The sequence below is a fragment of the Vibrio sp. 10N.286.52.F8 genome (assembly GCF_041468745.1).
Taxonomy (GTDB): domain Bacteria; phylum Pseudomonadota; class Gammaproteobacteria; order Enterobacterales; family Vibrionaceae; genus Vibrio; species Vibrio crassostreae_C.
In genome coordinates this window covers 115,344-172,622 of the sequence record NZ_JBFRJF010000036.1, presented here as the reverse complement: position 1 = coordinate 172,622, position 57,279 = coordinate 115,344, and the positions used below count along the sequence as shown (strand labels likewise).

Annotated in this window: 57 protein-coding genes and 2 pseudogenes (2 of these 59 running past the window's edge); 30 read left to right on the top strand and 29 right to left on the bottom strand. The window is 44.7% G+C overall.

Annotation, left to right across the window (positions count from 1 at the left end; translation table 11 throughout):
- Together AB4133_RS17770 and AB4133_RS17765 are read right to left on the bottom strand one after the other, a co-directional pair.
- Window positions 1-1,036: the 5' portion of an MATE family efflux transporter gene (locus AB4133_RS17770; protein WP_372225178.1), read on the bottom strand. Its footprint begins 302 nt before the window's first position; 1,036 of the gene's 1,338 nt are visible here — the first part of the coding sequence; its start codon is at window positions 1,034-1,036; the stop codon falls past the left edge of the window.
- Between the two features lie 245 nt (window positions 1,037-1,281).
- A complete protein-coding gene (locus tag AB4133_RS17765; protein ID WP_017083000.1) occupies window positions 1,282-2,151 on the bottom strand; it encodes a GyrI-like domain-containing protein in 870 nt (289 codons plus the stop codon).
- A gap of 115 nt (window positions 2,152-2,266) precedes the next feature.
- Here AB4133_RS17765 and AB4133_RS17760 point away from each other — a divergent pair, with 115 nt between their 5' ends.
- From AB4133_RS17760 to AB4133_RS17745, 4 genes are all read left to right on the top strand, one after another.
- Window positions 2,267-3,415 carry a PLP-dependent aminotransferase family protein gene (locus AB4133_RS17760; protein WP_372225175.1) on the top strand — a complete coding sequence of 383 codons (1,149 nt, stop codon included), beginning with the start codon at window positions 2,267-2,269 and terminating at the stop codon, window positions 3,413-3,415.
- A gap of 314 nt (window positions 3,416-3,729) precedes the next feature.
- Entirely contained in the window at window positions 3,730-4,719 is a 990-nt protein-coding gene (locus AB4133_RS17755) for a rhodanese-related sulfurtransferase (RefSeq protein ID WP_017065056.1), read from the top strand.
- A gap of 201 nt (window positions 4,720-4,920) precedes the next feature.
- A complete protein-coding gene (locus AB4133_RS17750; RefSeq protein ID WP_009846137.1) occupies window positions 4,921-5,178 on the top strand; it encodes a YdcH family protein in 258 nt (85 codons plus the stop codon).
- A 96-nt stretch (window positions 5,179-5,274) separates the two neighbouring features.
- On the top strand, window positions 5,275-5,799 hold the full coding sequence (locus tag AB4133_RS17745) for a GNAT family N-acetyltransferase (RefSeq protein ID WP_372225173.1): 525 nt from the start codon (window positions 5,275-5,277) through the stop codon (window positions 5,797-5,799).
- Here AB4133_RS17745 and manA read toward each other — a convergent pair.
- From manA to AB4133_RS17715, 6 genes are all read right to left on the bottom strand, one after another.
- A complete protein-coding gene (gene manA / locus AB4133_RS17740) occupies window positions 5,796-7,001 on the bottom strand; it encodes a mannose-6-phosphate isomerase, class I (RefSeq protein WP_372225171.1) in 1,206 nt (401 codons plus the stop codon). The genes AB4133_RS17745 and manA overlap by 4 nt on opposite strands.
- Window positions 7,002-7,292: 291 nt before the next feature.
- Window positions 7,293-8,633, bottom strand: coding sequence for an MFS transporter (locus AB4133_RS17735; RefSeq protein ID WP_372115560.1), 1,341 nt, complete (start codon window positions 8,631-8,633; stop codon window positions 7,293-7,295).
- An 8-nt stretch (window positions 8,634-8,641) separates the two neighbouring features.
- Complete coding sequence (gene uhpB / locus AB4133_RS17730) at window positions 8,642-10,138, bottom strand: signal transduction histidine-protein kinase/phosphatase UhpB (protein WP_372138208.1); 1,497 nt, start codon at window positions 10,136-10,138, stop codon at window positions 8,642-8,644.
- Window positions 10,138-10,746 carry a transcriptional regulator UhpA gene (gene uhpA, locus AB4133_RS17725; protein ID WP_017061545.1) on the bottom strand — a complete coding sequence of 203 codons (609 nt, stop codon included), beginning with the start codon at window positions 10,744-10,746 and terminating at the stop codon, window positions 10,138-10,140. The genes uhpB and uhpA overlap by 1 nt, the downstream gene beginning before the upstream one ends.
- A gap of 147 nt (window positions 10,747-10,893) precedes the next feature.
- On the bottom strand, window positions 10,894-12,288 hold the full coding sequence (gene uhpT, locus AB4133_RS17720) for a hexose-6-phosphate:phosphate antiporter (protein ID WP_017061544.1): 1,395 nt from the start codon (window positions 12,286-12,288) through the stop codon (window positions 10,894-10,896).
- Between the two features lie 406 nt (window positions 12,289-12,694).
- Window positions 12,695-13,033, bottom strand: a complete 339-nt coding sequence (locus tag AB4133_RS17715; RefSeq protein ID WP_017061543.1) for a DUF1840 domain-containing protein — start codon at window positions 13,031-13,033, stop codon at window positions 12,695-12,697.
- 315 nt (window positions 13,034-13,348) lie between these two features.
- On the opposite strand from AB4133_RS17715, the gene AB4133_RS17710 reads away from it, so the two are divergent.
- Complete coding sequence (locus AB4133_RS17710) at window positions 13,349-14,539, top strand: GGDEF domain-containing protein (protein ID WP_102321386.1); 1,191 nt, start codon at window positions 13,349-13,351, stop codon at window positions 14,537-14,539.
- 25 nt (window positions 14,540-14,564) lie between these two features.
- Here AB4133_RS17710 and AB4133_RS17705 read toward each other — a convergent pair whose 3' ends face one another.
- Window positions 14,565-14,849: a hypothetical protein gene (locus AB4133_RS17705; protein ID WP_017061541.1), complete on the bottom strand. Its 285-nt coding sequence runs from the start codon at window positions 14,847-14,849 to the stop codon at window positions 14,565-14,567.
- Between the two features lie 157 nt (window positions 14,850-15,006).
- On the opposite strand from AB4133_RS17705, the gene AB4133_RS17700 reads away from it, so the two are divergent.
- Window positions 15,007-15,879: a pirin family protein gene (locus AB4133_RS17700; RefSeq protein ID WP_102321387.1), complete on the top strand. Its 873-nt coding sequence runs from the start codon at window positions 15,007-15,009 to the stop codon at window positions 15,877-15,879.
- A gap of 197 nt (window positions 15,880-16,076) precedes the next feature.
- Here the strand turns inward: AB4133_RS17700 and AB4133_RS17695 are convergent, their stop codons facing one another.
- Entirely contained in the window at window positions 16,077-16,358 is a 282-nt protein-coding gene (locus AB4133_RS17695) for a pyrimidine/purine nucleoside phosphorylase (protein ID WP_017069675.1), read from the bottom strand.
- A gap of 307 nt (window positions 16,359-16,665) precedes the next feature.
- Here AB4133_RS17695 and AB4133_RS17690 point away from each other — a divergent pair, with 307 nt between their 5' ends.
- Together AB4133_RS17690 and AB4133_RS17685 are read left to right on the top strand one after the other, a co-directional pair.
- Window positions 16,666-17,130: a DUF2850 domain-containing protein gene (locus AB4133_RS17690; protein WP_017065063.1), complete on the top strand. Its 465-nt coding sequence runs from the start codon at window positions 16,666-16,668 to the stop codon at window positions 17,128-17,130.
- Window positions 17,131-17,527: 397 nt separating this feature from the next.
- Window positions 17,528-20,068, top strand: a complete 2,541-nt coding sequence (locus tag AB4133_RS17685; protein ID WP_372225168.1) for a glycosyl hydrolase family 18 protein — start codon at window positions 17,528-17,530, stop codon at window positions 20,066-20,068.
- Between the two features lie 320 nt (window positions 20,069-20,388).
- On the opposite strand, the gene AB4133_RS17680 is transcribed toward AB4133_RS17685, so the two are convergent.
- Both AB4133_RS17680 and AB4133_RS17675 read right to left on the bottom strand, forming a co-directional pair.
- Window positions 20,389-21,237, bottom strand: coding sequence for an alpha/beta hydrolase (locus AB4133_RS17680; protein WP_372225166.1), 849 nt, complete (start codon window positions 21,235-21,237; stop codon window positions 20,389-20,391).
- Between the two features lie 192 nt (window positions 21,238-21,429).
- Window positions 21,430-22,023 (bottom strand): TetR/AcrR family transcriptional regulator, encoded by a 594-nt coding sequence (locus AB4133_RS17675; RefSeq protein ID WP_029235279.1) that lies wholly within the window; start codon window positions 22,021-22,023, stop codon window positions 21,430-21,432.
- A gap of 161 nt (window positions 22,024-22,184) precedes the next feature.
- On the opposite strand from AB4133_RS17675, the gene AB4133_RS17670 reads away from it, so the two are divergent.
- Window positions 22,185-23,141, top strand: coding sequence for an AEC family transporter (locus AB4133_RS17670; RefSeq protein WP_017072390.1), 957 nt, complete (start codon window positions 22,185-22,187; stop codon window positions 23,139-23,141).
- 123 nt (window positions 23,142-23,264) lie between these two features.
- Window positions 23,265-24,305 carry an acyltransferase gene (locus AB4133_RS17665; protein ID WP_372057722.1) on the top strand — a complete coding sequence of 347 codons (1,041 nt, stop codon included), beginning with the start codon at window positions 23,265-23,267 and terminating at the stop codon, window positions 24,303-24,305.
- A gap of 125 nt (window positions 24,306-24,430) precedes the next feature.
- Here the strand turns inward: AB4133_RS17665 and AB4133_RS17660 are convergent, their stop codons facing one another.
- Window positions 24,431-25,309 carry a 6-carboxytetrahydropterin synthase gene (locus AB4133_RS17660; RefSeq protein WP_104216219.1) on the bottom strand — a complete coding sequence of 293 codons (879 nt, stop codon included), beginning with the start codon at window positions 25,307-25,309 and terminating at the stop codon, window positions 24,431-24,433.
- Between the two features lie 232 nt (window positions 25,310-25,541).
- Window positions 25,542-25,996, bottom strand: a pseudogene (locus AB4133_RS17655) (helix-turn-helix domain-containing protein).
- A gap of 110 nt (window positions 25,997-26,106) precedes the next feature.
- Here AB4133_RS17655 and AB4133_RS17650 point away from each other — a divergent pair.
- Window positions 26,107-26,590: pseudogene (locus AB4133_RS17650) on the top strand (YHS domain-containing (seleno)protein).
- On the opposite strand, the gene AB4133_RS17645 reads toward AB4133_RS17650, so the two are convergent.
- Window positions 26,587-26,709: a hypothetical protein gene (locus tag AB4133_RS17645; RefSeq protein WP_017061529.1), complete on the bottom strand. Its 123-nt coding sequence runs from the start codon at window positions 26,707-26,709 to the stop codon at window positions 26,587-26,589. The pseudogene AB4133_RS17650 and the gene AB4133_RS17645 sit on opposite strands and share 4 nt — an antisense overlap.
- Before the next feature lie 49 nt (window positions 26,710-26,758).
- Here AB4133_RS17645 and AB4133_RS17640 point away from each other — a divergent pair, with 49 nt between their 5' ends.
- The gene (locus AB4133_RS17640) at window positions 26,759-27,394 is read left to right on the top strand and encodes an START domain-containing protein (RefSeq protein WP_017061528.1); all 636 of its coding nucleotides are present in this window, start codon (window positions 26,759-26,761) and stop codon (window positions 27,392-27,394) included.
- Between the two features lie 41 nt (window positions 27,395-27,435).
- Here AB4133_RS17640 and AB4133_RS17635 read toward each other — a convergent pair whose 3' ends face one another.
- The 4 genes from AB4133_RS17635 to AB4133_RS17620 all read right to left on the bottom strand — a co-directional run bounded on the left by AB4133_RS17635 (window position 27,436) and on the right by AB4133_RS17620 (window position 30,186).
- Window positions 27,436-27,960 (bottom strand): hypothetical protein, encoded by a 525-nt coding sequence (locus AB4133_RS17635; RefSeq protein ID WP_017067247.1) that lies wholly within the window; start codon window positions 27,958-27,960, stop codon window positions 27,436-27,438.
- 8 nt (window positions 27,961-27,968) lie between these two features.
- Window positions 27,969-28,355, bottom strand: coding sequence for an MAPEG family protein (locus AB4133_RS17630; protein WP_017061526.1), 387 nt, complete (start codon window positions 28,353-28,355; stop codon window positions 27,969-27,971).
- A gap of 626 nt (window positions 28,356-28,981) precedes the next feature.
- The gene (locus AB4133_RS17625) at window positions 28,982-29,449 is read right to left on the bottom strand and encodes a YjiG family protein (RefSeq protein WP_004737023.1); all 468 of its coding nucleotides are present in this window, start codon (window positions 29,447-29,449) and stop codon (window positions 28,982-28,984) included.
- Window positions 29,449-30,186: a nucleoside recognition domain-containing protein gene (locus tag AB4133_RS17620; RefSeq protein ID WP_017061525.1), complete on the bottom strand. Its 738-nt coding sequence runs from the start codon at window positions 30,184-30,186 to the stop codon at window positions 29,449-29,451. Before AB4133_RS17620 ends, AB4133_RS17625 begins: the two co-directional genes overlap by 1 nt.
- 525 nt (window positions 30,187-30,711) lie before the next feature.
- On the opposite strand from AB4133_RS17620, the gene AB4133_RS17615 reads away from it, so the two are divergent.
- Window positions 30,712-30,888, top strand: a complete 177-nt coding sequence (locus AB4133_RS17615) for a hypothetical protein (protein ID WP_017061524.1) — start codon at window positions 30,712-30,714, stop codon at window positions 30,886-30,888.
- 261 nt (window positions 30,889-31,149) lie between these two features.
- Window positions 31,150-32,589: a sodium:proton antiporter NhaD gene (gene nhaD, locus AB4133_RS17610; RefSeq protein ID WP_017061523.1), complete on the top strand. Its 1,440-nt coding sequence runs from the start codon at window positions 31,150-31,152 to the stop codon at window positions 32,587-32,589.
- A 14-nt stretch (window positions 32,590-32,603) separates the two neighbouring features.
- Here the strand turns inward: nhaD and AB4133_RS17605 are convergent, their stop codons facing one another.
- The 3 genes from AB4133_RS17605 to AB4133_RS17595 form a co-directional block, all read right to left on the bottom strand.
- Entirely contained in the window at window positions 32,604-32,990 is a 387-nt protein-coding gene (locus AB4133_RS17605; RefSeq protein WP_017061522.1) for a hypothetical protein, read from the bottom strand.
- A gap of 171 nt (window positions 32,991-33,161) precedes the next feature.
- Window positions 33,162-33,644, bottom strand: a complete 483-nt coding sequence (locus tag AB4133_RS17600; RefSeq protein ID WP_017061521.1) for a methylated-DNA--[protein]-cysteine S-methyltransferase — start codon at window positions 33,642-33,644, stop codon at window positions 33,162-33,164.
- Between the two features lie 25 nt (window positions 33,645-33,669).
- Window positions 33,670-35,046, bottom strand: a complete 1,377-nt coding sequence (locus AB4133_RS17595) for an AlkA N-terminal domain-containing protein (protein WP_372225161.1) — start codon at window positions 35,044-35,046, stop codon at window positions 33,670-33,672.
- A 236-nt stretch (window positions 35,047-35,282) separates the two neighbouring features.
- On the opposite strand from AB4133_RS17595, the gene AB4133_RS17590 reads away from it, so the two are divergent.
- Window positions 35,283-35,486: a hypothetical protein gene (locus AB4133_RS17590; RefSeq protein ID WP_017061519.1), complete on the top strand. Its 204-nt coding sequence runs from the start codon at window positions 35,283-35,285 to the stop codon at window positions 35,484-35,486.
- A 183-nt stretch (window positions 35,487-35,669) separates the two neighbouring features.
- On the opposite strand, the gene AB4133_RS17585 is transcribed toward AB4133_RS17590, so the two are convergent.
- On the bottom strand, window positions 35,670-36,560 hold the full coding sequence (locus AB4133_RS17585; RefSeq protein ID WP_017061518.1) for a LysR family transcriptional regulator: 891 nt from the start codon (window positions 36,558-36,560) through the stop codon (window positions 35,670-35,672).
- Window positions 36,561-36,714: 154 nt separating this feature from the next.
- Between AB4133_RS17585 and AB4133_RS17580 the strand changes: the two genes are divergently transcribed.
- Both AB4133_RS17580 and nagB read left to right on the top strand, forming a co-directional pair.
- Complete coding sequence (locus tag AB4133_RS17580; RefSeq protein WP_017061517.1) at window positions 36,715-37,068, top strand: DUF413 domain-containing protein; 354 nt, start codon at window positions 36,715-36,717, stop codon at window positions 37,066-37,068.
- Between the two features lie 606 nt (window positions 37,069-37,674).
- Window positions 37,675-38,475, top strand: a complete 801-nt coding sequence (nagB, locus tag AB4133_RS17575) for a glucosamine-6-phosphate deaminase (protein WP_017057618.1) — start codon at window positions 37,675-37,677, stop codon at window positions 38,473-38,475.
- 261 nt (window positions 38,476-38,736) lie between these two features.
- On the opposite strand, the gene AB4133_RS17570 is transcribed toward nagB, so the two are convergent.
- The 3 genes from AB4133_RS17570 to AB4133_RS17560 form a co-directional block, all read right to left on the bottom strand.
- Window positions 38,737-39,273: an MltR family transcriptional regulator gene (locus tag AB4133_RS17570; protein ID WP_198592367.1), complete on the bottom strand. Its 537-nt coding sequence runs from the start codon at window positions 39,271-39,273 to the stop codon at window positions 38,737-38,739.
- 50 nt (window positions 39,274-39,323) lie between these two features.
- Window positions 39,324-40,472 (bottom strand): mannitol-1-phosphate 5-dehydrogenase, encoded by a 1,149-nt coding sequence (locus AB4133_RS17565; RefSeq protein WP_009846102.1) that lies wholly within the window; start codon window positions 40,470-40,472, stop codon window positions 39,324-39,326.
- Window positions 40,473-40,655: 183 nt separating this feature from the next.
- Window positions 40,656-42,548, bottom strand: a complete 1,893-nt coding sequence (locus AB4133_RS17560; protein WP_102511657.1) for a PTS mannitol transporter subunit IICBA — start codon at window positions 42,546-42,548, stop codon at window positions 40,656-40,658.
- Window positions 42,549-43,119: 571 nt separating this feature from the next.
- On the opposite strand from AB4133_RS17560, the gene AB4133_RS17555 reads away from it, so the two are divergent.
- Window positions 43,120-43,986: a hypothetical protein gene (locus AB4133_RS17555; RefSeq protein ID WP_017070219.1), complete on the top strand. Its 867-nt coding sequence runs from the start codon at window positions 43,120-43,122 to the stop codon at window positions 43,984-43,986.
- A gap of 291 nt (window positions 43,987-44,277) precedes the next feature.
- Window positions 44,278-44,934: an NAD(P)H-dependent oxidoreductase gene (locus AB4133_RS17550; RefSeq protein ID WP_102428129.1), complete on the top strand. Its 657-nt coding sequence runs from the start codon at window positions 44,278-44,280 to the stop codon at window positions 44,932-44,934.
- Between the two features lie 437 nt (window positions 44,935-45,371).
- Here AB4133_RS17550 and gltS read toward each other — a convergent pair whose 3' ends face one another.
- Window positions 45,372-46,598 (bottom strand): sodium/glutamate symporter, encoded by a 1,227-nt coding sequence (gene gltS, locus AB4133_RS17545; RefSeq protein WP_017060972.1) that lies wholly within the window; start codon window positions 46,596-46,598, stop codon window positions 45,372-45,374.
- A gap of 316 nt (window positions 46,599-46,914) precedes the next feature.
- On the bottom strand, window positions 46,915-47,271 hold the full coding sequence (locus AB4133_RS17540) for a YibL family ribosome-associated protein (protein ID WP_017060971.1): 357 nt from the start codon (window positions 47,269-47,271) through the stop codon (window positions 46,915-46,917).
- A gap of 326 nt (window positions 47,272-47,597) precedes the next feature.
- Here AB4133_RS17540 and AB4133_RS17535 point away from each other — a divergent pair, with 326 nt between their 5' ends.
- The gene (locus tag AB4133_RS17535; RefSeq protein ID WP_017060970.1) at window positions 47,598-48,395 is read left to right on the top strand and encodes a DUF4344 domain-containing metallopeptidase; all 798 of its coding nucleotides are present in this window, start codon (window positions 47,598-47,600) and stop codon (window positions 48,393-48,395) included.
- Window positions 48,396-48,529: 134 nt separating this feature from the next.
- Here the strand turns inward: AB4133_RS17535 and AB4133_RS17530 are convergent, their stop codons facing one another.
- On the bottom strand, window positions 48,530-48,916 hold the full coding sequence (locus tag AB4133_RS17530; RefSeq protein ID WP_017060969.1) for a tautomerase family protein: 387 nt from the start codon (window positions 48,914-48,916) through the stop codon (window positions 48,530-48,532).
- Between the two features lie 252 nt (window positions 48,917-49,168).
- Here AB4133_RS17530 and AB4133_RS17525 point away from each other — a divergent pair, with 252 nt between their 5' ends.
- From AB4133_RS17525 to AB4133_RS17480, 10 genes are all read left to right on the top strand, one after another.
- Window positions 49,169-49,789 (top strand): LON peptidase substrate-binding domain-containing protein, encoded by a 621-nt coding sequence (locus tag AB4133_RS17525; protein WP_017065084.1) that lies wholly within the window; start codon window positions 49,169-49,171, stop codon window positions 49,787-49,789.
- 110 nt (window positions 49,790-49,899) lie between these two features.
- Window positions 49,900-50,547: a sigma-70 family RNA polymerase sigma factor gene (locus AB4133_RS17520; RefSeq protein ID WP_017060967.1), complete on the top strand. Its 648-nt coding sequence runs from the start codon at window positions 49,900-49,902 to the stop codon at window positions 50,545-50,547.
- Window positions 50,540-51,220, top strand: coding sequence for a ChrR family anti-sigma-E factor (locus AB4133_RS17515; protein ID WP_017060966.1), 681 nt, complete (start codon window positions 50,540-50,542; stop codon window positions 51,218-51,220). Before AB4133_RS17520 ends, AB4133_RS17515 begins: the two co-directional genes overlap by 8 nt.
- Window positions 51,221-51,394: 174 nt before the next feature.
- Window positions 51,395-52,342 carry a YbgA family protein gene (locus AB4133_RS17510; protein ID WP_372225157.1) on the top strand — a complete coding sequence of 316 codons (948 nt, stop codon included), beginning with the start codon at window positions 51,395-51,397 and terminating at the stop codon, window positions 52,340-52,342.
- Complete coding sequence (phrB, locus tag AB4133_RS17505; protein ID WP_065583940.1) at window positions 52,339-53,754, top strand: deoxyribodipyrimidine photo-lyase; 1,416 nt, start codon at window positions 52,339-52,341, stop codon at window positions 53,752-53,754. The genes AB4133_RS17510 and phrB overlap by 4 nt, the downstream gene beginning before the upstream one ends.
- 14 nt (window positions 53,755-53,768) lie before the next feature.
- Window positions 53,769-54,200 (top strand): nuclear transport factor 2 family protein, encoded by a 432-nt coding sequence (locus AB4133_RS17500; RefSeq protein WP_017061283.1) that lies wholly within the window; start codon window positions 53,769-53,771, stop codon window positions 54,198-54,200.
- The gene (locus AB4133_RS17495) at window positions 54,200-54,931 is read left to right on the top strand and encodes an SDR family NAD(P)-dependent oxidoreductase (protein ID WP_017061282.1); all 732 of its coding nucleotides are present in this window, start codon (window positions 54,200-54,202) and stop codon (window positions 54,929-54,931) included. Before AB4133_RS17500 ends, AB4133_RS17495 begins: the two co-directional genes overlap by 1 nt.
- A 2-nt stretch (window positions 54,932-54,933) precedes the next feature.
- Entirely contained in the window at window positions 54,934-56,205 is a 1,272-nt protein-coding gene (locus AB4133_RS17490) for an NAD(P)/FAD-dependent oxidoreductase (RefSeq protein ID WP_372051432.1), read from the top strand.
- Window positions 56,202-57,008, top strand: coding sequence for a DUF1365 domain-containing protein (locus AB4133_RS17485; protein WP_017061280.1), 807 nt, complete (start codon window positions 56,202-56,204; stop codon window positions 57,006-57,008). The genes AB4133_RS17490 and AB4133_RS17485 overlap by 4 nt, the downstream gene beginning before the upstream one ends.
- A gap of 105 nt (window positions 57,009-57,113) precedes the next feature.
- A protein-coding gene (locus AB4133_RS17480) for a cyclopropane-fatty-acyl-phospholipid synthase family protein (protein WP_108156296.1) crosses the window boundary here: on the top strand, window positions 57,114-57,279 show its beginning. 1,115 nt of this gene lie beyond the right edge of the window; 166 of the gene's 1,281 nt are visible here — the first part of the coding sequence; its start codon is at window positions 57,114-57,116; its stop codon lies beyond the right edge, outside the window.

Here is a 57,279-nt window from a genome sequence, read left to right as displayed (position 1 = left end):
GCGTGACCAGCGCTAGAATATCGGTAAACAAGAAAACAATGCTGTCTTTGAATACCAAGGTGAGGAAGGTCAGTACGACAATAAAACTCGCCGTCCATTGGAAGTTAAGTCTTAATACACGATCCAACATTGAAGGGTTTTTCTGACCTACCGCTTTACCCGCGAACACACTCGATGCGTTGGCAATGCCGTCAAACATGTAACTGACAATGAAAGTCACCTGCATCAAGATCGCGTTAGCAGCCAGAACATCGGCACCCAGTTTAGAACCAGTACGCGCCATCATGTTGAAGAAAACTAAAATACAGATGGTACGAAGTAAGAGATCGGTATTTGAAGAGATGATTGTCGATAGGTCTTTCTTGGTCATCTTCGAACCTTGTAGGAACTCAGAGATCGAGATATTGCTGGTCTTAATCACCAGTGTCATACCAATAGCGAAGGTGGTGATTTGTGCAATCAAACTAGCGTAGGCCACACCCGCAACACCCAAGTCGAAATAAAGTACAAACACCGCATCCAATACAATGTTCAACACGTTACCAAACACTTGTGTGTAAAGAACTTCTTTGGCTTTCGCCTGCCCCATTAACCAACCAATAATGGTGTAGTTGAGCAGTACAAAAGGTGCCCCATAAATCAAAATACTGAAGTAGATGTGCGCGTGCTCAGCCACTTTCGCTTCAGGTTCTATCACCCACATCGCGCCTTGCCAGATGAGTGGTTGTATTAAGATAAAGATCAAACCCACCAAACCAGACAATACAAATGGACGCATCAAGCTGCCCGCTAAATCAGAACGATTCCCTTTGCCCAGTGCCATCGCACTTTGTCCCGTGGTACTAACACGGAAAAAACCAAACAGCCAATACATGGTGTTCATAATGATGGTGCCGATCGCCACGCCACCAATCAATTCAGCAATGCCAAGTTGGCCGATAACAGCAGTATCCACCGCACCTAACAAAGGCTGTGTCACCGTTGAGATGATGAAGGGGAAGGCGATTTTCAGATAATCTTTATGGGTAATGGTCATATATTCTATCGAGTGATATTAAGAATTATTTGCAATTAGAACGGAATGCTATCGCTTAATCCGTACGTTGTCATCAATTACTAAGGTAAATTATCAACAAGCTTTCTCTTCATTACATCATCAACATAAGATGCCTTTCAGCCATTGAGTGAGCAAATTAGCCACAACAAATGAGTAAAGCCACGCTCGAAAAAAAACAACAAAACCAATTACCGAGCCAATTCATTAGTTAGCCTGATAAAGGCTCAGTAAAAACTCACAGGGAGGTAGAAATCAAGCTCAAACACTTCATCACTATTGAGAAAATGGTTCCGATGATAATGCACATACGCAGGAGTCGAGCGCTGTTTGAAACCAGAAGCCGGTAACCATTTTTCCAATACCATACTGATCTGTGGTAGCAGCTCACCATAACGACCATTAAGTCGAAATACGGCATGCAAACCGCCTGGAATCACCATCTGGTTCACGACACCTCGATACTTGATCGGCTCATCTATCGCGATGCACGCGACATAACGACACTGATCCATTTCAACCCAAGCAGGGTTAGAGTGATGCAAGCCGAATTGACTCGAAAAATCACGCTGTTCAGAGTTCGCCCATGCTTTCAATATCAACCAAGCATTGCGAATGGATCGGTTATAGCCAGTATGTCGAACATAAGCTGCCATTCGGTCTGATACTTCAACAATTTTAGGTTCCGGCAACTCCCGCTGCGACACATTCAAATAGCCTGCCGCCACTTCGGGATCTTTCAGGTAAGGTTTTTCTGCAATCTGTAAATCATGCTTACGCCATTCTCCGGGCGACATATTAAAGGTCGCTTTAAATGCTCGGCTAAACGAAGACACAGAGCTAAAGCCACATTTATGGGCGATCTCAACCACAGACGAGCTGGTATCGAACATCAATTGATTAGCCGCATACTCCATTCGAGTGCGTCGAATGTATTGATGCAACGACTCCCCAACCACACTTTTGAACGTGCGATGAAAGTGTTGCTCTGAATACGCAGCAATCTCAGAGAGCGCTTTTGCCGACAAAGGCTGACTGATGTCTTGGTGAATATGGAACAAAACATCATTGATTCGGGATATATGTTGTCGTGACATCGTTCAAATAGCATAAATGGACATGTTTAAGAGCATAAACGGACACGCCAGTTTTTACAATTGCCGTGTAATATCAAGCGATAGAATAAAAACGATAAACGACGAGACACAACACATGGAAATCGCACAGTCATTACAACAGATTCAATCTTCATACATTCGAGAGATCCTCGCAGCCGCAAGCGATCCAAATGTTATTTCGTTGGCCGGTGGTTTACCCGATGCGAAAACATTCCCTATCGATTTAATGAAGCCAACGCTAGAAAACCTAGCGAACATGCCTGAAGTTTTCCAATACGGCTCTACTGCCGGTTACGGCCCGTTGCTTGACCACCTAACACAAAGCTACCAATTGCCAGAGTCACACACGGTAATGATTTGTACTGGCTCTCAGCAAGGTTTGGATTTGATTGCGCGTGCGTATGTCGATCCAGGTGATGTGGTTGTGATGGAAGCGCCAAGCTACTTAGGTGCGATGCAGGTGTTTGGCCTAGTTCAAGCAAACATTGCGACCGTGTCTCAAACCGAATTTGGGCCGAATCTAGATGAATTGGAAACATGCTTTGCACAGCAAGCGCCAAAAATGTTCTACGCGGTGCCTGATTTTCACAACCCAACCGGTGTGTGCTGGGCAACAGAAACTCGTCAAAAAGTGGCTGAGCTGTGTATCAAATACAACGTGGCATTCATTGAAGATGCGCCATACCGTGAGCTACGTTTCACAGGCACAGAGCTGCCGTTGGTTTCTTCGTTCTGCCCTGATAACTCAATCGTTCTTCGTTCATTCTCTAAGATTGCATCGCCAGGTCTACGTATTGGCGCGGTAACAGGCAAACGCAGCTACCTTGAGCCACTGATCAAAGTGAAGCAAGGCGCGGATTTACACTCAAGTGTACCTATGCAAGCGCTGCTTGTTGGTCTTCTAAAACATGAAGACTTTGGCGTACACATGGAAAACATTCGCACTCTGTACAAGTCTCGTTATGAAGTGCTGTTCTCAGAGCTAGAGAAACAACTGCCTGCAGATTGCGTGTTAAAAGCCGTAGATGGCGGGATGTTCATTTGGGTTGAGATCCCAGAGTGCGACACCTTCGAACTGGCGAAAACCTTGCTATCGAATGGCGTGGCGGTTGTACCAAGCCCAGTATTTTATCCAAAGGCCGATGAAGCAAAAGCCGCACTGCGCTTAAACTTCACTAACGCCAACCCAGAAGAATTAACAGAAGCGGTGAAACGCTTAGCGGAAGTACTTAACCAAGCGTAATCGCTGATTAAGTCAGACAGATTCAATACCAAGGCCCTGATGTATTTTTACAGCAGGGCCTTTTTGGTTTGGGAATACGTGTTGTAATTCGAACCAGATAAAACGGTTTCATTGCATTTCTTAGTCCAAAAGCCACACTAATAACAATGCTAAATAGCCCTACTTTTGGTTGGTTTTTGTCCTTCCTTGGCTTGGTTATACTGCGGCGGATTTTAATAAGCCAATATGGGCAAACCTGAGTAAATCAAACTCAGTATGTATCATAAAAGGCAACCGCTCTGGATTTACGTTCCAGCTCGCAGAAAGGAAAAACCATGTCTCAATATGTTGTATGTGCTCTGTATAAATTCGTAGCACTTGATGATTACCAAGAAATTCGCCAGCCACTCACTGACGTGTTAGAAGCCAACCAAATCCGCGGTACTTTGTTACTTGCGAGTGAAGGTATCAACGGTACCGTTGCAGGTAAGCGCGAATCGATCGACGCCCTTCTTCAATGGTTCAAACAAGATTCTCGCTTGGCTGATGTTGTTTACAAAGAGTCGTTCAACGAAGAACAACCATTCAATCGCACCAAGGTTAAGCTTAAGAAAGAGATCGTAACCATGGGCGTTGAGGGCATCGACCCACGCCATGTTGTTGGCACTTACGTGAAACCAAACGAGTGGAACGCATTGATCTCTGATCCTGATGTGATTCTGGTTGATACTCGTAACGACTACGAAGTGGACATCGGCACCTTCAAAAATGCTGTAAACCCAAACACAGAAACCTTCCGTGAATTCCCTCAATACGTTGAAGACAACCTTGATCCTAAGAAGCACAAGAAAGTTGCGATGTTCTGTACTGGCGGTATTCGTTGCGAAAAATCAACAGCCTACATGAAAGAGCAAGGCTTTGATGAGGTTTATCACCTTGAAGGCGGCATTCTTAAGTACCTAGAAGAGGTACCTGAAGAAGAGAGTATGTGGGAAGGCGACTGCTACGTATTTGATGGTCGAGTTGCAGTAAACCACCAGCTAGAAAAGAGCGGTTACGATGTGTGTAACGCGTGTCGCCTGCCAATCACTGACGAAGACAAAGCCTCTAAACACTTCGAGAAAGGCGTAAGCTGCCCTAAGTGTATTGATAAGCACAGCGACGAGCAGAAAGCCCGTTTCCGTGAACGTGAAAAGCAAGTTCAACTGTCGAATGCTCGTGGCGAAACCCACGTAGGCGGCGAAGCTGCTCACCTTATCGAGCAACGCAAAAAAGAGAAGCTTGCACACAAAGAGCAGCAACGCTCTGGTAAGAAAGCAAAGTAAACTTTCTGCTTTAAACTCTTATAGTTCTAAACATATAACTATAAATAGTTAGCTATATACATACAAAAGGGCGCAAGTTCGAGGATAATCCTACGAGTTTACGCCCTTTTTTGATCGCTTTACGGCTTTGTGTTTTGAACCACATTTCTTTCGAAAAATTGCTTCTATACTGTTAATAATTCGACTAGAGAGGAAGTGCCAATGCTCAATGAAAACCATGCCTTTATCTTAGATTTCCCAGATCTTAAATTAGACATTGTTCAGCTCAACCACGACGACGAAAAATTCAAAGCAGACATGCAGAAATACCACCAACTCGACTACGACATCCGTCAGCTAGAAATCTCTGGCAGCCCTATCGATGACGACAGCATGCACAACCTCAAAGTAGAACGCATGGAGCTAAAAGACTCACTACACAAACAGCTCACGCGCCATCACGCACTTAAGATCGTATAGAAAAATCAGTCCAAGACTTTATTCTAAGCCATGCATCACGCATGGTTTTTTGGTTTCATAACATCAAAAATATAAGCTAATTCGGCTTCTTCAGTTATGTTACTGTTTGCTTATTCAAAGGCGTTTGATAAGGAAGCAAGCAAAGTGGCAAGACAAGAAGAGAATATACAATTCCAGCTCGTTTCAAATTCTGAATTCGAAGAACTATTTGCGTGTGTGAAAAAAGGTATATTCATACACGTAGATGACGTTTTCGGCTGGGATGACAACTTCCAACGCCTACGACTTTTAAACGAATACCATCCATCTTGGTTTCATTGGATATATCGCGAAAATGAGAGAGTAGGACTCGTCTGCTTTAAGCCTTATGACAACGCATACCATATTCATCTGCTGATCATTCTCCCTCAAAACCAAGGCCGCTCACTTGGCAAGCAAGTCATGACTCTCATACATAAAAAAGCTATGGCAGAGCAACTTAGTCAAGTCACTCTATCGAGTTTTAAAAGTAATGCTCGTGCTATTAACTTTTATCAATCGCTTGGCTATCACGTTGTTGATGAAGGAGATGATGATTTTGTGGGGATGGAGCTCAATCTATACCACAAACACCATCTCTAATTAAACGCCCTAGCCACTCGCCCATTACTGCTCAATTCGTAATGACCAATATAAGCCGGGATAAATACCGATTGCCCTTTGGTGAGTGTTAGGTGTTCACCTTTCTGACTCATTAACGTTAAATCATCATCTATCGCCATTAAAATTTCAGCACCGCTTGTGATGACTTCTTCTTGCTTTGGGCGATGAAAAATATTGAAATCAAAGTCACTAACTGGGATATCATAGCGATCACATTGACCTAACTTTGAAGGTGCTAACAACAAGCGTTCGAACGGGATTGGTGTAAACTCTGTGCAGGCAACCAACTCAGCGACATCAATGTGTTTTGGCGTTAAGCCAGCACGTAACACGTTGTCTGAGTTTGCCATAATCTCTAGCCCAGTCCCCTTGATGTATGCGTGCGGAGTGTTTGCATTCAAATACATTGCTTCACCCGGCTTTAATGTGATCAAGTTAAGCAGCAGAACACAGAACAGACCGATATCGTTCGGGTACTGATGGCTAAGCTCAGTAACCAAAGCAAACTCAGATTGACCTTGGTGAGCGGCTGCGTAAGCCAGAAGTTGCTCTAATGCTCGGTGTTTACGTTGGTCGTCCAGAGTTAATAAATCACGGAAAAACGCCTCTAAACCTAGAGAATCAAGGTGGTTGCCAAACTCTTCAACTAAACCAGCCAGCTCGCTCGAATTCAACTTTCTGAACAACCCTAATATTTCATCGAATTCTCGAAAGCCATTCATTGCTTGATATTCAGTGATCGCGTAAACCAATTCAGGTTTGTGGTTAGAGTCTTTGTAATTACGATGTCCTGCAGTCAGAGGGATTCCTGCTTGCTCCTCTCTTGCAAAGCCAACCTCTGCTTGGCGCTTGTTTGGGTGAACCTGAACAGACAACGCTTTTTCTGCTGCCAAGATCTTAAACAAGAACGGCAGCTCACCAAACTCCTGCGCAATATCGCTTGATAGATAGGCCGGTTTATTCTTGTTAATCAGCTCAGAGAGAGGCACCAAGTGCTGGTCAAGCTTAACCATTGAGCAACCTTTTGGATGCGCTCCCATCCAAACTTCCGCTTGCGGCTCTTGTGACTCATTCTGAAAGCCAAACAGTTCACGTATCGAAGAAATGCTCCCCCATGCATAATTTTGGATGGTGTTTTCCATTGGGAAAAATGAGTGTTCTGAGAGGTGGCTGAGTGACATGGTGTTTTCCGTAGTGAGCCCTTTGAACACAATTCAGAGAGCTGATTTCTAATAACGTAAATAATTAGAAAGACTACAGAGCTCGGCTAGAACCCACATGAGATGAGGTCTTAGACGCAATAGGAAAAATTCTTAGAAACAGGTGAGACCGATGAAAAGCGTGAAAATAGTCACATTTGAATATCACGAGTAGAAAGCGCTGAGAATAAGATAGCGGCTTGTATCGCACTGATTACAGCAGCGATACAAGCATCTGAATACAAACACTAGTGACTATCTTGTTATCGTTCCTTAAAAACCAGAGCGAGCTTCTGCACTTTTCTGAGGTGATTGAGCTTGTAGGAAAGGCAGTAACAGCAAGCCAATAACGGCCGCACAAGTAGAGATGGTAATGAAGAACCCACTCCAGCCGTAAGCTTCTAGAACGAGCGCTAATGGGTAACCAGAAAGTGCTGCTCCCATATAAGCAAACAAGCCAACAAAACCTGTCGCCGCCCCGGCAGAGTCTTTATGTGAACATTCCGCCGCCGCCATGCCAATAAGCATTTGAGGGCCAAAAACAAAAAAGCCAACGCAGAATAGCCCAGCCGCTTGAAACACAAAGTTGGTTAAAGGCATAAGCCATAAAGCCGAAACCGAAAGGAAGATGCCAATCGCAAACAAGATGTTCATTGGACCGCGGTTGCCACCAAACAACCTATCCGATCCCCACCCAGCAACAAGTGAACCAACAAAACCTCCTATCTCGAACAGAGACAAGGCAGCGTTGGCGTTGATCAAACTGTAATCGTGTTCTTCGGTGAGGTATAAATTGCCCCAGTCGTTAACTGCCGTTCTTACGATGTAAACCAACACATAACTAAAGGCGAGCAACCAAATGTACTTATTGCTGAACACATAGGTTTTCAGGATCTCTCGATAGCTTAACCCTTGCCCATGGCTCTCTTGCGCTAATTCCAGGTGATCACTGCGCCACTTCCCTACCGTCGGAAGTCCCATGGTGGTGGGCTTGTCACGTAAGCGCCAACAAACGATAAGACCGATAAATACGCCAATCACACCCGGCCAAATAAACCCCGCTCGCCAACTGAATTGCAGCGTCAGATAACCCACAAGAATAGGAATTAGCGCCCCACCCACGTTGTGTGCTGTATTCCAGATTGCCCAGCGAGAGCCTCTTTCGGAGCGAGAATACCAAGTCGTCAATAACTTGGAACACGATGGCCAGCCCCAACCTTGGAACCATGCATTCAGTACCCATAGCGAGATAAAAGCCGCTAACGAACTCGAAAAGCCAAACGCGATGTTTATCAGACCAGTCGCGATTAGGCCAAGCCCCATGAAGTAACGAGGGTTCGACCGATCCGATATCGTGCCTGAGATAAATTTCGATAAGCCATAAGAAAGATAAAAGAGCGTGCCAATTAAGCCGATATCGCCTTTGTCCAAACCTAGATCGGTGATCATTGCAGGCGCGGCGTAATTAAAGGTTTTACGAGTGAAGTAAAAACCCGCATAGCCGACATACATTCCTATCATGATGTGAAGGCGCCAATAGCGATAACTCTGATTGACCTCATCATCAGTTAGAGCATCACTCTCTGACGTTGTTGAGCGCAGAAATCCAAACATATTCGTTCTCACACTTTAGGTAATGTAACGCTGATATTGGTACCCGAAGATGAGCCATTAGCGTTGATTGTCATCTTGCCGCCGAGCGCCTGAACACGCTCTTGCATACCACGAACACCCATTCCTTTGAGAAGATCTTGCGCTGTAAAACCAATGCCATTATCTGTGATCTGAAGGTAAGCCTGGTCACCTAAAATCAGTTCAATTCTGATCTCGCTCGCGTTGGCGTATTTAGAGGCATTATTTAGAGACTCTTGGCACAGCCTGAAGATAGTGACCTTAAGCGTGTCACTCAAACACGAGTAATCTCCTTGCCAATTTAACTGGATATCAACGCCGTGATCCGAGAACTCCATCTCTCGAATAAGCTGTTCCACGGAATCTTTTAAGTCCAGATCGTCCAACATCTTAGGTCTTAGTTTTGTAAGTAGACGTTTGGTGGTGTCATAAACATTCAAAGATAATGATTCAATGATACCCGCACAGCGAACGCTCATCTCAGCCGCGTCGACGCGTTTAATAATGCTTGCCTGAGTACGAATTGCCGTGATGTTTTGGCCGATTTCATCATGCAACTCACGCGCAATATCACGACGAACTGACTCTTCAGCGGTAACTAACTGACGTGAAAGGTTTTGATTTCTGGAAAGCTCACTGCGTAATTTCGAGTTGAGATCTTTCTGCTTTTGAACCGCTAAACCAAGCAATATACCAGTGATGGTTTGAGCAGATAGAGACAAGAGCAAATCGGTAATTTCGAGTTTGGACGTTCCACTATGAGCAGCAATCAGCGCGACACTATTTAGCATTGTTGCAAGCAGAGCGCCTTGCCATCCGTAACGAACGGCCAGCAAGATAATAGGGATCGCCATACAGAATGGGGCAAAGCGCCTTAGCTCATCAGGCAAACTGGTTTGTATCAAAATACTGGCGACCAACAAGACGCTATATAAAGCGATGTGACGGATTTTGAACTCTACAACATTATGGATTAAGTAAGAGCCCAGTGGTGACCACTTGTTTTGGAATAGATAGTTCCAGACTAGATAACACATCGGCACCAGCATCAGTCCGCCAGTAATACTCACCAACCACACCATGTAAACAGCCGGAACATGAGAACCCACAACGGCAACATTAATGAATGCTGTGACCATGATTAAGCTCGCCATCACTAACAAGTGACGATTCTGGTCACCAGAATAATAACGCTTGGCAATTAGCGTGGCAGGAATACTCAATCCACTGGCGATGAGTATCGTCAGCCATTGAGGTTCATCAAGTAGCAGAGCTAAAGCGATCGCAAGCCCCCACTCGGCAATATAGATAGCAGGCCAATAGTGAGTGCGAGTGTGCAGCGTCATTCCCAATCGAAGTGAAAACGGGAAAAGCAGAATGGCTAACTCAGGGTCATTAATGAAATAGAAGGCAATAACCCATAAACAGAACCATGCACAGCCAGCCATAAAAACCCCACACAGGGAGGTGGCTAGGTAAGAACGCATTAGTACTGGTCTTGTGTAAACAGTTTCGCTAACTCGACATTATTCTTAACATTGAGTTTGTCCATCGCATTGGCACGGTGTACATGCACCGTTTTATGGCTAACCCCTAGCTCTACGGCAATAGATTTTACATCGAGCCCTGTCGCCAATAACTGACACACTTCGCTTTCTCTGCGGGTGAGCTGATTTAAAGAGGCTTTATTCTTCATGGGCGTCGCAAGCTTTATGGCGATATCGGGCGTGAGATAACAGCCACCATTTGCGCTCGTGTGTACGGCTTGGATTAACTCATCAGGGCTACAGCGCTTGCTGAGATAACCTTTGGCTCCTAACTCTAATGACTTCTCAACCATCGCCGGAGAGTCATGTACGCTCAGCATGATACTGGCAATGCCTGATGGAATCTCTTCCAATAAGCTCAGGCCACTTTCGTCTTGCATTGAGATATCTAAGATCACGACATCAGGGTGACAACTTGGCAATCCTAGGCGCGCTTCTGCCGCAGAGTTGAATTCCCCCACGACCGTAATATCAGCTTCAAGACTGAGTAATTGAGCAAAGCCAGATCGAACAATGACGTGGTCATCAACAAGCGCAACATTAATCATGATATTAACCAAAATTAAGAGTAAGAAAGAAAAATAGCCCCAACAGGAGCTATCTAAAATTAAGTTTATTAATAGAGATGATACTGAATCGAACTAACGATTGTTATGATCTCACGTGCTTTAAACCAATAAAGCACGTGAGACTCGCTACGCGTTTTGAGACGCTAAGTGTATTTTCTTAGCGTGGCGAATCTTCTTCTCTTCCGCAACCGCAACGAATAGCAGTAACACGATACAAATGGCAGCTGACGTATCAAGCGCTGCGAACGTGCCTTTCCAACCCGTTAAGCCAAAAATAGGTGTGCCGTCTGCAATCATACCTAGGCCAAGTTTGGCAAAGCTGTCACCAATTAAGTAAGCAAATGTACCTTTCACGCCATCCGCAACGCTGATTGCTTTCTTAGGCACGAAACCTACTGCAGCAACACCAATCAGCAACTGAGGACCAAATACTAGGAAACCAAGCACAAACAGTGATGCTAGGTACATGAACTCACTGGTTGCATGCTGGTAGAACTCTAGCGAAACGATAATCAGGCCAAGCGATACACAAGCAACCAAAGCACGGCGTCCGTTCGCAAGGTCTGACAGATAACCCCACATTAACGTACCGACCAGTGCACCAACCTCAAACAGAGTGAAGCCTGAAATCGCGGTTTCTTTTGATAGACCTAGCTCTTGATACGCATAAACGGTAGACCATTGATCGATACCGATACGAACAATGTATAAGAAGATATTCGCGAAGCAGAGCAACCAGATCACTTTGTTTTTCAGGATGTATTCAACAAAGATCTCTTTCTTAGTCATTTGATTTTCTTCAGCAGCCGTATCTTCTTCGCTGACTTCTTCATCAAACAACTCTTCAACCGTACCTAGACCATAGGCTTCTGGAGAGTCATTACCAAAGCGCATACCAATAAAGCCAACCACAATCGCAATGATTGATGGGAACACGAACATACCGATCACGTTGCCATCAAATAGGTAGTTAGCTCCAAACAGAGCAACACCAGCGGCACCTGCGCCACCCACGTTGTGCGACATATTCCAAAGGCCTAAATAAGAACCACGCTTGTTACGAGGCGTCCATTTAGTGATGGTTGAGTAGCTTGAAGGACCGCCGGTACTTTGGAAGAAACCACTCAACGCATAGAAGGCAACCATCAAGAATAAGCTAGCACTGCCACCGCCCATACTGAAGCTGAAGCCCAACATAGCGATACCAGAAAGGACAAGCATGAATGGCAGGAACTGCTTGGTGTTTTTACCATCGGCATAATAGGAAACGACGGTTTTACCGATACCGTAAGTGATAGAGAAACCCAGACCGATAAGACCTAGATCCGTCATCGATAATCCATAAGTAGAAATCATGTCGTTTTGCGCGACATTGAAGTTCTTACGGATCAAATACATGGTTAGATAACCAATGAACACGACGAGGTAAGATTGTAGGAATGGTTTAAACCACATTTTTCTTCTAGTTTCGACCGGAAGATCCAGCGTCGGTTTTCGAACCTGATCTAGGAACTTTAACATTGTGAACTCTCTTATTTTTTGTGAGGTCTGCACGGCATAATTGCGGCCATACATTGTTTGTTAGTTGACCGTGAAATAATAAGGAGTCTAAAAATCGACCGCATGAGAGAGGGTCTTAGAATAACTAGGAAAAATTCTTAGTTCAGAATTGGGAGTCAAGAAAGCGTGAACAGCATCACTTTGTTTACGGTCTGTTATGGATTGATATTACGATAACAAAAGTCACTCATTTCAGGGCTGACGAACCTTGTAAATAAACAGAAACGAGTGGATTACTTCACTAAAAAAACACCAGTATCGGTTCATCACCATAAAACTCCATGGTCATGGTGTGTCCGATACTGGTTCAGCATTCATTCTGATTAAAATAGATTCAATAGGCTTGTTACGTTTCGCGTGAATCGTACTACAGTCGCTTGCCGCTACCGTCTTCCCACATTACTTCACATTCATCTTTGATGGCAGCTTTTAATAATTCAACCAGTGGGAACGCTCGACTACCGATATTAACAGGCGCTTCAACCACCTCTTCTTCATTGTCGTCATCAGTATTTTCATGCTCTACGGACTTGCTCTGCTCTGCTGCAATAGCAGCACGTAGATTATCCAGAGCTTGAGGAACCTCTGAAGCATCCATAGCACCTGGGATGGAGCCGCTATGCCCAAGCATCTTGATGAACTGGAGGCCGACTTCACCAAACATCGTGACACTAGCATGAGCTTTACAACTAAAGGTAATTAACATAATGAGCCTTTCTTAATTTTGGTCGTTTACAAACTATGTGGAGTAACTCTCTGGAAAGCAAGTAGATAAACATCAAACAACGGTTACAAGTTTGATGCTTAAATCTAATCTTCTAGAGATGACCAGCACCATCGGTGATATACATCACTATTTGGAATTGATTGAACAGCCTTTCATATGAAACCTTGATAGTAGTCACACTAAATAGACATCTAAGCCTCTGCATAGCTTGTTATTTAATCTACTATTAACACCATTATCAAAAACTTTGGCACAGATCACATGAAAAGGCTCGTCGGCAGGCACCTAGAAGAAATGGCGGACATACGATCCACCCGCAAGCAAAAAATTGTCCACTCCTTTTCACTGACTGCCGCTGCGTTATTCATTTTCTATACTTGGGCTTACTTCGAAGGCGAGCATTACACGCTGTCAATATTCGAATTGTGCTTCGCCATCATTGCCATTTCTAACGCTTTATATGTAAGAAAAGTCATCAATCCTGAGTATTCCGAATTGATTCTGAGTGGTGTTCTTCTAGTTCAGGGCGTCATCCTATTCTTGTACAGTCACGCCATCCCAGATCGCATCCTCTGGCTCTACCCAATTCTGGCCGCGGTCATTTTCATTAATGATTTCAGAATTGGCATAATCTTCAGCACCTCGTTTTGCCTGTTCATCAGCACCTTGATTACAGCAATGCCCAACAATTTTTCTTTACCATTTAACAGCACACACAGATTTTTCCTTAGCTTATTTACCATGAGCTTGGTGTGCCACACATCCGCCTATTACTACACAAAAGCCGTCAGTTATATTCAACGCCTGTATAAAGAAGGCATTGAAGATCTCGCTTACAGAGATCAGTTAACCGGCTTGGCAAACCGTTGGAGCTTTGAACGCTGGGCGACAGAAAAACTAGCCACCGTGGATAGTGAGCGATCACTTACGGCATTGGTCTTTTTGGATATAGATGACTTTAAAGGCATTAACGACAGCTACGGGCACGATGTGGGAGACAGTGTCTTACAGCATTTTGCCAATCGCTTGAGCAACAACATTCGAACCAGAGACAGAAAAAGCCATGAATACGATTATTCCATCGCGCGCTTTGCTGGAGACGAGTTTGTTCTGATGCTCTACGATGTGCCAACTCGTAAAGATCTAGACGGCATTCTAGATAGGATCTGCGGGCTGTTCGAAAGCGGCTGCCAAACAAACGAGAGAATCAAGGAATTGACGTTAAGTGTTGGGGTTGCTTTGTATCCGCAAGATGCCCAAGAATTACATGAGCTGACGAGATGTGCTGATAAAGCGATGTATGTTGCCAAGCATTCAGGAAAAAACCGATATGCTTATTATCACGACAACCCAGTATCGACCCTGATAGAAGAACTACCAACGAGCCTTGTTAGCTCAGCACCGGATTCATCTGAACTTGAAGATTGCTTTGAAGCGAAGATCGAAGGGAACAATGTTACGCTATTAAAAACGCGCCAACGCTAGCCATTCCTATAACGGAGCGGCGCTGCTAACCTGCAAGGTACATAAGCCAAAGACTCACTAACCCGATCATAATAATCCATATGACTTGACGTGTTCGGTTTGGGTTATTCCCTTTAGGTCGCCTCACCACGGTTTTAAAAGCGGCTTGCTTAGCTGACTGAATAAACGGCGCTTCTATCTCACGTTTTTTCACGCGGCGTTTAACTGCGCTGTTTGCAACCTCTGTAAAGCGCTGGCTTTGCTCCGTTGTAAAGTCGTTATCAAAACCTATCCGACCATGCCTTTCGCCATGTTTTTGCTGAACTGCCATAGCGGCCTCCTTGGCGATATACTCTCTATTGAGTATAGACATAATTTCATATTGTTACCTGTTCAAGATTTTCGAATAAGTCACTCAACGCTGTGCCATCTTCTTTTTAAATCAAATTACATAAACTACAGCTATTCAAGTTTATGAGGGTTTCAAAATGACGAATGTAAGAGCAGTAGATCATTTGATTACAGCACATGCCACCTCAGATGGTGATGGCGTCAAAATCCAACGACTCGCAGGTTTTAATAACGCACGTTTCTCTCCATTTTTAATGATTGATGAACTGAAGTCGGATGAAAGCAAAGACTATGTTGGCGGCTTTCCTCCACATCCTCACCGTGGGATAGAAACGCTCACTTACATGCTCCAAGGTCACTTCCAACACAAAGACCATATGGGGAATGTTGGAGAGCTACGCAGCGGTGGCGCTCAATGGATGGCCGCAGGCCGTGGTGTCATTCACAGCGAAATGCCAATGATGGAAGAAGGTGCGCTGCATGGTTTTCAGATTTGGATAAACCAACCTGCGACACACAAAATGCAGCCAGCTCAGTATCACGATTTCCAAAGTGAAAGCATCGCGGAGCATCAAAGTGAACAAAGTGGTTTGTTAAGAGTGATTGCCGGAGGGTTTGAACTGCACAACCAAACTGACAAGGATTCAGAGGCTTTACGAGCGCAGGGTCCATTACAGAAAACAGGTGTGCCATTAAGCGTTGCGGATTGGCGCTCTCATTCTGGGCAAAAAGTCACGTTAGGGACTAATGTTAATCACAATGCCATGACTTATGTGTACCGAGGCAGTATTAAGATCGGCGACAAAGTCATCAACCAAAGTCAACTTGCCCTGCTCACCAAAGCTGAATTGTTGTCTTTAGAAAGCCTAGAAGATTCAGGTGTACTGATTTTTTCTGGTCAGCCGATTAATGAACCTGTCGTGCACTATGGTCCGTTTGTCATGAACTCGATGGAAGAGATTGAACAGACAATTCAAGACTACAACAACGGTGTGTTTGAGACTTACTGATGTCTTGGCTTTGAGCTTTGAAGGTTGAAGAGATTTTGCAACGAACAACGATTTGGTCATCCATTTGATGACTACAAAAACAAGTGACACTATCCACTGCCGGTTACTATCACTTATTTAACCACGCTCCTAGAGCGTGGTTTTTTTCTATTCAATCAGAGACAAACGATGCCCTGATTGAACAAATTTAGATCTGATTACAAATACTCACATAGGTAAGCCGTCGCTTCTTTTACCTGTAGGTCGAATGAAGAGTCACCCGCAACGTCAAAAGACTCACCAGCTTGGTATGTCGTCCAGTCATCATCGCCAACACGCTTTACAATCAAAGCACCTTTAACAACGGTCATCTTTTCTGGAGCCGCAGTACCGAACGTATACTCACCAACCGCCATTACACCAACACTCACATCAGCACCAGACTGGTTAAACGCTAACGACTTAACGCCACCTTCAAAGTATGTGTTTTCTTTAATCATTGTACTTCCTTGTTATCTTCAAATTGCAATTATTGAGCTCACCGAGTAAGCCTATGCGTAAATTTAGGTGATAATTGTTTTAACCAATTCGAGACTTTCCTACAAGAAATAAATACGCATAGCTTAAGCATTTCTGGAATTCGCTTTCATTGATAACGTAAATACTGAGGAGCAAGGCTAATAACCATTAACACAACCACATTTATTAAAACATTCGATCCTGCTTCTAACTCTTAGAACAATTTTTGCAAACTAAGGCTTTAGTTAATAGAATCTAAAACAATATCAGTCGAAAAATGAAGAGATAATGGCAAAAAAGCCGACTAAAAGCAGAGATCTATTTGCCAACTCGTTACTCTACGGCTTCCTATTAGCTGGCTTTATGGTTGCCCTCACCGCCGGCTATTTTGCTTACCAAGCCCACCAGCAATCTGTCAGCCCAAGCAACGTCTATGGCACATGGATAGAGATTGCGGCGCCACCTTACAACACCGACATCCTGACACTTTCAGAAAACGGTGTGATGATGAATCATCGTCTTATCACTACCTCATTCGATTTTGACGGGAAGATCGTCACGATCAACACTGGCTCTGGAACCACCGTTTACACCATCAGTGGTACTTACGATTCGCCTCGCTTAAAGCGATTAGAGCCAAGCGTACCATCTCAGCAATTTATTAAAGAAGGCTACGAAGATACTGCGACTGGTGATACCCATAGTGTCATGCAACAACGACGCGCTTCCTTAGCTGAGCAATTCAAAAGATAACCCTCTTATCCATACTGCCATAAGCATTCGTCTTCAAGTTTACCCGTCGATCGACCCCGCTCGCTCAACATACTTCACTTTGTGATTCAGCTTCAATCCACAGTATTTTCTTATAGTTTGTCGCACCTTTTCATAACTTCATGTCGTGAATTTTCACTTGTGAGATTTTCCTACTGAAGGATGTTTTATTTTATAAAACATGGACTCAGCCTCTCATTCATAAGCAACAGAATTGTAACAAGATACAATTTTTTAGTTGTCCATCGAAAACGGATTTATTTTCAGTTATGAAATTAAAACTCTCTCGAATACTGACTGGGAAGCTCCTTCAAAACTGATTGGAGCCGTTTATGGGGCCATTGGGTTCTCGTAATCTTCAAGGAATGAGAGAAATAGTATGATTCGTATAAATACCTGTGCTGCAAGCATTGCTCTAGCGCTATCTGGTACAGCATTAGCTGCTCCAACAGCACCTAGCATCGACATGTACGGTTCCAACAACCTGCAATTTTCTAAAATTGAACTCGCGATGGAAACCACCTCTGGCTACAACCAGATGGTGAAATATCACGACAAAGCAAAAGTCGACGTTAAGTTCAACCAATGGAGCGGAACGTCAGGAAACACGTACAACATCTACTTTGATGGCGTTAAAGTAGCCACTGGCCCAATCACTGGCAGCCAAACCACGGCTTCATTCGAATATGGCCAAGGCGGCTTATTCGAAATGGAAATAGAAGCGTGTGACGAAACAGGTTGTAGCAAAAGCGCACCCGCTAAAATCACGATTGCCGATACAGATGGCGCACACTTAGCGCCACTTGCGATGAATGTGGATCCAAACAACAAGTCATACAACACAGATCCAAACACGGTAGTCGGTACTTACTTTGTTGAGTGGGGTATTTATGGTCGTGACTACACGGTAGATAACCTACCTGCTGATAACTTGACCCACATCCTTTACGGCTTCATCCCAATTTGTGGTCCTAACGAATCAGTAAAATCGGTAGGTGGAAACAGCTACAACGCCCTCATGACAGCTTGTCAGGGTGTTAACGATTACGAAGTGGTGATTCATGACCCTTGGGCGGCTTTCCAGAAAAGCTTCCCTCAAGCGGGACACGAATACAGCTCACCGATCAAGGGTAACTACGCAATGATGATGGCGCTCAAACAGCGTAATCCTGATTTGAAGATCATCCCATCGATTGGTGGCTGGACGCTGTCTGACCCGTTCTTTGATTTCACAACTAAAGCCAACCGTGACACCTTTGTAGCGTCTGTTAAGAAATTCCTTAACACATGGAAATTCTACGACGGTGTGGATATCGATTGGGAATTCCCTGGTGGTGGCGGTGCTGCTCCAGACCTTGGTGATCCTGTAAATGACGGCCCAGCTTACATTGCACTGATGGCAGAACTTCGCGTGATGCTAGATGAGCTAGAAGCGGAAAACGGTCGTACTTACGAGCTCACTTCTGCGATCGGTGTTGGTCACGATAAGATTGAAGACGTGAACTACGGCGATGCTATCCAATACATGGATTACATCTTCGCAATGACTTACGACTTCTACGGCGGTTGGAACAACGTGTTAGGTCACCAAACAGCACTAAACTGCGGTAACTTCATGCGTCCTGGTCAATGTGATGGCACAGGCCTTGATGAAAATGGCGAACAATACACAGGCCCAGCTTACACCACAGACAACGGCATCCAACTGTTGCTTGAGCAAGGTGTTCCAGCGAACAAGCTTGTGGTTGGTACAGCGATGTACGGTCGTGGTTGGGAAGGCGTATTACCATCATCACTCACCGATCCGAGCGACCCTATGACAGGCGTTGGTAACGGCAAACTGAAAGGCAGCTCTGCGCAAGGCGTATGGGAAGATGGCGTTATTGATTACAAAGGCATTAAAGCAAACATGCTTGGCGCGAATAACCAAGGCATCAACGGCTTCGAATATGGCTACGACGAAATGGCAGAAGCGCCTTACGTTTGGAACCGTACTTCAGGCCAGCTCATCACATTTGATGATGACCGCTCAGTAAAAGCAAAAGGCGCGTACGTTCGTAGCCTTGGCCTTGCGGGTCTATTCTCTTGGGAAATTGATGCAGACAACGGCGACATCCTCAACGCAATGCATGAAGGCCTTGCTGGCGGTACAACAGATCCTGTAAACCGTAAACCAACGGCAGCTGCAGGCGCAGACCAATCAGTTGAAGGCCCAGCCTCTGTTTCTCTAGATGGCAGCGCTTCAAAAGACAGCGACGGTACAATCGCGAGCTATGCTTGGTCACAAGTAAGCGGCACGGCAGTAACGCTGGCGAACGCGAATGCGGCTGTTGTAAGCTTCGATGTGGTTGAAGTCGCGCAACAAGAAGCACTCACGTTCAGCCTAACGGTAACTGATAACGAAGGCGCTACTGCAACTGACACCGTTGTTGTAACGGTAACTCCTAAAGACACAGGCCCAGTCAATACAGCACCAGTTGCTGTGGTTACGGCTCCGGCTGAAGTGAATGCAGGTGATGTAGTCGTGGTTGATGCTTCGGCTTCAAGCGATTCAGACCAAGACACATTGACCTTCACGTGGGATGTACCTGCTGGTATCGATGCAACGGTTCAAGGTGCTTCAGTGAGCTTTGTCGCGGCGGAATACACGCAAGATACAACGCTGAACTTCTCTGTAACGGTCAGCGATGGCACTGATACATCGGTTGCGGCTACTTCAGTGAAAGTTCTAAAGAAAACCACAGGCGGCGGTACGTGTACTAACGCTTGGGATTCAGGCGCGGTTTACACTGGTGGCGACCAAGTGACTCAAGGCGGTAAGGTTTGGGAAGCGAAATGGTGGACAACCGGTGAAGATCCAACAACGACAGGCCAATGGGGCGTGTGGAAAGAGATCGGCCCAGCAAGCTGTGCTAACTAAAAATAGGATTGAGCTAAACACCAACTAAGCACCTAAAAGCAAGGCCAACCAGATAATGTCTGGTTGGCCTTTTTAATGTTTGTTTTCTTAGCTTTGAGCTTACGATCTTTTTACTGGCGTTCTACTGACTTGCGCTCGTTATACCAATCACAGTAAGCAAGTGTTCAAAAATAGCGCAGGAAAAAAGCTTGAGAACAAGGCTGCTCTTTTCAATAAATAGTTTCGATGAGTAGTTATTCTACAATCAAAAAATCTAACGACGTTATCGAGATTTTTGACAAGCTAGGGTGAACAGTTATTTACTACGATTGGTATTAGACTTAGCCAATTAAGTTATCAAAGCTCTCGAACACTTGTGGGCACTTCATTACTCGCCCGTGGCCCTGTCCTTGAGTCGCAATTAAAGTAACGCGACCCATTTCATTAGCCGCACGCTGAGACACATCAAACTTAGTAAACTTGTCTTGCTCATCATGAACGATGATCGTCTGAGACTCACGAAGCGCTAGCTTTCCATAGGGATCAACAGACTGAATCGGGTAGTTAAACTGCTCTTCGACTTCTCCAACTACCGCCTTGAACAGTTTCATTGAGTAGCCAGAACGCGCAACGCTGCCAAATAGGTTTTCTAGATAATCCAGTACAGGTGCAATCAGCAATAATGGCTTGTTTTCCAATTTAACGTGCTTACATTCCAACGCAGAAGCCGTGCCCATACTGTGACCGACCAAACCTGCTACCTCACCCACCGAATCGAGAATCGCTTCAAGGCCGTTCACAAACGCAGGAATATGACCATGTACACCATCACTGCCACCATGAGCAGGGTGATCATAAGCCAGAGCCGTAAAACCTTTAGCGGCGATATGTTCCATCAGAGGGAAAAACTGACTCGCGGTGCCAGACCAACCATGAGTCAGCACCCAAACAGGCCCCGTACCCAAAGAATAGGTTTTTAAAACGCCATCACGACCTTTGATTTCACTCTTGATAAGCCCTTGGGGATCAGCATTTTTCTGCTCAGTACGCATTGGAGTGAGCAGCAACTTACGTGCTGTTTTCTTCGCATGACTCGGCGCTAGGATGTAATGAAGATTGGTTGTTGCGCCAATTAAGCTGCGCTTGAAGCTGAATTTGTTCGATGTATTAAAGTAGATTTTGTCACTCATGACCGGTCCTTGTATCGCCATCATCATTGGCGGATCGAGCTCGGCCCTGAAAATCGAACGACCGTGCTATTTGTTAGTATAAAAAATGACGATAGCGCTGTTTATGATTGCTTGCCGCCACTTCTGTTAAAATCTTTTGCAAACCTTAGTTAAGCAAAGTCACATGATTTGCGAGTTAACCTGCTGTATGTATTAAACCGCTCTCCAACTGGCTACCAAGCGCTCGACACCACTCCAAAAATGGGTGTGGCTCGCTTGTTGGCCTCGTAACGAGTAGAACAAGTTCGCACTCAAATAAAGACCGTATAACTCGAAGGTTGCCTGTTTCGGGTCTAAATCGGCTCTGAACTGTTTGCTCTCAACCGCTTTTGCTACCTGAATCGTCAAGTAGTCAATCCACACTGAAATGGTTTTCTGCAGTGCTTTCTGAATCACAGACCTTTCACTGCCCGCATCTTTCCATGCATCAATAAACATGCAACTGCCTTGGAATGAATGGTTCCAGCCCAGCCAATTGTCGAGCAGCTGTTTCAATTTCGCTTCAATATCACCATCTCCCAGCTCTCTTGCGGGAATGATGACTCTTTCGGTGAATATGGCGTTGGAATACTCGAGTACAGAGAGTTGCAGGTTTTCTTTAGAGTTGAAGTGTGCAAACAAGCCACTCTTAGACATGCCACACTGTTTGGCTAATTCGCCAATCGTCAAACTCTCAAGCCCGTTTTCACTCGCAAGTGCGAATGCATGACTCAAAATATACTCTTTGGTTATCTTTCCTTTACTCATTATTCACCAAGGATAAATCTGATACGTTATTTTTAGCACGTTCGTTCTTTTTTTCAAAGATTTTTACTTATCTATTGGGATTCAATTTCTCTTCTCAAAGAATTGTGGAAAAATGCGACAGTATTCAAAGGAAATTGAAATCGACTAACAAAGGAAAAACAATGAACACACTTTGGGAACAGTTTGCGTTTTCGGCGTCAGTAACAGGCCCTATCTGTTTAATGCTGTTTCTTGGTGTGATGCTCAAACGAATCGGCTTAATCAACGACAATTTCATTGATGTCGCATCTAAGGTGGTCTTTCAAGTCACCCTACCCGCGATGCTATTTCTGAGTATTGTTCAATCGAATCACAACTTTTCAGCCAGTAGCGCGTTAGTTGCCTTTGGCGTCATCGCTAACTTTATCTTTTTCTTGTTCACGATTTTCTCGACCAAGTTAGTATTTAAAGGTTCGAAAGATCAAGGTGTGATTGTCCAAGGTGGATTCCGCGCTAATACCGCGATCATCGGCCTCGCCTATGTAGCTAATATTTATGGTAACCAAGGCGTGGCATTGGCGGCTATCTATGTCGCATCCCTAACCGTGCTGTATAACATTCAAGCCGTAATTGCACTGACACCCAAAGGCGAAGACACAGGCGCGAAAGCGATTAAAGTGATCGCTAAGTCGATTACCAAAAACCCATTGATCATCGCTATTTTCTTAGCGGTCGTCTTCTATGCACTTTCGATTCCTATCCCAAAAATGGTCACTGATGCTGGTCAATATTTTGCCAACATGACGTTGCCTTTAGCACTGCTGTGTACCGGTGGGTCGCTCGATATCAGCTCGCTCAAACAAGAAAAGTTATCGACGTGGTTTGCCTCTAGCTACAAGTTAATTGCCTCACCGTTACTGATTACATTGGCGGCTGGGTACTTAGGATTTGAAGGGCTCGATCTCGGGCTTATCTTCTTGATGAGCGCGGCACCAACGGCAGCGGCAAGCTACGTTATGGCTCGTGCGATGGGAGGAAACTCAACACTGGCGGCTAACATCATCGCGCTTACTACTGTTGTTTCTCTTATCACTTGTACTCTCGGTATTTTTGTACTTACTGCAATGGATTTAATATAGCTGCGACAGGCTTCAAAAAACCGACACTAGCCTTGAAACAAAGGTCATAAGCCTTGATTTAGGACTAACTGGTTGGGCATAAAGACTGCTAGATTTCGTAAAAATTTTACTAAGAGATCTGATATGTCTTCCGTTCAACATACGCCTTCACAACACATCGCCAGTATCGAGTTAGGCCGAGTGATTGCTATCTTGGCGATCATTGGTTTACACGGTCAAATGGCACTCACTTATTGGCAAATAGATGAAGTGCCTTGGATCGGTTATGTACTCAACCAAACCGCTCGTTTTGCGGTACCTCTGTTTTTCCTAATTTCCGGTTATCTTATTCAGCCCAAGCTGACTGCCTCCCCGTGGCAAACCGTCATTAATTACTCTAAACCACTGCTTAAGGTTTGGTTAGCATGGAGCATCATTTGCTTAGTGATGCCATTCAACCTCGCGAAGGTAGAAGAGTTTGGTTACCTAGGTGAGCGCCAAGGCTATTGGGGTTTCTTAATGAACACGCCACTTAACTCTTTCTTAGAGGGTGGATTGGTTCATTTATGGTTTATTCCCGCTCTCGTATGTGCAGTTTTGATCATTGCTTTGATAGTCGAAATGAAACTCGACAAACTGCTATTACCAGCGGCCATTGTACTTTACGTTTATGGTGTTTTAGCGGGCAGCTACGCAACGCTAACCGGGTTAGAAGCACCTTTCTTCACGCGTAATGGCCCGTTCTTTAGCACGTTAATGGTGACCTTAGGTTTCCTTATTCGTCAGAATCAATGGAAGGTGTCATCAACTAAAGCGTTGGGGTTATTAGCGTTAGGCATGTTGATTCATTTTGCTGAGGCATCATGGCTCACCACGTTCGACGTCGGATTCAACATGAATGATTTCTTGTTTGGCACGGCGCTATGGGGGATGGGCGTGTTCATGTGGCTTTTAGCAAATCCAAACATGGGTAACTACGCTTGGGTTCGCGCCATTTCAAATCGCATGCTAGGTATCTACGTCAGCCATTTGCTGATCATTATCGTGTTGTTCAATGTCTGTGGAGTTTTAGGCATTACGGAATTGGCAAAAGACGTTACGGTATTTTTTGGCACCGTATTGTTGAGCTTCGGGTTGGTTGTTGGAATCGAAAAAACACCACTGCGACGTGTGCTGCTTCGTTAGTGTTTGTGCCTAACATCATCAGCTAAATCAGTTTTAAAGAGTCACAAAAAATAAAGGCAAGATAACGGATTATCTTGCCTTTATTTCATCATGTCAGTAATGAGACTGTGTCACTCGCTGGAGTGTTATCGGAACGCCATTGCGCCCTTGCCAACACCTTCATAAGCGACGATTTGTAGTGATTGGTTCTCTGCTAGGCTCGGTTCAACTTGATCCGCGATATAGCCAGCAAGTAATTCCACCGTGGTATCTGTCGGTAAAATTTCCGTCTCACTCTTAGCAATAGCTAGCTCAAATTCGCCTTGTGGCGCGGTGTAGCGGAAGCCATAGTGACTTTCATCATTAACACTGTTCGCGTTTTCACTCAGGTTAAGTGATGAAACTGAAACTTGGTCTTCTTTAGAACCTAAATAAATGTCTTCCCAACGCTGAGCAAATGCTTGTTCACGTTGCCCGTCACGCTGACCATCGACCACGATTTCTACTGGAGAACGGTGACCATGCGCGATGCGTTGGCAGTTGCCATCATGCTTTTTTAAACCATGGGTGTAGTGGTAGAACGCGCCATTAATGTTCTCATGACGTAGGGTGATCTCTAACCCTGTGACGTTACTTGGTAGGTTATCGCGAAGAATATTGTAAACGTGTGCGGTCACACTCTCGATGGTGATCGCTTCTGCATCAATGAGGCAATATGCTTCATCAGGGCAATGTAGATGAAGACTCTTGTCACCACGCAACACATCAACCTTAGAGTAGCCCGCTTTGCTCGCTTGAAGAACAATTGCAGCGCTCTGCATTGGCAGCAGCAAACGATGATCAACATGCTCATCGACAAGCTGTTTGATCTGCTTTTTGACCTTGCTAAAATCCAGCACCATGCTCATTTCATTAAGTTCACCAGACATGGTGACATCTAAAATCCAACTATCTCCTACGACCCCTCTGTGTTCACAGATGTATGAAGAATCGATAACGGTAAGGTCTCTTACAAATAGGTTCAAGTTGAACTCCTTAATACTTTAATGAGATACGGGAGGCTGAATAATGTTCAGCAGGCACTTCGTCTCATTGGTGTCTAGATAAAATAGGACGGGCAGGATGTTACAACGAGCTTATAAAGTCCACCTTTTTACACCCTCTTCCGATAAAAGAACAAACTACATACAATTTCCGCTAAAACATAGACCAGCCAGATACGAATAGCCATAAATCGGGTGGGGATTGCCTGCCGTTTCACGACGCATTTTGCTTTAGCCAAAGGCGCGGCGACACTCCGGCAACATGTTGAAAAGCACGTGAGAATCCTGAATAGCTATTGTAACCCACTTCATCAGCGACCCAATTGATCGGCTTATTTTGCAATAACAGAGATTGAGCAACAGAGACTCGCCACTTTTGCACATAATCTCCCGGCGTTTCACCCACTTCCCGTTTGAACGCTTCAATAAACTGAGTACGAGACATCGCGGCCAGTGACGCCATTTCGGCAAATAAACAATGCAAGGCTGCGACAAATGCCTGTGTTCCGTGTGAGCGCTAGACAAGCTCAACTCCCCCGCGCTCAATACATGAAGGTGGCCCTCTTTACCTTGTTGCGCGTTAAATGACGATACTCCACACAGGTTTCCAGAATAGAAAACGCCAGTGCGTATCGAGAAGTGTTCCATTAGTTGTGAAAGCAGATCCATGCATCCTCCGAACGATTCGCTTAGTTTTTAGTTCTTTTGTCCCTCTATAGACCGGACGAGTGGGCTAAATTATTTCAAACAAGATAACCAACACTGACAAGGAACTTGATATGTCACACATGAAATCGACCAGTCAAAAAATCACTCTAATGGCCGCGTTACTAGGCACCAGCTTTTCGTTAATGGCAGCAGACCTTGATATGAGTGTCGACAGCAATAACCTCGCAATTAAAGGCTATGATCCTGTCGCTTACTTTGCCAATGAAGGTCCAGTAAAAGGCACATCTGAGTTCACAGCGACCTATAAGAATGCGATCTATAACTTTGCGAGCAGTGAAAACAGAGATGAATTTCGAGCCAATCCAGAAGCCTATGCCCCTCAATATGGCGGTTACTGCGCGTTTGGAGTAGCCATGGGTAAGAAGTTTGAAACCGCCCCTCTCGCTTGGAAGGTGGAAGATGGAAGATGGAAAGTTGTATCTGAACTTAGACAAATCGGTTCAGAAACGCTGGCTGGAGAATACACAAGAGTTCATCCAAGACGCCAACAGCAACTGGACAACCATCAAAACCGTAGAAGCCTATAAGCTCTAGCCTACAGCGCTTATCCATTGCCCAAGAATAAAACGGAAGCGACCGAACGCTTCCGTTTTCATTGGGATTTTCCCCAAAGAGGCCAACCCAAAGCGATTGGCAACACCTACTAAGTCCATTTCTATTCTATACTCCTAGCAGATAAGCTTTTCTTTTTATGGAAGAATAATGACATTACCTAAGATTTTGGTACTCGGCCTCTGCGCCCTATCGACACTGACTTATGCCAACCCATGGCAGTTCGTCAAAAGTGAAGATGGCATCATGATTGATAAAAGGCCACACAGCGAAGGCTTGGTCGAAATACGAGCACAGATGCAAACGCCCACCACTTACTCCGGTTTTTTACTGTTATTGGAAGACAGTGAGAACGTGCCAAACTGGATAGATAATGTATCGCAAAGCCGTGTGTTGATGCAGATATCTGAAGATGAAAACATCGTCTATACCCAATTCAAAGCACCGTGGCCTGCCAGAGATCGAGACATGGTGACCTACTCAAAATACAGCATCGAGGGTGGGCAGTTTGTTTTGTCGATAAAGGATGCGTCGAACTATTTGGCGAAAGAGTCGGGGTACATTCGAATCTACGATGTGGACGCACTTTGGACACTGCAACCGCTGACTAATGGCAATACCTACATCACCTACACCGCGTATGCGAACGCAGGGGGCATCTTGCCCAATTGGTTGATGAACAAGTTATCGATAGGCAGTGCACTGAGCACGTTTAAGGGGCTAAAAGAACAGTTACCAAAGTACCAAGGCCAACAGCACCCTAACCTGCCAAATGAGTCTCGCTAACGATACAAGTCGATAAGTAAATGGAGGCATTAAGGTTAAGATTAAGGTCTTCTAGCGAGGTCGCGAGCTAAGATAAGCGCCAAGCCAAATACTTGAAGAAACAGGGCGATGTTCTTATAGAAAGCCATTTTCTCATCAAGCCTTTGGATTAACTCAACCAAGGTCAGGTTATCCAAATAGTAATCATCGATTCGAGTTCGTTGCGCTTCTTGTGCACTGTTTATCAGCATCATCAGTTTCGGTAAGTGAGCCAAAGAGATACTTGGCACTTCGCTACTCACCCAACGCCTAAGTTGCCCACGCAGTGCTTCGTCGAGAACCGTGGTCGGCTGCACCGTTTCTAGTTTATCAAGGTGAATCAAAATCGCTTCACGCTTGCGCTCTAGGGTTTCAATCGTATTCCAAGCAAGCTGTATTGAGTACACATTGCCGTATTTGCGATCGTTGTACTCCGCTTTCTCAGCTTCAATTTTATCGAGCACCAAGCTCGACATGACAATCGCCATGATGTTGAGTATCAAGCCTGCGAGGACAATCGCCCAAGCAGGAGGAAGACGCAACGCCATAATGCTCCCTAGAACATTTTATCAAAAGGTAGGTAAGCTAAGTTTAGGACAATCAAAGAGATCATGCAGATAAGCGTTAACACCATACCCACTTTTCGACCTTTGAAGTTCTTCGCTAAGATCCCTTTCGCATGAATCACACGCCCCAGAATAAACGCCACACCAATGACATGAATCAGCCACACACCGGCGCCATTCATCTCTAACAATCCCATCAAAATAACGGTGATTGGGATGTAATCCATAGCATTACTTTGTGCCGAACGTGCTATCTGTAACGACTCGACACCGCCATCAGCATGAGCAACAAGATTGATTCGCCTTTGCTTGATCACCTCTATTGCTAACCAAATCATTACGATCGTCAGCAAGGCTGCGTAAAGTGCTGTAACCATCATATTTCCCTATTATTTTGTGTTTACTCAGTGTTCTTTGTTATCTGTTCGACAACACCCGCCGAGATAAAATGAAAATCGCACCCGAGTACTTGTAAGAGATCTCTCACACCGAACGTAAGAGATCACAATCAAGCTTCGCAGAAAATTCCTAAAATACAAACCCAAGCCCTTGTTTTGTATGAATCCACGCATATTTCTTTCGATCAGTGGGTACATTTATTTCTTAGGGTGGATTGTGAGCAAAGCCTCTGCAGTGTTTAATACACATGTCGACAGGGAGTTGGCAGGAACAGGAAAAAGCCTAACGGATTAGGTATCTTCAGGATGAAGATTTGATGGCTTAGGATGAGTTATCAGCAAGGAAGTTATGCTCTAGGATAGAGTCGCTTATCAGGATGATGAGTTTGCAAGGACACCGCTAGGACGGCGATGAATTGGATAGGTTAAAGGATTTAGCCACGTCAAGGAACGATGCAGGGAGCACCAGTTACCTATTGAAAGATAAGTAACGCGCAGTAGCAGGATGGCTACGAAAAGAATAGACCCCGTTTGGTGAAAGCCAAACGGGGTTTCCTTTTTTGTAACGTCTGAAAGCTGTTCGCAGCTAACCGTTCAAAGTCACGTTACAAAATAATGTTCATCAAGAACATTGCACCAAACGCATTCAATACCGAAATCGCGATCATCACCGGGATGTAGCGACCTTCAGTACCAATTGGTCCCATAATACGGCCCATGTATTGCACCTGAGAGCCCATCAAGTAGATAGCTGGCGCCAAGATAGCTATATGGTTGCCGTTCAGAATACCTTGGTCAAACAGCGTGATAACCACGCCCACCGCGCCACCCATCGACATCCACGCACCGATCAATACCGCTGCCGCTTCGCCAGGTAAACCAAATACCGCCATAATTGGAGCAAATACACTGCCCATCAAATCCAGCGCACCCGTTATCTGCAATGCCTTGATGATCACAAACGCCATCAGAACATTCGGTACCGTAGAGGTAGTCGCAATAACCCAGCCTTTCTTAGCACCTTCAACGAAAATATCAGTAACCATTGGTTTCTTTGCTTTAACTTCGCTCATTATGCTACTTCCTCTTCCAGTTTTTGTTCTTTGTCTGATTTTGGTTTGTCTTCTTTGCCTTCAGTAATGTTGAGGTAAATACGGAACAGATTCGCGCCGACAAACTTAAAGATAAACATCACAGCGACAGCCAAACCAATTGACGATGTCACCGCTAAAGAGCCGTCCATCGCGGTTAGAGTGAACAGCACCGCACCTGAAGAGAAAAAGTTAACGATCGCCGCACCCGCCGTAAACTGGAACATGGTGAACACATCGGTTTCACGCTTAGTCAGATGTCCTTCGTCTTTCAGCTGACGTGTCATCGCTGCGCCAGCATCGGTACTTTGCAAAGAAGCGATCAGTGCCAAGCCTGAGTTACCCGGAATACCCATCAGAGGGCGAAGCAGAGGTGTCAGTAGTTTACGAGCCGCATCCAGTGCACCGTAGTGCTCAAGTACGTTGATCATACCCAGTGCAAACATCACGGTCGGAATAAGTGTCAAAGCAAAAATGAAACCGTCGCGAGCACCACTACCGCCTTTACCACGCAGTGACGTCGTTGCCGCTTGAATACCATCGGCCGTTTCACTCACATCGTAAGCGACCTTACCGAATGAACCGTTGAGCGTTGTAAAATCGAACACTCCATACCATTCATTGGACTGCATTAAGCCTGAAAAGAACACCATCGCGAACGCGAGTGCGATATAGCTGCCGATCGTGACTTTACGATCGGTTTTGGTTGGATTAGTCATAAGGACCTCTATACATCTCGTTTATGTGGAACAGAACACGTATAGATAGTGCAAACTAATGAGCGAAAGGTTAATGACCAAAATCAAATAGCGTATCGGTTTAAATAAAAGAAGCACAGCAACATATAAAACTGTGATTTGGATTTAAAAGCAGGACCATACGCTAAATAAATTAGAATATTTCACATACAAAACTAAAAAATCTTGCTTCAACAGCGCAACCAAAAACGCACACAATCGCCACACAAATCTGGCTTCTAGTGAGAAGTTTTTACCTAGTGCGATCTCTGATAATGCTGTAAGAGATCTCTTACATTGTTTTTCTGGTCAATTTTAATTCGATTATAATACAGAGACTTAAAAAGTGATTTTGCTTCCAGAACGCAACCGTTTTCCCTTAGTTGATTGAGTTTTGAGCCAAGCGCAAACAGTGAGCCATTTTATAAAGAATTTGAGCTTAATTCGAAATTTCAGCCCTCAGAGGTGCTATAGACTTCGCGCAGCCAATATAGAAGGAGAACGGTGATGACTATGGAAATGAGAACGCTTAAATATCAAGTAATGGGCAAAGGCATGTGGATCACTGCAACAGTATCTCGCGTAGTAGCGGACAAACTTGCGCTTGAATACCAATCCTATGGCTGGCCTGTTGAAGTATGTGCAGCAGAACAAACACTGACGTTTGATCTCAATGCTGCATAATGTTGGCAATTTCGAATAAGCTCTATCGGCACTGAGTCCGGTAGGGCTTTTTCTTTGGTCTTTAGTCTTTAGTCTTTAGTCTTTAACTTAAGTGTGGAAGACAGTAATTTTGAGTATGTAAGACCGTATTTCGTTCACATCACAGTCTATTCCTTTCATTATAATCTATTGAATTATTAAGATATCTATCACACTGCACATGGTTATTTAGGTCTACTCTTTTACCCGTGTTAATAACTTATTAACTTCGGAGCGTAATCCATGTTAGGTATCCAGCTTTCTGCTGTTCTCTCTTTGTTACTCTTTTCTTCGGTAGCAGGTGCTGCCACTTCTCAGTTGGGAGAACCACTCAAGCTCACCAACTCATTCGCTGGCTACCTATCCCTGACCATTTTCGTTGTCGCCTACATCGTGGTGATGATGGAAGAGTACCTAAAGCTCCGAAAATCTAAGCCAGTGTTACTTGCAGCAGGACTGATCTGGATAATCATTGGTTTTATCTACCAAGAACACAACCTTGTTGAAGTCGCTAAGCAAGCACTCGAACACAACTTACTGGAATACGCTGAGCTGTTACTTTTCCTACTCGTCGCCATGACCTACATCAGCGCCATGGAAGAGAGAAGACTGTTTGATGCGCTGCAAGCGTGGATGGTGGGCAAAGGCTTTAATTTCCGCTCTCTGTTCTGGCTAACCGGTATTCTGGCCTTCTTTATCTCACCGATCGCCGACAACCTCACCACAGCTCTATTGATGTGCGCCGTGGTTCTGAAAGTCGCAGGATCTAACCCTAAATTCGTTAACCTAGCCTGTGTGAATATCGTGATAGCCGCTAACGCTGGCGGCGCGTTCAGCCCATTCGGTGACATCACAACGTTGATGGTGTGGCAGGCTGGTTATGTGAGCTTCAGTGAATTCATTCCCTTATTTATTCCTTCAGTGATGAATTACCTCGTCCCTGCAATGATCATGTCTTACTTTGTTCCCACAACCCAACCCGACACGGTGCATCAGCACGTTGAATTAAAACGCGGTGCAAGACGCATCGTGTTGTTGTTCATCATGACCATCGGCACTGCGGTTGCTTTCCATGCCGTACTCCACTTCCCTCCAGTAATGGGCATGATGATGGGGCTGGCGTATCTACAGTTCTTTGGTTATTTCTTGCGTAAGACCTTACCAAATTCACTGGCGAAGAAAAAAGCGGTGGCGATTGCCAACAATGATGGGGGGGCATTGAAGCGACTCGGTTCAGTCGTGCCCTTTGATGTATTTCGAAGAGTGTCCCATGCCGAATGGGACACTCTGCTGTTCTTCTACGGCGTGGTAATGTGTGTAGGTGGCTTGAGTCTACTGGGATACTTGGAGCTTGCCTCTGGCGTGATGTATAGCCAATGGGATCCAATTTGGGCCAACATCATGGTGGGGATCTTATCTGCGATTGTCGATAACATTCCGGTGATGTTTGCCGTGTTATCGATGGAACCTCAAATGTCGATGGGTAACTGGCTACTGATCACCTTAACCGCAGGCGTTGGCGGCAGCTTGTTATCTATTGGTAGTGCGGCAGGTGTGGCGTTAATGGGCGCGGCGCATGGCAAATACACCTTCTTTGGCCACTTGAAATGGATGCCAGTGATCATGATTGGCTATGCCGTCAGTATCGCTGCACACCTATGGCTTAATGGCGATCTTTTTTAATTCGGAGATCTTTTCTAGTTCGAACTGTCTTTCACAGGCTTATCTACAAGTGTCCAGACGTTACTCAATTGTATCGCTGGACATTGGTTGCAAGTTAGCATCTCGCCCTTCTGTTGAATGCGCATCACTAGTCTAGAGTCAGTTCGGCTGCTTCCAGAATTGAATTCAATGGTGATCAAGTCATCATCAACACGATAGGTTCGAGTCACGGAATTATCCGTTGTTTGATAAGTCACTTGCCCGGATTCAAAAAGTAGATAACTGTCATTATCTGCGTTCTCATACATACCTTTGAACAGAGCAAGCTGTGGAACCTCGAAAGGTCGGCTGGTATCAGTTAAACAACCTGTCAGCAATAATGCAGAGCTGCAGCCAGATATTAGTAAGGGGAATCTATTCATTTGGACATCCTTGCCTAGAGAACATAGTCAAAGAATATGCAACCAAATCGATATTTCCCAGAAAGCGTTGATTTTAATTCAAAGTCATATTTTAAGAACCACTCGCCTTCACCATTAAGTAGTACGAGATATTCAGCCAGCATCTCGACAGGCTCATGGCTAAATCGCTTGCTAGTCTTGCTCTCTTCCCTCTATCACCAATAAGTGCTGTTTACGTTCTACGCCACCTGCATAACCCGTCAGTTTGCCGTTTTTACCAATCACACGGTGACACGGCACAATCACTGAAACCGGATTTTTGCCATTCGCCAAACCCACAGCACGAACGGCTTTCGGATTGCCTATCGCATCGGCCAGTTGTGCATAGCTCCAAGTCTCTCCATAAGGAATGGTCGTCAGCGCCTGCCAAACCGACTGCTGAAATGGCGTGCCCTTGGCTGCAATCGGCACAGAAAACTGAATAGCTTCGCCCGAGAAATAGCGATTAAGCTGCTCGATAGCCAATGCAAAGATCGGAAAGCTATCATCTTGAACACCCAACGGTTCCGGCTTGGTGGTATGTGTCTCGAACCAAAGGCCGAGCAAGCCTTCATCGTTCGCCTGTAACGTCACGGTTCCCAATGGGCTCTCATAGTAAGTAAAACGGTTGTCCATGATATCTCCTAGCTTAGTATTCCGATTAAGACTGATTCCAACAGTGGAACGTGGCGTAACTACCCCAAGGCGAAACACTCTCCGTGTTGATGGCGGGGCGATGCTCAATAAACTTCTTCACCACCAAGTCACCAACCAACAGATGATTAGGTTCGCTTAACCCGCGAAGCAGTGCATATTGAATAGTCCAAGGCCCAATCCCTTTTAGCTCAATCCATTTGGAAGGATGCTCAGCTTCATTGTCGACCATGTATTCGGCAAAACGCTTTAGGGTCTCTTTGCGGCTTCCCGGCATTCTCAAGAAGCTAACATCAGCGTCCGCTATCTGTTTTGGTGTTGGGAAGCTGGCTTTCTCATGTTCATCAGAAAGCTCTTTGACCAATAAGTTAAGCTGACCAATCGCCGCGGTTACCGAAACTTGCTGTCCTAGAATCGCTCTCACGCCTGCCTCCCAAGCACTCCACACGCCAGGAATACGGATACCACTCTTAGCCACCAAGTTAGGATCGATAGTCGTAAAGAACGTCTCAACCTTGGCAATATCGACATCAAGATCAAACATACGGCGGATATTCGCAATCAAGCTTCTTAATTGGCTTATATCATCCAACTCGAATTCAATATCCAAGCGGTTATCTTTGGCTAAAGTCGCCTTGAACCAACCCTTTGACCCGTTCACATTTACCGTGCGCTTATAATAATCTTCGCCAACGCCTTCTAAGCCCTCAATCATTCTTCGTCGATAAAACCTCAACAAGTGGTCCCAATCTAAGGGTCCATGAAAACCAAGCTGAATATGATTACTCTGAGTGTCACTTGGCTTCGCTCGCCTAATTTGGCTTGGCGAAAGCTGCAGCTCTTTTTGAAAGGCATCATTAAAACGGCGCGTACTATTGAAGCCACTAGCAAAGCCGACATCAGTAATGCTCATGCTACTGGTGTGCAGCAACTGCTTGGCAAACATCAATTGACTGTACAGACTATATTGCTTGGGTGACACGCCGATGTAATTGTCGAATAAGGTTCGTAAATAACGATCTGAAATACCTAACCGCGTTGCAAGGTCGACGATAGATCCTGAATTCAGAGCGCCATTATCAATCAACTGCATCGCACGTAAGAAAGTGGTTTCGACGCCCTTCCAAGCCGGCGAAAAAGGTGCGCTGTCTGGTCGACAACGTAAACAAGGACGATATCCCGCTTTCAATGCTTGAGCTTGATGGGAAAAATATTCGACGTTTTCTTCTTTGGGTGGTGTGGCTGGGCAAATCGGGCGACAAAAAATTCCTGTCGTTTTCACCGCTGTAAAAAACATCCCATCAAAGCGAGCATCTCGTGCATATCGAGCCAAATGGCACTGCTCACTGGTTAAGCTGCTGTTGTGATTGATATTTTTCGACATGCCGTACTATTCCCACTTACCATAGCGTTTGATCCGATACCTAAAAGTTTACCGTGAACCACCATTGTCGCTAGCCACTTTCGGAAGCGAAGGTCAGATAAATCACAAAAAAGGGTTTTAATTTTATTCAATTCGACTAAATTTAACCTGGAGAGGGCATTCTTCTCACAACGTCAACGATCGGTACTTAGCACGCCAAGATGCAGAGACCTATCGAATATAAAAAGGAAAAGGCTATGGTTCTACACACATGTCGTATTGTTTTATCAAATCAACAGGTTCTCACCAGTCAATCAGTCGAGCAGTCTCTAAGCTTTCTTGAAGACAAAGCGGACAACGGGATTTCTATGATCGAGATTGACGCAACGGATGGCAATCAAATCCATTCGTACATGTCACACTCTCTTGAAGAGTCTATTGAGAATCTAATGAACCTATAGGGCTTTTAATAAAGGCTACACATACCAGGCCTAAACGATATTTATGGAATTAGAAACGATCTCTAGTTCCGAAAAGAAGTACATTTCTGGTTTAAAACAAAAATGGCTCCCAACTATACAATTAGTTGGGAGCCATTTTTTATTGAATCTAATCAGCAAAGCCACTGCTTACCGCGAATGCCGTTACTCAGGTGCTTGTTCAGCGGCTTGCTGCAATGTGTAAGCCGTCGATGGGTCAATCTCATTAACCAACTTCTCAACCTGCATGATCGCATCAACCGAGGTACTGCTTTTACGGTAGCTCAGATAAATTGGGAGATACCAGTCTTCAACCCCTTTCACCTTGTGCAGCTGACCCGAATCGATAAAAGGTTCGACTAGAGACACCGGAAGATACGCACTGCCGCCTTTCTCTAAAATGAAATCGAGGGCGATACGGGCTGTAGAGGTACGTAGGTACGGTGCTGGCACTTTAGGGTGACGTTCTGCGTGTTCAGAACCAAAGCGCGTTCCCCAATCCACATAAACATACTTATGTTGAAATACAGATTCCAGATCATCTTGCTGCGTTGATACCAACACCAAAACCAAGTCAGCGACTTTTTTACAGTTCAGCTCTTCTGCTTTGATCTGATCGAACGCGAAAGCCATATCTAAGGTTCGTTCTAACAAATTACGGTTCAGTTGCTCGCGCCCCATCACCTCTGCCATAAAGCCGTAACCACCAAAAGAGTCGGTTACCACACTTAAACAGTTTTGCAGATACGCATCCCAAATATTCGGCGTGCCGCCCAGCGTTAACTGCAAGGCTTTACCACTCTCTAACGACAGCTCAAATTTGGCTTGTTGTAGGGTGGACACCATCACTTCGGCATAACCAATCAAACGTTCACCGGAAGATGTGAGTTTGATGTTATTGCGGTCACGAATGAAGAGCTGAGTATCAAAATAGCCTTCAAGCTGTTTGATCCGCGCACTCACCGCCGCTTGTGTTAAATACAAGTTTTCAGCTGCACGCCCAAAATGGCGCACCCTTGCAACCTCAAGAAAGGTTCTAAATACTTTCACATCCATCAAATACATCTCTGTAATAAATCTGCTAACTAGCCGATCTAGGATTGTTTATCGTAAAGGCAAAAACATTTTGTTTCCTATTTTAGCCTTTTAACAATATTTTCGCGTGAGCAATAAACACTAATTTCTATCTAACCACATTACTGAGGCTGATATGTCTGAGACCGAATTCCGACACGGAAAAAAACGTTTTTATGACACCATTAAATTCCCGAGAGGGTTCGCTAAGTCGGGTGATTTTACTCTTTCAGAAGAGGAAATCCTAACCTTGTTTGGTGACACTATGCTTGCACTTGAAACTGGTGAACTAGCACCAATCAATGCAGAAGAAAAACACTTTATTAAAGTGTTGTCTCACCCTCATAAGGCAAAGTCCAAGTTAGAGCGTGTTTGGTTGAAGTACATTCAACTGGCTCGTGGACGCCGTCGCTTTCACACCCTAAACGGCTGCAAACGCGGCGACGTATCTAGGGAAGAATACGAAAGTGAGTTAGTGTTAGAAGATTAGTAAAATCGCTCAAAGTGATACCTCATCACTTTGGGCTTTTTTTTGCCTTCAAACACACATCTTCTTTGTAATTGGTAAGTTTAGCCAACCTATCCATTTTTACCAATATTTATATACAATTCATAGCGATAGCGTGACTAAAACACAGCTCTCGTTCAATCTTATGGGTATTCATCCCACTGAGATTCATCGTTCTTCATCCTGCCCCTGTCTTTTATCACGATAGCGCTCCATTGCCATCATTATTTTTCTAGTTTCAACTATACGCTCAACGCTTGTTTATACTCGAAACACGTTAATGCACCAAAATTCGTCAATGGTTCGAGCGATGCCATTATTGCAATAATCGTATCAAGGCATAGAAACACACCAACCCTTTCAGGTGCTGAATTAGATCAACATTGCTGTATATGACAAACGTATTAATCTTGTTTAACGCCACCAAATATCCATACAATAATTGTGCAATTTTGAGAGTTCCAGTCACAGTTACGACGAAAAAAGCAAAAACTTGACCTAAAACAATAGCGGAACTGGATAACTTATTTTATAATGCGAATTAATGTTTCAGAACACTATAAAATTTTATTTCTAGGGGCAAAATCAATGAGACTTATTCCATTAAGCAACAAAGCTAAAGTAGGTAAATGGGCTGCTCGTCATATCGCAGATTCAATCAACAAGTTCGCTCCAACGGCTGAGCGTCCATTTGTACTAGGTCTTCCTACTGGTAGCACACCTCTAACTACTTACGCTGAGCTAATTGAACTTTACAAAGCTGGCGAAGTTAGCTTCAAGCACGTTGTAACATTCAACATGGATGAGTACGTTGGCATCGACCCTAACCACCCAGAGTCTTACCGCACATTCATGCACGAGAACTTCTTCAACCACGTTGATATCCAAGCAGAAAACATCAACCTGCTAGACGGCAAAGCTGAAGATATCGATGCTCACTGTGCAGCATACGAAGAGAAAATCCGTTCATACGGCAAAATCAACCTGTTCATGGGCGGCGTAGGCATCGACGGTCACATCGCATTCAACGAACCAGGTTCTTCTCTATCTTCACGCACTCGTATCAAAACGTTGACTGAAGACACTCGTATCGCGAACTCTCGTTTCTTCGATGGCGACATCAACCAAGTTCCTAAATACGCACTAACTATCGGTGTTGCGACTCTTCTAGATGCAGAAGAAGTGATGATCCTTTCTCTAGGCCACAACAAAGCTCAAGCGCTTCAAATGGCTATCGAAGGTTCTGTAAACCACATGTGGACTGTTACAGCTCTACAGATGCACCGTAAAGCTATCATCGTTGCTGATGAGCCAGCTCAACAAGAGCTAAAAGTTAAGACTCTACGCTACTTCCAAGAGCTAGAAGCTGAGAACATCCAAGACCTATAATTCCTATAGTCTTGAATAGCAGGGCGTTTTTATAAAGAGAGCGTCTTGAATAGAAAAAGCCACTGAATGTGGCTTTTTTTGTGCCTGCTGCTTTTGTATTTAATGGGAAGATATTTCGGATATTTTTTAGAAGCACAAAAACAACAAAGCGATTTCTCCAACAAGAGAAACCGCCATCATTTTAATCTTTGTATTGAAACGAACCAACAACTACAAGATATGTAGGGTGTGAAACAAGATAAGCAGGGCTGCAAACTAGAGCTAAGAGCTCAGCGCGTTATCTCGGCACAAGGTAGTGATAATGTCAGTGATAGCTAATACGATCGTCGACTTCACCTTTTGATTATGTCGCCCCAAGAACATTTCAAGCATTGGGCCAGACATGGTTTCCACCATCTCCGCGTCATATTCGATAGGCATAATACGCTGAATCGCGTGCACCTTGTTGAGCTCAAATATCACATCAACTTCTGTAAAGCTGGTGTCTTCACCCTGTATTTTCGCCCACTCTTTCAAGGTAACGAAAACCTCTAGATCGTCGTAGAGTTCTTTACTGATCACGCCAAGTCCGAGTAGCAACTTAGCACGAATCATGATCTCGCCTAACGGCCCACCACTGTTGAGAAGTGGCTCGACAACGAACTTAATTGCAGTGTCGTCTTTCTTAAAGATGTTTTTTAATACGGCATCTACCGTGTCGTCCAATGCATCATAAGCAGCCATTAGGCAGGCGCTAGCACTCTCAGCTTCCGAAAGGGCTTCGAGTAATTCAGTTTCATGGCTTGTTTGTATTGGCATAACGGCTCGACAATAAGAAAGTGCCACTGGTGTGGCACTTTGATGGTTTATCATTTCAATGCTAGATAAGCTTCTTCCGCTAGTTTAACAACTTCTGAGTCACTATTCAGCTCAGAATAATGCGCTAATGTCTCAGCAAAGCCTTTTTCTGCGAACATTGCTTGAAGTTCAACCGCTTGTGGGTCGTCTTCGTTCTTGTAATGGAACGCAGCAGCGATTGCTTTTACTAGGTGAGCATTCGGTAGGCCGTACTCTAATGTACCGTTTAGAGGCTTAACTAGGCGGTCTTGCGGGCTCAGTTTACGAATTGGCTGACGACCAACGCGGTCTACTTCATCACGTAGGAACGGGTTAGCAAAACGACCTAGAATCTTTTGGATGTAGGCAGCGTGTGCTTCTGGATCAAAGCCGTAACGCTTAATCAGAACCGCACCACTCTCTTCCATCGTCGCTGTTACTTCAGCGCGGATTACGTCATCTTCGATAGAGTCTTTAATAGTCTCATGACCTGCAAGCACACCAAGGTATGCCGTTACCAAGTGACCTGTGTTTAGCGTGAACAGTTTACGCTCAACGAAAGCCATTAGGTTATCAGTGCATTCCATTCCTGGGATGTTTGGAATCTCACCTTTGAATTGTGTTTGATCTACGATCCACTCGCTGAACGTTTCAACCGTTACCGCTAGAGGATCTGTTTCGCCCGCTTCTGCCGGTGGAACAATACGGTCAACCGCAGAATCAACAAAGCCAATGTGCTCTTCAGTGAACGCTTTCATTTCATCAGAAAGGTGCTCTAACACGGCTGCTTTTAATTGGCTAGTACCGCGAACCATGTTCTCTGCCGCGATGATGTTCATTGGTGCAGTGTTGTTTGCTGCTGCACGCTTTTCAATGCCTTGAGCGATAGACTTAGAGATGATTTTAAGAACCGTAGGGCCCACTGCAGTCGTCACAAGATCAGACTCAGCAATGCAATCTACTACTGCGCTTGTCGCTGAGTTTACTGCTGTCACGTTCTTAACAACTTCGACAACACACTCTTCGCCAACAATCTTAACTGGGTATTCTTGGCGTTCAATTAACGCATTTACAACCGTTTCATTTACGTCAGCAAACGTAACCTTCATACCAGCATCAGAAAGAAGCTTACCAATGAAACCACGACCGATATTACCTGCACCAAAATGTAACGCTTTCATAATTTTGACCTTATAAATATTTGAATCTAGATAGCTAACTGCTCAACAACATGCCTTGACGATGTGCCCTAGGCATTAAGCAGTAAGCTATTCAGACTGAATCTTGTTAGAAAGATTAAGACCGAAAATGAGGCCAGTAGGGGGATACCGGCCTCCTTCACTCAGGAGCTTGACTAGAGCTTTTTAGTTTCCGTTGAGAATACGTAGAACATCAGCAGGGTTTGTTGTGTTCTGTAGGCATTCCACAGCTTCTTCATCATCGAGTGAATTGGTAATAGCCATCAGCACCATGTTGTGCTCATCGCCTTGTGCGGCAATACCGATAACCATCTTCGCGATATCATCTTCATCTTCGCCCCACTGAATACCTTCAGGGTACTGACAGAAAACGATGCCGGTTTTTTGTACGTACTGTTTCGCTTCGATTGTGCCGTGTGGTACTGCGATAGACTCACCTAGGTAAGTAGACACAAGCTCTTCACGAGCAAACATGCCATCTACATATTCTGGTGATACGTTGCCAAGTTTTACTAATTGTTCGCCAGCAAACTTGATTGCGTCTTCTTTTTGAGTCGCTTTAAGGCCAAGGAAGATGCTGTCGTCTGTCAGTGCAAGCTTGTTGCCTTCTTGTGCTGCAGCTGCAGCAGGCGCCGGAGCTTCTACTTTCGCTTCACCACTTTGAGCATCGACAAGTTCAGCAACTAGTTGGTCGTATACACCGCCGTCTAGGAAGTTGCTTAGAGACATATGCATCGCACCTGGCACAGTGCTACGAGCACGGTCTGTTAGGTCTTTATGCGTAATAACGATTTGTGAATCAGCCGGTAGGTTGTTGATTGCGTAGTTGGTCACTTCAATGTCTAGGCCAGCTGTTGCTACTTTCTTACGTAGTAGACCCGCACCCATTGCACTTGAACCCATACCCGCATCACACGCTACATAAACTGCTTTTACATCCGCTAGGTTTACGTTTGCTTCTGATGCTGCACCTTTAGAAGACGCTTTCATGTCTTTCATTTGTGCAGAAGCTTTCTCTAGTGAATCTTCCTCATCATCTTGCGCTGATGTTTTAAGAAGGATTGACGCTACAACAAACGATACTGCCGTTGCTGCGATAACCGATAGAATCACGCCGATGTAAGAGCCTTTTGGCGTCATCAGTAAGACTGCGAAGATAGAACCTGGAGATGCTGGAGAGATAAGGCCAGAATCGAACACTACGTTAGTGAATACACCCGCCATACCACCTGCGATTACCGCAAGAATTAGACGTGGGTTCATTAGAACGTAAGGGAAGTAAATTTCGTGGATACCACCTAGGAAGTGGATGATAGATGCACCAGCAGCAGATTGCTTCGCGCTACCTTTACCAAACACCATGTAAGCAAGTAGAAGACCAAAACCAGGACCTGGGTTTGCTTCGATTAAGAAGAAGATTGAACGACCAATCTCTTCAGATTGCTGGATACCTAGTGGAGAGAAGATACCGTGGTTGATTGCGTTATTTAGGAATAGAATTTTCGCAGGTTCAACAAAAATAGATGCTAGAGGTAATGCACCTGCTTCTACCATTGCGTTTACGCCAGCAGCAAGTCCGCCAGATAGAATCTTAACCGCAGGACCAATCACGATGAACGCGATGATCGCACAGATCATGCCGATGATACCCGCAGAGAAGTTATTCACTAGCATTTCGAAACCACTCTTCACTTTACCGTGAACAGCTTCATCGAATTTTTTAATTGCGATACCACCTAGTGGACCCACAATCATTGCACCCATGAACATTGGGATATCAGTACCAACGATAACACCCATTGTCGTGATGGCACCTACTACCGCACCGCGGTCACCACCAACCATTTTACCACCGGTGTAACCAATCAATAGTGGCAATAGGTATGTAATCATAGGGCCAACCATTGATGCTAACGTTTCGTTAGGCCACCAACCGGTTGGGATGAATAGTGCAGTAATGAAACCCCACGCAATAAATGCGCCGATGTTTGGCATTACCATATTGGATAAGAAACGACCAAAGTTTTGAACCTTAATCTTTGCTTCTGGTGATAACATAGGTAGAACCCCGTAATGTATTGGTTGGTCAAATGACCGAAAGTGTGTACTCAAAAGTCGATTAAAATGTATCACAACATTTCCAAAATGCACCTTAGCCCAACTTTCGTGATAGCTATCACACACGAAAAACACTTTCGGGTTAACAAGCACACCTTAGATCACAAAAACACCATGAATTTAAATTACAAAGCCAAATTAATGAGAATGGATATCATCAACACACGATCTAGATCACATTTTATTTTGTAATACTTAAAAATAAATAGTGATTAAAGTCACATTTAATAAAATATAGCATCTAAGATCTATATAACCCGTATAAAAGAACATCGTGTCACGTATATAAAATATGCACCCAGATGAGCAAAATCGCGATACCTGTAATTTAATTACAGGTTGAGCTACATTTTGCTAAACATACAAAACGAGACCTAACGCTCTACTAAAAACATAGACCACTGAACTGCAGTTAGCATTGATAGATGTGATATGGTATTTACCAACGCTATCGCATCATATATATCTCCAACACCCATCAGCTGATCACTCCGCTATTTGAGAAAAGACTATGTCAGACAAAATTTCCACATCCGCACTCGCTAAACAAAAAGGCATAGAAGCTAAAGCTTTATTTAGCGATCTAAAAACAGCGGGCTATATAGTGCGTTCACAAGAGCGTTGGATTCTCACAGAACGGGGAGAAAGCTTTGGTGGGGAATATGTCGAACACAAGAAGTTTGGTGTCTTTATTGTCTGGCCAGAGAAACTGCTTATCGATTTGGACTCATTCTCAGGAAAAACACTCACCGCCACCCAGCTTGGCAGTGCCTTTCAACTCAGCGCAAAGAAAATCAACTTACTGCTCAACGAGCTTGGTTGGATAACAAAAGAAGAAGACGGTTGGCATGTCACCTCTACAGGCTTAAAAGCCGGAGGTGAACAAAGAGAAGACAAAGCGACTCAAAACTTATTCGTGGTATGGCACGACTCATTGGTTCGCAATAAACGTTTAAAGCAGTCTGTTGTTGAATTCCTAGGGCATGATGCTGAAAGCCACTCGACCGATGTGTCATTCTCCAGTTTTCGTCAGAAATTTGAGGCGAAGCACCGAAGCTTAGACGGGCATTATGTTCGATCAAAGGGAGAGCTGATCATTGATAACTGGCTTTATATGGCAGGAGTGGTCCATGCGTACGAGCGTCCGCTTCCGATATCAAAAGAAGTGATCAGCGATTTTTATCTACCAAGTGGCAAAGTATACATCCAGTTCTGGGGAACTGATTCTGCGCCAATCGCCGAAAATAAACGTGAAGCTACGAGAAAAATCTATGAAGAGCATGGTTTTGGTTTAATCGAAATCACGCCAGAAGATATCCCCAACCTAGACAGCGTACTTCCGCCATTATTGCGCCAATATGGTATCAAAGCGTACTAAGCTACTGAATCTAGAGATTCCACCTCCATTAAGATCACACTTATTGAATCATTATGGACATTATTAACCATAGTGATTTGATATGTTCGCTATTTTTCCCGAGTCATTCTTCTATTATCTTACACCCATCGACTTGAGCTACCGCAGATACTCGATTTATTGGGGCATGTTCGATAACTATTTAGACGTTCAATCTATTGAGATTCGTTTAAATTGGTTATCCGTTTATTGTTGACGTAACTGAACATAAAACCCTACAACATTTATTATTGATAGATATTAGGATTCAACATGACTCATCCAATCATTACTGATCTAAACACTCGTTACACAGCTAAAAAATACGATGCAGAAAAACGCATCTCTGCGGAAGACATGGAAGTAATCAAAGAAGCACTTCGCTTGTCAGCTTCTTCTATCAACTCTCAGCCTTGGAAATTCATCATCATTGAGAGTGACGCAGCAAAACAACGCTTCCACAATACTTTCGAAAACATGTTCCAGTTTAACCAACCACATGCGAAAGAAGCGTCACACACGATCCTGTTTGCTCACGATCCTAAGTACACTAAAGAGAAATTCGCGAAGCGTGCTGATACAGAAGTAAGCTCTGGTCACTTACCAGCTGAAATGTACGAGCAATTCTTAGGTGCTTACGCATTCGCAGAAATGAACACAGACGAAACAGGTTTCAACGGTAACTGGACTAAGTCTCAAGTTTACATCGCACTAGGTAACACACTGCACACACTAGCTCGTCTAGGTATCGCTTCAACACCTATGGAAGGTGTAGATGCAGCTATGATCAGCGAAGAGTTTGCTGACGAATTAGAAGGTCACGTTGTTGATGTAGCTCTAGCTATCGGCTACCACAAAGACGGCGAAGACTACAACTACGGCAAACCAAAAGCGCGCCTAACTCTTGATGAAGTCGTTACAACACTTTAGGGCGTGTTGACCTTTCGTGGTTAAATTTTGTTCGGATGGGGACGCCTAGTCAAAAGCGTTTTAATCGCGGTGAGGGAGAAGTAGCCTAGTCATTCTAAGCAAACCTCCCTCAACAAAGAGTAAAACGCTTTTTGCGGGGGCGCCCAGCTCGAACCCTTCGGGCAGCGTTTGCTGGTCATTTCTACTGCGTTATCGGCTTCTCATGTAGGCTAGCTACACATCGATGCCTCTGCCTTGTATAAATACCCAGTAACTCACTGCAAAAATCAGCTCGAAAGATCAACACGCCCTAGTTATTGATGTGACAGAGCCCTAACCGCAGGGGTATCAGGCAAGAAAACCTCGATAAACAAGAACAAAAAAAGCCAGTCAACAGACTGGCTTTCTTGTATTCATCTTAGTGCGATAAGCACATTGCGTTTAAGTAAAGGCGAACATTAACCGATAAACGAGATGTAACCCTGAAGGATAATCAGGTTAACGATATCGATAAAGAAGGCACCAACAATTGGCACCACCATGAACGCCTGTGGTGAAGGACCAAAACGGTTCACCAAAGAGCCCATGTTCATTACCGCTGTTGGTGTTGCACCTAGGCCGAAACCACAGTGACCACCTGCCATAACCGCTGCGTCGTAGTTAGAACCCATTACTTTGAACGTCACAAAGTAAGAGAAGATACCTAACACAACCGCCTGAACCGCCAGGATAACCAAGAACGGAATCGCAAGGTCAAATATGTTCCAAAGCTTAAGGCTCATTAGCGCCATTGCTAGGAACAGTGACAATGACACCGTACCAAGAATATCGACCGTTTCGCTGTCAGTCTTATGCAGCTTAGTCACTTCAAACACGTTAGTGATGAACACACCGATAAACAACGCGTAAACGAAGTCAGGAATCATCAACCAAGAAATTTCAAAAGTCGCCACCCACTGCTCTAGGTACTTCGCACCCGTGATACAGATAAGAAGGATGAACAACACTTCAATCACCTTCTTCGCCGTCACTTTGTCTTCTTCATACTCGTTGTAAGTAACAAGTTCAGGGAAGCGTTCATGTGTTTGCGTGCCAGTGCCGTACTCAGATTCAAGCTGGTTTTTATCAATCAGCTTTTGCGCCACTGGGCTACCGATAATACCACCGATGATCAAACCAAAGGTCGCTGAAGCCATCGCGATTTCTAGCGTATTTGCAATGCCAAACGTGTCTGCAAAAGTTTGAGACCAAGCCGCGCCTGTGCCGTGACCGCCCGAAAGGGTGATAGAGCCAGCAATCAAACCCATCAAGGGTTCAAGGCCTAGTGCCGTAGCTAAGGTTACGCCTACACCGTTTTGGATAATGATGTAAACCGACGCTACCCCTAAGAATAGGAATACCTTAGCACCACCTTTTATCAGCTGCGTGTAGTTCGCCGCAAGACCGACCGTTGCAAAGAACATCAACATAAACGTGTTCTGCAGGGGCAAGGAAAACTCAAGATCAAGGCCGTTAAAGTGCAGGGCTGTAATAGCAAAAGCGACAATCAAGCCGCCGACAATGGGCTCTGGAATGTTGTACTTTTTGAGAATCGGAAGCTTTGCATTGACGAAATGACCTAGAAACAAAACACTAATCGCGATTAGGAAGGATTCTAGTGGTCCAATTGAAATTAATTGATTCATATAACCTCTATTTTTTTACGTTCTCATCTTCCCTAATGAGTCTAGTTTTATCTGTAATTATTTGTGCTGCTCTACCTATATTTATACAAACTGGAGAGAAAGTGTGGATTCGAAAAGCGAACACATTACTGCGATCGCTTAGTACCATGTTAGTAGCACGTTAACTTTTATAGGAGATAAAAGGATTTGTGACAACAATCACCTCCTAAAAGTTGAAAACGGCGTGAGTATCTATGCCGCTGACTCTGCTTTCTTAATACCTAAAAAAGCAAAAAGGAGCTATTTTTAGCTCCTCTTTCATCACCATCGCTGGTAATTAGAATTTTTTCGGTGCGTAACCAGTCATAACCTCAATGCGAAGTTCTTTACCGATCTTCGTCATTGGGTGAACAATTACGAGTCCTTTAACAGACTTTTTAAGTTTACCCATATCCGCTTGCTCAGCCTTAGTGATCTCACGGCTAAATGGCATATCAACCAGAGACTTACGCTCTTGGTTCACATCATAGCTTTCTTTGTGTTTAAGCTGGGCAATTTTCTTAGTTAGCTTCTTAATCTCTTCCTCGAACTGACGAACAACAGGACGATCATTACGAGTTTTAGCAGCATCTAACTTGTGGCGACACTTGTCTAGACGGTTGTTAATTTGTTGAAGTTCGTTTTTAACACTCATAATAATTTCCTAAGATTAAACAAGCCAATTCGGATTGGGGCGCGGAGTATAGCACAAGGGTTGTGTTGAACCGAAATTTATCTGTTAATTACCAATAGAAACGAATCACATCGACACCGCTCATTCAGCTTACTTATTCTTTGTGGCGAATCTCTAAGCGGATTATTCATTGATAGGATAGCGCCTACTTCAAAAATTGCAGTCCTCGATGCATCAAAATTCCGTCTAAACTTATACTCTAACGCAATAACTAAATCAGGGTACACAGCTTGGAGTTGTTACCCCCAGCACGACTCTGAATCGCAACGTAATCACAAGGATAGCCGATGACATTATTGAAACGAACATTGACCTGCAGCCTAGCCCTGAGTGCAATGTTTGCCACAACTTATGCATCTAGTGAACAAGCCACCCAAAGTAACCTAATCGTCGAGTACTCTACACCGCAAAATACCGAAGAAGAGCAGCTCAAACGAGAGATTCAAAGCAGTGGCGTTAATGACACCGTGGTCGACCTATCAAACCAACTCTTCATGTTTGAGAAGCCATTAACCATTCAATATGGCGGGGAAGAAGGACCACTCTACGATCCACAAACCCATCAAGTACTGATCCCTTACAGTTTTTACGCTGAGTCACTCAATTACTTTGAGAAGAACCAATACGAAAAAGAGTATGGGAAATCTGCGCAAACCGGCGCTATTGATACCTTGCTGCACACCCTGCTACACGAGACTGGGCATGCGTATATCGAAGATCAGAACATTGCCATATTGGGTAAAGAAGAAGATGCGGTTGATAACCTAGCAACCGTGCTACTGCTTAACTACGTAGAGCATGGGGCCGACGCTGCTATCAGCGCTGCAGACATGTTCGCTTTCGAGTCAGAAGACCGCCCAGAGTATTACGACTTGGGGGAATACATCGACGAGCACAGTTTCGACCTGCAGCGTTACTTCTCCACGTTATGCTTGGTGTATGGCAGCGATCCCGATGCCTATAAGAACTTGCTCGATGAAGTGGAAAACGACTATTTGAAAGACAGAAAAGAGTTCTGCGTTGAGCACTTTGACGTGATCAATGAAAATTGGCATCAGTATTTAAAAAAGAGTGACGATGCTTAGATGCTTAAAGGTTAGTGTCGAGAACTAGGAAAACGGCTTTGGCATCAAATTCCAAAGCCGTCACTCGATAGATTGGCTTAAGTCTTACGTGTTAAGAGTTAAGAGTTAAGAGTTAAGAGTTAAGAGCTTAAACCCTAGACGTTCACTTTGTACTTCAAATCTTGTGCTTCATCGCCCGTCATCCCTCGAAAACCCCAACAATGTGAAGGCTGCTCTTTAATGGTGATTTCAATATCAATCGGAGAGATAGAGAGCTGCTTTTCAATCTCAGAAAAGATCTTCTTGATTAGACGCTTTTTGGTGTTTACCGCTCGACCTTCCATCATATTTATCTCAATGACGGTATAGGCTTCTGTTCTTCCTTCCGGGTAAAAGAAGTCATCTCGTTCCAATGGCACAAACCGATGTGCTCGCTTGTCATCGGGTAAACCCATTTCACTGTTCAAGCACTGCTGCAACACATTAGAGAGCTGCAACTTAATTGGATTTAAGCACTCTTTGATACCATAAATAACAATCATGACCATTCCTTTGATGCGATGTTAGGTATAGAAGAACGTCAGATAGAAGCATCGTCTGGCAACTACCCATTCGCTTACTATTTGTTCATATATTACCTAATGACGCGTATGAGAAAAGGTAAAAACAATGAATTTATGAACAGGTGCAACAAAATATCTATCCCTTTGCGAACATAAGCCGAAGCGAATTGATCGAACACCACCCTCCCCGCGTATATCTTCTCGAATCACATCTGAACTAAGGAGTACTATGTGCCGAATTCACCTAGGAAGACCACGCGGACAGACGCCGAACCAGAAACACCCGTAGAGTCTTCTCTGGAGCTCGCTGTGTTTCCCCTCCCCATCTTCCTTTTACCGGGAGGCAGACAAAGACTGCGCATTTTTGAGCCAAAGTATCTCGCGATGGTCGCTCACGCAGCGCAGGGCGATGGTTTCATTATCGCCACTCAAGACAAATCTAACTCTGATCATCTCAGCTCTTGGGGAACAAAGGTGACCATCGTCGACTTCAATATGTCGGACGACCAGATATTAGAAATTGATGTCGAAGGCGAAAAGTTGGTGCAATTGCATGGGTCGTTTCGAGACGATGATGACCTGATTAAAAGTAAGTTCAGCTTGTTGCCTCACTGGCCTACCGATGAATATAAAGTGCCTAACGTGTTTACCGCTTTTTTGGTTCAGTTGTTTCGCGACCACGATTCGATAAGAACACTCTATCCCACTCCTGATTTTGAGAGCCCACAATGGATCTGTGCGCGATTGCTCGAAATGATGCCTATCCCACTGGAAAAGAAAACAGAATTTACTGAGCCAGCCAGTTTTCCGTCTCTAGTTCCTTTTTTGAATCAAATCATTACGGGGCAATAAGCACTTTTCTTCACTATAATTTTGTATAGTAGAAATTAATTTAAATTAAAGTGATCCCGACTTTCTCCTTTCACGTAGTGCCCATCAAATTCGCATGATGGTTAGTTACTATGCAAGTGGAAAGCAGAAGTTCAGGGAACGGCAAGGAGCATGTCATTATTCCCGATAACAAAGTACCTACAGACAACAAAGTACCGACAGAGCTCTCGAGCTGGCTGGTGTTGGTTGGTACAGACCGAGACAAGCAGGCGTTCACCTGTTTGTTCAAGTTCTTCGCTCCTAAGATCAAGCGTTTTGGTATCAGTAAGTTGGGTGGCGAAGCTGCTGCAAACGAGCTAGTTCAAGACACGATGACTAATGTTTGGAAGAAAGCACATCTCTACAATGTAGATAAAGGCGCTGCGACCACTTGGGTCTACACGGTAATGCGTAATGCAGCATTCGACATGTTGCGCAAAGTGAAAGCGAAAGCCGAACAAACGATAGCCGACGATATCTGGCCAATCGATGCGATGGTAGCCGAGTCTCAAAGCGAAGATTTGCCATTCGGTGACCATTTGATGAGCCGACACGTAATGACTCAAATAGAAAAGTTGCCTCTCGCTCAGAAAACCATCGTCAAAGGCGTTTACTTTCAAGAGCTCTCTCAAGAGCAACTCGCTCAGCAACTTGGCGTCCCACTTGGAACAGTGAAATCACGTCTGAGACTCGCTTTAGCCAAATTAAAAGTTCACATGGGGGAACAAGACCATGATTAAACATCACCCAAACGCGGCAATCTTGAAAGACTTCGTCGATGGCACGTTGGCTGATTCAGTTTCTTTGATTGTTTCTAGCCATGTAGAGCTGTGTGAACACTGCCAACAACAAGTCAAGCAGCTTACAGCTGTAGCAGCGAATAATGCTTTTGACGCAGAGCCAGTATTCTCAAATGAAGATCTAGACAGCTTCTCAATGGACGACATGGACTTTGATTTTGACGCGATAGAGCAAATCACAGCTGATACTTCTCAGTCTGTTGAAGTGACTCCAGAGGTTCAGAAAGTAACTGTTGCTGACACGACATTCACAATCCCTCGCGCTCTAAACTCAGTAGCGAGAAAGGACTGGATGAACCTAGGCAAAATTTCACGAGCAAGACTCGATTTTGCTGACGAAGCACACCACACCAGCTTGTTGCACATCGACAAAGATGGACAAGTGCCTTGCCACACCCACAAAGGCTTCGAGATCACGCTTCTTCTAGAGGGCAGTTTCGAAGACGAAATGGGCGTTTACAACAAAGGTGACTTCATCTGGTTGGATGGCAATCACACTCATCAACCGGCAACAAAAGAAGGTTGTGTCTGTTTAACCGTTTCAAGTGATGCGCTTTACTTCACAAAAGGTGTGAGCCAACTATTCAATCCACTTGGAAAATATATCTATTAACCCAGTTGCAGGCTATAAATATACAGGATGGCATAAAGCTATCCTGTATATCGTCAATACATCTGAATAAAAACAACTACGGTGTCAAAGTAAAAACACACCCAGCTCTGTAAATACGATTAGCAATGTTGAACTATAAGAAAAAGCTCAGAGCAAGAGCAAAGGAGTTGGCCAATGGAAAAGAAAATCAAAATCGGTATCAGTGCATGTGTTGCTGGACACAAAGTACGTTTCGACACAGGTCATAAACGCTCTCGTTTTTGTACAGACGACCTAGCAGACTACGTGGAATTGGAACCTGTTTGCCCAGAGATGGCTGTTGGTCTTCCAACCCCTCGTCCAACCATTCGTCAAACAAGAATGCTAGATGACATCATCCATGTTTCTCGCCCTGATGGCTCAGGTGATGTGACCAACGAACTGATCGAGTTCGGTCAAAACTACTCAAAGAAAAACCAACACATTGCTGGCTTTATTGTGTGTCAAAAAAGCCCAACCTGCGGCATGGAGCGCGTGAAGGTGTACCACCACCATGGTCGCGGCTCTGAATCGACAGGCATAGGCATGTTCACCCAACAAATTATGGACGGCAACCCGTTACTTCCCGTTGAAGAAAACGGCCGCCTTAACGATCCCATTTTGCGTGAAAACTTCATGACTCGAGTGTTCACTTACCAAAAATGGCTCGATCTTGTGGATGAAGGTGTGACCAAGCACAAACTGATTCAGTTCCACAGCGCCCACAAATATCTAGTCATGTGTCACCACGTTGAGGGTTACAAAAGCTTAGGCAAACTACTAGCGGGTAATGATTTAGATATCGACGAACTAGCGGCTCAATACATCGAAGGCTTGATGACGGCGTTGTCTCATCACGCGAATCGAGGCAGTCACGCCAATACGCTGCATCATTTGCAGGGTTACTTTAAAAAACAACTGAGTAGCGCTCACAAGCAAGAGCTGACCAACCAGATCGCATCATTCAGAGAGGGCGTTGTTCCACTGCTAGTGCCACTGACACTGATCAATCACTACCTGATGGAATACCCGAACGAATACCTAAAATCACAGGTTTACCTAAACCCGCACCCTCAAGAACTTAAACTGAGATACGGATATTGAGCGACATACTATGGATACGACGAGACCTGCGGATTCACGATAACCCAGCGCTCGTCGCGGCAGTTGAAAACGGCGTAACGACCGCCGTTTTCATTTCAACGCCTCAAACGTGGCGGCAACACCACCTTGCGCCGATCAAAGCTGATTTCATCTATCGTCATCTAAAACAACTCGATTCCCAGCTCGCTGAATTCGGGATAACGTTGCTTCACCTGAAAGCTAGCGACTTTGACGACCAATCCAAACAGCTCATCGATTTGTGCCAGCAGCTTGATGCCAAGTGCGTCTACGCTAACTCTGAACCAGAGGTCGATGAACAAGCTCGCGATAAAAAGCTGATTTCAAGCGGCCTAAACCTGAAGATCAGCGATTGTGACGTTATGCTGCCACTCGGTAGCGTTCTCAACAAACAAGGCGAGATGTTCAAAGTCTTTACGCCCTTTAAGAACGCTTGGTTAAAAGAAGTTCAGGTGAAAGGCATCATCTGCAGTCCAGCTCCTGTCGAGTCAGCTGAACGTTCACAAACACAGCTTCCTGACGACTTACAAGCCTTAACCATCTCTGCTGACTATGATTTCGATTTTCCGCGTGTTGATTCGAGTCGCTGGCCATTAAGCCAAGATGTATTGGGCAATGTGATCCCCAATTTCTTAGGCAATAAAGTCAACGACTACGCACGTCTGAGAGATATTCCCTCAGTTAAAGGAACATCGGGGCTATCACCTTATTTAGCGATTGGCGCCGTGAGCCCACGTTGGTTAGCGATTCAATTGATTCAGCAGCAACCCGATCTGTTATTTGATACGCAATTACCGGCCTTTTGTTGGCTCAATGAATTGATTTGGCGAGATTTTTATAAGCATTTGATGTTCCACCACCCTAAACTGGTCAAAGGTGCTAACTTTCAGCAAAAATACAATGGTTTAGATTGGTATCACGATCATCCTAGCTTCAAAGCTTGGTGCGAAGGAAAAACAGGATATCCATTGGTTGATGCCGCAATGCGTCAACTGGTTGAAACGGGCTGGATGCACAACAGACTAAGAATGGTGGTGGCAAGCTTCCTAACCAAGCACCTGCTTATTGACTGGCGTTGGGGCGAGCGTTTCTTTATGTCGCACCTTATCGACGGAGACTTTAGTGCCAACAATGGTGGCTGGCAGTGGGCTTCAAGTACTGGCTGTGATGCTCAACCTTACTTCCGAATTTTCAATCCAATCACTCAGAGTGAAAAGTTTGATCCAAAAGGAATTTTTATTCGTAAGTACATACCAGAGCTGCAAAATATCCCAGATAAGCATGTACATTTCCCACATGACTTTATCGCTAAAAACGGAATAGACAGCGAATACTGGCAACCCATCGTTGAGCATAAAGAAGCACGATTGAGAGCCTTAGCCTTCTTCAAATAATTAGAGTGAATATTATGGATAACTCTCTATGGCTTGATAACTTTCTCAACATGTATCGAGAACTCGGAACCGACAATTTCGACGTGCTTAAGACGGTTTATCACCCTGATATTGAATTCCAAGATCCGCTGCATCATGTCAGCGGTATTTCGGCGCTTACGCACTACTTCGAGAACCTCTACACCCAAGTAACCAGCTGTTACTTTCATATCGAACACACTTTCGAAGCGAACGACGAAGCTTCCGTTTACTGGACGATGCAGTTTGCTCACAAGCAATTAAATGGGCAAAAGCCAATCGAAGTACAAGGGCACAGCCACCTTAAGATGCTCGACGGTCAAGTGGTCTACCACAGAGACTACCTCGACGTCGGCTCTATGTTGTACGAACACATTCCAGTACTGGGCTGCGCGATCAAATCCATCAAAAAGAGGGCGAGCCGATAATGCGTATTATGATTACAGGCGCGACCTCTGGTATCGGCCAATCCCTAGCTAAAGATTACGCTCAGCAAGGGCATCAGGTGATTGCTTGTGGCCGCAACTCAGACAAGCTGCAAGCCTTAGTTGACTCGCACGAGACAGACGTCGCGCATTCATCAATTTCACCGCTCTGTTTCGACTTGACTGATTACCACAACTTCCCAGAACTCGACCAAGACAAGCCGCTCGATCTGCTGATTTTAAATGCGGGTGATTGTGAGTACATCGACGACCCAGTGAATTTTGATGCCGAGCTTTTTGAGCGCGTCATCAACATAAACCTAATTTCAATTGGCTACGCCCTTAAAGCTTGGTTAAAAAACATCAAGCCCGGCGGCCGTTTGGTTTTAGTCAGCTCCAGCGCCAGCTTTTTACCTTTGCCAAGAGCCGAGGCTTATGGCGCTTCAAAGGCAGCCCTCACCTACTTAGGCAGAACACTTTCGGTTGATCTGGCAACGCACAACATTCATGTCTCAATTGTGCACCCAGGCTTTGTTGAAACGCCATTAACCGAGCGAAATACGTTCTCTATGCCTATGATTATTAGTAGTGAGGCCGCAACTCAGCGAATCGTAAATGGTATCGCTCAAGGAAAGAGTGAAATTGATTTCCCAAGACGATTCATCATGTTGATGAAGCTACTAAGAATGCTTCCAACTCCAGTTTGGCAAAAACTCGCTTCAAGGATGGTATAACAATGAAGAAAATCGCCATTATTGGTTCAGGTATCTCTGGACTCACTTGCGCGCATATATTAGATAAGCACCACGACGTAACAGTATTCGAAAAGAACGATTACGTTGGGGGCCACACCGCGACCGTTGATATTGAACATCAAGGCTCGGCGTTTTCGATAGATACAGGTTTCATCGTATTCAACGATCGAACCTACCCGAATTTCAATCAGCTTCTAGAACAACTCGGTGTCGAAAGGCAACCGACTGAGATGAGCTTCAGCGTCCACAACACCACCACTAAGTTCGAGTACAACGGCCACAGCATTAATTCGTTGTTCGCGCAGAGGAGCAACATCTTCAAACCTCAGTTCTGGTCTTTAGTGTCTGACATTCTCAAGTTCAACAAGCTGTGTAAGGCTCAGTTTGAAAGCAATGAATTCACACCAGACGTTACCCTTGGCAGTTTCCTACGAGATAATCAATTTTCCGACTTTTTCAGCCAGCACTACATCTTACCGATGGGCGCGGCGATTTGGTCGACAAGCTTGGAAGAAATGGAAGAGTTTGAGCTCAAGTTCTTCATTCAGTTTTTCTACAACCATGGATTGCTCGATATCGCGAACCGTCCTCAGTGGTATGTGATACCAAAGGGATCGCGTTCTTATGTTGAAATCATCCTTTCACGCCTAAGTAAGACTGTTGCACTGAATACATCGATTAAACAAGTGACTCGCCAAGAAACAGGCGTCACGATTGAATTTGAAGATGGCAGCGCACAAGGTTTCGACGAAGTAATCTTTGCTTGCCACTCAGACCAAGCCTTACGCTTGCTTGGTGATGCAACAGAACAAGAGCAACAGGTACTGGGCGAGATCCCATACAGCCGCAATGAAGTGGTTCTGCACACCGATACTCGCTTGTTACCAGACAGAAAACTGGCTTGGGCAAGCTGGAACTACATGTTGGATGGCGACAGTAAACGACCTGCCTGTGTCACGTACAACATGAACATTCTGCAAGGCATCGAAAGCCAAGACACCTTCTGTGTCACCTTGAATCAAAGCGAAGCCATCGACCCAGAAAAAATTATTCGCAGCTTTGTTTATCATCACCCGGTACTTAATTCGAACACGGTCGAAGCTCAGCACAAGCGTGAGCAAATCTGTGGCAAAAACCAGACGCACTTTGCTGGCGCTTATTGGTATAACGGCTTCCATGAAGACGGTGTCCACAGTGCACTCGATGTGACCAAACGCTTCGGTTTAGATTTGAGTACGAGTTCCGCGCTATGAACAGTCAAACCCTGACACCCGAGATGGGGATCGCATCCGAAAAGAGTGAAGAGCTCAGCGGTATCTATTGGGGTAACGTCAGACATCGCCGCTTTGGCGACATCACTCATGAGTTCAGCTATCAGCTGTATATGATGGGGTTAGATCTTGATGAGCTGCCCCAAACCACAGCGCGCAGTGCGCTGTTCGGAACTCGTTGGTACAACCCGATTCGCTTTGTCGAATCGGATTATCTCGCTGAAAAAAAAGAAAATGTCACCACGGATGAACCAAAATCACTTAAGCAACGTATAGCTTCCAAAGTGCAACAACTTGGTGGGGTTTGGTCTGATTCAAACCGTGTGACGATGCTGGCTCAGTGCCGCTGTTTAGGCATCTACTTCAGCCCAATCAACTGTTTCTTCTGTTATGACGAGACTGGAGATTGTAAGTACATGTTGGCTGAGGTGAGTAACACGCCTTGGCGAGAAAGACACTACTATCTCATCGACATGCACCAAGAATTGAAGGTAAAAAAAGAGTTTCACGTTTCGCCGTTCATGGATTTGAACATGACTTATTTTTGGAAGATTAAGCCACCAGCGAAACGCACGTTAGTTCACATCGAAAGCCGCCGAGACGACAAGCTTTTCGATGCGACACTAGCCCTGACGAAGCAGTCAGTAACCAAGACAAACATTAGACGAACGGTATTCAAGATTCCGGCGATGACGATAAAAGTCGTGATGGGAATTTATTATCAGGCTCTCAAATTATTCCTGAAAAAAGTACCGTTTGTGGCGCATCCAGACTCAACGTCTTAAGCGCACATGAAAGAACTCAATTGAAGCTTGGGTTCGCTCCAATCAAGGAGCAGAACTCAGCTTAGTTGGCACAAAATATTAGAATGAGTTATCAGCGAGGTTTACATGGAACAGCTTGCCAAACAAAACAACAACATTGAACAACAAGCTAAAGCCGTTGCTGTTTCAAGCAACTGTAAATATCGAGCTTTAATCTTTAAGGTTTTAGAAAGCCTGCAATTCGCGACGCTTGAGATTATTGAGCGCGACCAGCATTCGGTGTTCGGCGATC

Excerpts from the sequence above, each read along its gene's own strand:
- AB4133_RS17590 (WP_017061519.1), top strand. The coding sequence starts at position 35,283 with ATGGTTCTACACACATGTCGTATTGTTTTATCAAATCAACAGGTTCTC.
- AB4133_RS17580 (WP_017061517.1), top strand. The coding sequence starts at position 36,715 with ATGTCTGAGACCGAATTCCGACACGGAAAAAAACGTTTTTATGACACC.
- AB4133_RS17615 (WP_017061524.1), top strand. The coding sequence starts at position 30,712 with ATGACTATGGAAATGAGAACGCTTAAATATCAAGTAATGGGCAAAGGC.
- AB4133_RS17690 (WP_017065063.1), top strand. The coding sequence starts at position 16,666 with ATGGCAAAAAAGCCGACTAAAAGCAGAGATCTATTTGCCAACTCGTTA.
- AB4133_RS17625 (WP_004737023.1), bottom strand. The coding sequence starts at position 29,449 with ATGAGCGAAGTTAAAGCAAAGAAACCAATGGTTACTGATATTTTCGTT.
- AB4133_RS17605 (WP_017061522.1), bottom strand. The coding sequence starts at position 32,990 with ATGAATAGATTCCCCTTACTAATATCTGGCTGCAGCTCTGCATTATTG.
- AB4133_RS17570 (WP_198592367.1), bottom strand. The coding sequence starts at position 39,273 with ATGCCAATACAAACAAGCCATGAAACTGAATTACTCGAAGCCCTTTCG.
- AB4133_RS17600 (WP_017061521.1), bottom strand. The coding sequence starts at position 33,644 with ATGGACAACCGTTTTACTTACTATGAGAGCCCATTGGGAACCGTGACG.
- AB4133_RS17710 (WP_102321386.1), top strand. The coding sequence starts at position 13,349 with ATGGCGGACATACGATCCACCCGCAAGCAAAAAATTGTCCACTCCTTT.
- AB4133_RS17750 (WP_009846137.1), top strand. The coding sequence starts at position 4,921 with ATGCTCAATGAAAACCATGCCTTTATCTTAGATTTCCCAGATCTTAAA.
- AB4133_RS17675 (WP_029235279.1), bottom strand. The coding sequence starts at position 22,023 with ATGAGTAAAGGAAAGATAACCAAAGAGTATATTTTGAGTCATGCATTC.
- AB4133_RS17515 (WP_017060966.1), top strand. The coding sequence starts at position 50,540 with ATGATTAAACATCACCCAAACGCGGCAATCTTGAAAGACTTCGTCGAT.
- AB4133_RS17705 (WP_017061541.1), bottom strand. The coding sequence starts at position 14,849 with ATGGCAGTTCAGCAAAAACATGGCGAAAGGCATGGTCGGATAGGTTTT.
- AB4133_RS17620 (WP_017061525.1), bottom strand. The coding sequence starts at position 30,186 with ATGACTAATCCAACCAAAACCGATCGTAAAGTCACGATCGGCAGCTAT.
- gltS (WP_017060972.1), bottom strand. The coding sequence starts at position 46,598 with ATGAATCAATTAATTTCAATTGGACCACTAGAATCCTTCCTAATCGCG.
- AB4133_RS17500 (WP_017061283.1), top strand. The coding sequence starts at position 53,769 with ATGGATAACTCTCTATGGCTTGATAACTTTCTCAACATGTATCGAGAA.
- AB4133_RS17645 (WP_017061529.1), bottom strand. The coding sequence starts at position 26,709 with ATGGACTTAGTAGGTGTTGCCAATCGCTTTGGGTTGGCCTCTTTGGGG.
- AB4133_RS17535 (WP_017060970.1), top strand. The coding sequence starts at position 47,598 with ATGACATTATTGAAACGAACATTGACCTGCAGCCTAGCCCTGAGTGCA.
- AB4133_RS17520 (WP_017060967.1), top strand. The coding sequence starts at position 49,900 with ATGCAAGTGGAAAGCAGAAGTTCAGGGAACGGCAAGGAGCATGTCATT.
- AB4133_RS17635 (WP_017067247.1), bottom strand. The coding sequence starts at position 27,960 with ATGGCGTTGCGTCTTCCTCCTGCTTGGGCGATTGTCCTCGCAGGCTTG.
- AB4133_RS17565 (WP_009846102.1), bottom strand. The coding sequence starts at position 40,472 with ATGAAAGCGTTACATTTTGGTGCAGGTAATATCGGTCGTGGTTTCATT.
- AB4133_RS17685 (WP_372225168.1), top strand. The coding sequence starts at position 17,528 with ATGATTCGTATAAATACCTGTGCTGCAAGCATTGCTCTAGCGCTATCT.
- AB4133_RS17765 (WP_017083000.1), bottom strand. The coding sequence starts at position 2,151 with ATGTCACGACAACATATATCCCGAATCAATGATGTTTTGTTCCATATT.
- AB4133_RS17495 (WP_017061282.1), top strand. The coding sequence starts at position 54,200 with ATGCGTATTATGATTACAGGCGCGACCTCTGGTATCGGCCAATCCCTA.
- AB4133_RS17585 (WP_017061518.1), bottom strand. The coding sequence starts at position 36,560 with ATGGATGTGAAAGTATTTAGAACCTTTCTTGAGGTTGCAAGGGTGCGC.
- AB4133_RS17510 (WP_372225157.1), top strand. The coding sequence starts at position 51,395 with ATGGAAAAGAAAATCAAAATCGGTATCAGTGCATGTGTTGCTGGACAC.
- AB4133_RS17760 (WP_372225175.1), top strand. The coding sequence starts at position 2,267 with ATGGAAATCGCACAGTCATTACAACAGATTCAATCTTCATACATTCGA.
- AB4133_RS17665 (WP_372057722.1), top strand. The coding sequence starts at position 23,265 with ATGTCTTCCGTTCAACATACGCCTTCACAACACATCGCCAGTATCGAG.
- nhaD (WP_017061523.1), top strand. The coding sequence starts at position 31,150 with ATGTTAGGTATCCAGCTTTCTGCTGTTCTCTCTTTGTTACTCTTTTCT.
- AB4133_RS17715 (WP_017061543.1), bottom strand. The coding sequence starts at position 13,033 with ATGTTAATTACCTTTAGTTGTAAAGCTCATGCTAGTGTCACGATGTTT.
- AB4133_RS17640 (WP_017061528.1), top strand. The coding sequence starts at position 26,759 with ATGACATTACCTAAGATTTTGGTACTCGGCCTCTGCGCCCTATCGACA.
- AB4133_RS17680 (WP_372225166.1), bottom strand. The coding sequence starts at position 21,237 with ATGAGTGACAAAATCTACTTTAATACATCGAACAAATTCAGCTTCAAG.
- AB4133_RS17670 (WP_017072390.1), top strand. The coding sequence starts at position 22,185 with ATGAACACACTTTGGGAACAGTTTGCGTTTTCGGCGTCAGTAACAGGC.
- AB4133_RS17745 (WP_372225173.1), top strand. The coding sequence starts at position 5,275 with ATGTTACTGTTTGCTTATTCAAAGGCGTTTGATAAGGAAGCAAGCAAA.
- AB4133_RS17485 (WP_017061280.1), top strand. The coding sequence starts at position 56,202 with ATGAACAGTCAAACCCTGACACCCGAGATGGGGATCGCATCCGAAAAG.
- uhpT (WP_017061544.1), bottom strand. The coding sequence starts at position 12,288 with ATGTTAAAGTTCCTAGATCAGGTTCGAAAACCGACGCTGGATCTTCCG.
- AB4133_RS17550 (WP_102428129.1), top strand. The coding sequence starts at position 44,278 with ATGACTCATCCAATCATTACTGATCTAAACACTCGTTACACAGCTAAA.
- uhpA (WP_017061545.1), bottom strand. The coding sequence starts at position 10,746 with ATGATTAATGTTGCGCTTGTTGATGACCACGTCATTGTTCGATCTGGC.
- AB4133_RS17595 (WP_372225161.1), bottom strand. The coding sequence starts at position 35,046 with ATGTCGAAAAATATCAATCACAACAGCAGCTTAACCAGTGAGCAGTGC.
- AB4133_RS17555 (WP_017070219.1), top strand. The coding sequence starts at position 43,120 with ATGTCAGACAAAATTTCCACATCCGCACTCGCTAAACAAAAAGGCATA.
- AB4133_RS17735 (WP_372115560.1), bottom strand. The coding sequence starts at position 8,633 with ATGTTTGGATTTCTGCGCTCAACAACGTCAGAGAGTGATGCTCTAACT.
- AB4133_RS17530 (WP_017060969.1), bottom strand. The coding sequence starts at position 48,916 with ATGATTGTTATTTATGGTATCAAAGAGTGCTTAAATCCAATTAAGTTG.
- nagB (WP_017057618.1), top strand. The coding sequence starts at position 37,675 with ATGAGACTTATTCCATTAAGCAACAAAGCTAAAGTAGGTAAATGGGCT.
- AB4133_RS17630 (WP_017061526.1), bottom strand. The coding sequence starts at position 28,355 with ATGGTTACAGCACTTTACGCAGCCTTGCTGACGATCGTAATGATTTGG.
- AB4133_RS17560 (WP_102511657.1), bottom strand. The coding sequence starts at position 42,548 with ATGTTATCACCAGAAGCAAAGATTAAGGTTCAAAACTTTGGTCGTTTC.
- manA (WP_372225171.1), bottom strand. The coding sequence starts at position 7,001 with ATGTCACTCAGCCACCTCTCAGAACACTCATTTTTCCCAATGGAAAAC.
- AB4133_RS17700 (WP_102321387.1), top strand. The coding sequence starts at position 15,007 with ATGACGAATGTAAGAGCAGTAGATCATTTGATTACAGCACATGCCACC.
- AB4133_RS17490 (WP_372051432.1), top strand. The coding sequence starts at position 54,934 with ATGAAGAAAATCGCCATTATTGGTTCAGGTATCTCTGGACTCACTTGC.
- AB4133_RS17755 (WP_017065056.1), top strand. The coding sequence starts at position 3,730 with ATGTCTCAATATGTTGTATGTGCTCTGTATAAATTCGTAGCACTTGAT.
- AB4133_RS17695 (WP_017069675.1), bottom strand. The coding sequence starts at position 16,358 with ATGATTAAAGAAAACACATACTTTGAAGGTGGCGTTAAGTCGTTAGCG.
- AB4133_RS17540 (WP_017060971.1), bottom strand. The coding sequence starts at position 47,271 with ATGAGTGTTAAAAACGAACTTCAACAAATTAACAACCGTCTAGACAAG.
- uhpB (WP_372138208.1), bottom strand. The coding sequence starts at position 10,138 with ATGCGTTCTTACCTAGCCACCTCCCTGTGTGGGGTTTTTATGGCTGGC.